A 50,078-nucleotide genomic window follows, 5' to 3' on the forward strand; every position below is an offset into this window, starting at 1 on the left:
GTTGAAATAGGGCTAATTGCAATGGCCCACAACCTTAAAAAGTATAGTTTGGCAATATAAAATCACTTTTGCTTTTTTATATTGAGCGTTTTGTAACAAAAATTAAACGTCAAAAAAAACAAACTGAAAAATAACCAAAAAGAAAATCGCCTAAAAATTACTTTTTAGACGACCTCTTTGTTTTAATAAGTAGCAACACAAACTTTTCCTTATTTTTTTGATTTCAGAATCAATAAGTTCAATATCTTATTCGTATATTCAATGCACAACCAAAAAAATGGATAACTATGAAAGTAAAGGCATATGCGGCTAATGAAGCCGGGGCAAAATTAGAGCAGTACGACTATGAACTTGGAGAAATTGGTAAGGAACAGGTAGACATAAAAGTGCATTACTGTGGTTTGTGCCATAGCGATTTGAGTATGATTAATAACGATTGGGGAATGTCTCAGTACCCTCTAGTTCCTGGCCACGAAATAGTAGGCGAGGTTCTAGATGTAGGAAGCGAAGTAAAAGGCCTTAAGAAGGGTGATAAAGTAGGTATGGGCTGGTTTAGTGCGTCTTGTATGCATTGTAATCAATGTATGGGCGGAAAGCAACATCTTTGTAGTGAAGCCGAAGGCACTATAGTAGGACGTCATGGCGGATTTGCAGACAAGGTTCGCGGACATTGGTCGTGGACAACGTTGCTACCCGAAGGAATTGATATGGCTAAAGCTGGACCATTATTTTGTGGAGGAATTACCGTATTTAGTCCAATAGTTATTTCAGGCGTTCAGCCAACAGATAAAGTTGGTATTATTGGTATTGGTGGACTTGGACATTTAGCTCTAAAGTTTTTAAGAGCTTGGGGCTGCGAAGTCACAGCATTTACATCTAGTAAAGATAAGACCCAAAAACTAAAGGAAATGGGTGCCCATAATGTTGTGGACTCTACCGATAAAGATGAATTAGATAAAATAACAGGAACTCTCGATTTTATTTTAAATACCACCAATGTGAAACTTAATTGGGATGCATTTCTTGCTACACTATCACCACAAGGAAAATTACATACAGTTGGAGCTGTTTTAGAACCCATGGAAATACCAGCGTTTAGTTTAATTTCAGGTGAAAAGTCAGTAGGCGGAAGTCCGTTGGGAAGTATTGCGTTAACTCGTAAAATGTTGGAGTTTTGTGTACGTCATGATATTTATCCAACGGTGGAAGAATTTAAGATGGAAGATGTAAACAAAGCTATTGAACATTTACACGATGGAAAAGCTAGATTTAGAGTTGTATTAAAAGCATAAATTATATAATAGGCTAAGCTAAAACGTAACCTTTTACAGATGGTTGCGTTTTTTTATGCGCAACAAAACCAATATTTTTGATCCTCTGAAAATAAGTAAATGCAATTTTCTAAAAACATAAAATATACTAGTATTCCTAACCGGATAGCAGTAAAACTTAATGCTAAAGGCGAACAATTTGTCTTAAAAGGCCACCCTTGGGTATTTTCAAATAGCATTACTAAGATTAATACCGATGCCAAAACTGGGGATTTAGCCATAATTTTCAGCAAGAATAAAAACCGAGTTATTGGTTTAGGGTTGTATGATGCAAATTCTCCTATACGAATTAAAATGTTGCATTCAGGAATTGAAAAAGTAGAAATCAATTCAGAATTCTTTCAAAATAACATAAAAGAAGCATTCAAAAAACGACAAACCTTATTAAAAACCAATACCAATAGTTACCGCCTTATATTTGGAGAGAACGATGGTTTTCCTGGATTAATTGCCGATGTATATGCTTCGGTTTTAGTGGTTAAAATTTATTCTGAAATATGGTTGCCTTATCTAGAACCTATTTTAGAAAGTTTGCAACATACCTCAAATGCTAAAACAGTAGTTATTAGATTAAGTAGAGGTTTGGAAAACTCTAAATCACATCAACTAAAAAATGGAGAAGTAGTTTATGGTACTTTAGAAAACGAAGTTGTAGCGTTTGTAGAACATGGTGTAAATTTTTCAGCCAATGTAATAAAAGGGCATAAAACGGGGTATTTTTTAGATCATCGCGCCAATAGAAAGCAGGTAGGCGAATGGAGTAAAGGAAAAACGGTATTGGATGTATTTTCTTATGCTGGTGGATTTTCAGTGCACGCTTTAGCCAATGGCGCTAAAGAAGTAACGAGTTTAGATATTAGTAAACAAGCTTTAGAAATAGCGGTGCAAAATGGGAGGTTAAATTCCTATTCAGGAACTCATAAAACTATTGCTGGTGATGCTTTTAAAGAATTAAAAAAACTAATTAATACTAAAGTAACTTTTGATGTAGTTGTTATAGATCCACCAAGTTTTGCAAAACAAGCCTCAGAAATTGAATTGGCTAAAAAGAAATATGCACAACTTGCTAAGTTAGGAGAACAACTTACCGCTAAAAACGGCTTGTTGGTACTAGCATCGTGCTCATCTAGAGTAGTTTCACAGACGTTTTTTGATATTAATAATGAAGTTTTATCGTCAAAAAATAGACCATACACCTTAAAACTAAAAACCCAACACGATGTAGATCATCCTATTGGGTTTCCAGAAGGGGCTTATTTAAAAAGTGGGTACTATCGTTTTTTAGATTAGTTGGGCTTAAATAAACACGCCTTGTTTGTCGGTTTTTACAGTAATTACTGAATCTTTATTTTTAATTTTAACGCGATACTCCTGTTTTAAAGCTTCTTTATTGCAATGGTATTTAACCACATACACATCTTCTACAATATTACAATCTGGATATTTGTCTACAATTGCTTTTATTACTGCTTTTGGTAACCTTATATTGTTATATTTTTCAAAAGTTTCAACAATTTTACCGTCTTTATTAAAAGAAGCAATTATTTTACCTTCTGGGATTTTAAAAGTTACGTTGTAGATGTCTTTTTTAGAATCATAAAGGTCTGATAATTCAGAAGGATTATATTCTAATAACGCTTCTTCTAGTTTTTTTACGTAATTACAAGAATTTTCAGAGTCTACTGTATTAAAGTAATCTGAATTTACTGAAATAACGGTTTCTGGTAGTTCTACTGTTTGCGAATACATAAATGTAAAACAGATAAAAGTACATAAGCTAAAGATTAATTTTTTCATGATGGATGTATTTACAGGTATTGTTTTTCAAAATTAACTATGCATGCATAATAAAAAAATGATAAAAGTCATGTTATCAGTTATTTAGCTTAATTTAATTAGTGTTGTTTTGTAACTTATTGATTATCAAATACTATGCATGCATAATATTTTACTATATTTGATAAAATATTTTTGATGGCTACAAAATTAACAGAGTTACTACAGATTAAGCATCCCATTATTCAAGCACCAATGTTTTTAGTATCAAATGTTGCTATGGTGCAAGAAGCTATGAAAGGAGGAATTGCAGGATGTATACCTGCATTAAATTATAGAACTTTAGATGAGTTAAGAGATGCTTTAAAACTATTAAAGCGTACTAAGGTTAATGGTGGGGCGTTTGGTTTTAATTTAATTGTAAATAAATCTAACGTTAAATATAAAGAACAATTAAAAGTTATTTGTGAAGAAGGTTGCGATTTTATAATTACATCTCTTGGAAGTCCCGAAGAAACTATAAACCAAGCGCACAGAGTGGGCATTAAGGTGTTTTGTGATGTTACCGATTTAAATTTTGCAAAAAAAGTAGAGGGCTTAGGTGCAGATGCAATTATTGCTGTAAATAACGAAGCTGGTGGCCACCGAGGAAATATTTCTCCTAAAGAGTTAATAGAAACAATAAGTAAAAATTGTGAAATTCCGGTTATTTCAGCAGGAGGGGTAGGGTGTAAGGCAGATATTGACAAAATGCTTGGTTACGGAGCAGCAGGTGTATCGGTTGGAAGTCCGTTTATAGCATCAGAAGAGGCTAATGTTACCAACGAATATAAGCAAGCGTGCGTAGATTATGGGGCTGAGGATATTGTAATAACCGAACGTATTTCGGGAACTCCCTGTACTGTAATAAACACGCCCTATGTTCAGAAAATAGGTACTAAATCTACTTGGATAGAAAACCTGCTCAATAAGAATAAAAAGCTTAAAAAGTGGGTGAAAATGATTCGTTTTTCTATTGGGATGAATACCACTAAAAATGCTGCCACCAAAGCAACTTACAAAACGGTATGGGTAGCAGGCCCAAGTATAGAACATACCAACGCCATTTTGCCTGTTAAAGAGATTATTAAAAAATTGGTAAACTAAAACAACCCAATAATTTCCCCATCTTCATTAATATCCATACCTTCTGAAGCAGGATGCGTTGGTAGCCCTGGCATACGCATGATATCTCCAGTAATAGGAATTAAAAATCCTGCGCCTGCGGCAATTTCTATTTCTCTTACGGTAATTATAAAATCTTTTGGGCGTCCCAAAAGTTTGGGGTTATCTGACAAGGATTTTTGTGTTTTTGCAATACATACAGGAAGGTGGTCTAAACCTAAATTCGTTATTTTTCTTAAATCTGCCTTGGCCTTAGAGTTATAGTCTACATGTTCGGCGCCGTAAATTTCGGTAGCAATAGTTGCTATTTTATCGGTTATGGAGGCTTCCCATTGGTATAGCGGTTTAAAGTTCGATGTATTATTTTCTACCATTTCAACTACTTGTTTTGCCAAATCTAAAGCACCTTCGCCACCTTTTCCCCAAACATCAGCTAAAGCAACTTTTATGCCTTTTGATGCTGCAAAATCCATAATTACTTTAATTTCTGCATCAGTATCTGTTGCAAACTTATTTATAGCAATTATAGGAGCAACATTAAATTTTTCAATATTTTCTAAGTGTTTTTCTAGATTAGGAATTCCTTTTTCTAGCGCATCTAAATTTGGTACTGTTAAAGCTTTTAAGTCTGCTCCTCCATGGTATTTTAATGCACGAATAGTTGTGGTTAAAACCACGGCTTTAGGTTTTAAACCAGCACTTTGGCATTTAATATCAAAGAATTTTTCGGCACCTAAATCAAAACCAAAACCAGCTTCTGTAACGGTATAGTTAGAGTGCGTCATTCCCATTAAAGTAGCTATAACGCTATTAGTGCCTTGGGCTATGTTAGCAAAAGGACCACCATGAATAATTGCAGGGTTACCTTCAATTGTCTGTACTAGGTTAGGTTTAATGGCATCTTTTAAAAGCACGGTCATTGCTCCTTCAGCTTTTAAATCTTTAGCGTATATTGGTTTTTTGTCGTAAGTATACCCAATAAAAATATTGCCTAAGCGCATTTTTAAATCTGTTAAGTTTTCTGCTAAACATAAAATTGCCATTATTTCAGAGGCAGCAGTAATATCAAAACCTGTTTCTCGTGGCACACCAGAAGTTGTACCACCCAAACCAACAATTATGCGCCTTAGCGCCCTATCGTTCATATCAACAACCCGTTTCCAACCTATTGTTCTGGGATCTATATGCAATGAGTTTGTTTTGCTTTGAATATTATTATCTATAACTGCAGCTAGTAAATTATGCGCTTTTTCAATTGCTGAAAAATCTCCTGTAAAGTGTAAATTAATATCCTCCATAGGCAATACTTGCGAATAACCACCACCAGTAGCGCCACCCTTTATACCAAAAATAGGACCTAAGGAAGGTTCTCTTAACACCACCGTTGTTTTTTTCTGTAAACGATTTAGCCCTTCAGATAAGCCTATGGACATTGTTGTTTTTCCTTCGCCAGCAGGAGTAGGCGATATGGCCGAAACCAGTATTAAATTACTGTTTTGTGCTTTAGTTTTATCTATAAGGTGTAAAGGTAGTTTAGCTTTGTAATTGCCATACATTTCTATATGGTTTTGTTGAATTCCAAATATTTCGGCAATCTGTGAAATATGTTTAAGGGTAACGTTTTTGGCAACTTCTAAATCAGTCATAAATAATTTAAAAAAAAGATATTATATCCTTTAAATGTATGAAATTAAAAGGAATTTGCAGCAAAAACAAGATGAATTAGAATAGAAAAAGTCAATATGCGTTTAAAGTGAAATTTGGTGTTTTAAAGAGAAATCAATCTACTTTAATCATTTTAAATTTCATATTGTTAGGCTGGACTTCATTAGGCATTAAAATGCAAGAATAGCCATTATTTGAGGTATCAGTAATTATTACCTTAAATACTTTTCCAACAGCATTATTGTATACAGGTTGAGATACTTTAGTACAGGTAAGTGTAAACTCACAATTAGATATCCAATTTACATCATTGTGTATTACCAATCCAGTGGCAGTATTGGTTTCTATTTGTATAGAGTCTGTTCTGTTTATCTGCCAATCGGCATAAGAAGGATTTTCATATTTAAATTTCCCTGTTTTAAAATCTAAACATGTTTTGTCTTGGCCGTAAGTACTTGATGCACATATACAAAACAATAATATAAACAGTTTTCTCATTTATTTTGTGGGTTGGTTGACTCCTTATAAAGATACTAATTTTTTCTTAAGTAAGAAAGATAACACCCTTTTAAGAGTACTTGAAACACAAAAAAACTTACAAACAACCGATTAAATGATGGGAAAATTAATATTTTGCAATATGGTAAGATAGTGCGCAAATACTATTAACGTTTAAAAACCTTTTAGTTTTATCTATTTTAGGCAAGTTTTGTAGTGTTATTGCTTATGTTAATTTTTATTACTTTTTTTTAATCTACATAAGATATAGTTAGAATTTAGTTGAGCTAAAGGTGTAACTATTAATGTATTAAAAAAAGTTATTAATTCTCTTTTTTAGAGAGCACATCTACATCTTCAAGTAGTAAATAAGTGGTTTACTTGCTAAACCGATGCAGTGTAAATACCATAGCTAGTAGCAATATAAATGCACCAACTTGATGTGCTACACCTAACCAAACGGGTACTTGTAATAAAATAGTAAATACTCCCAGTATAAACTGAATACATACCATAATTAAAAGCCAAGTTATACCATTAACTTGATATTTGGTAAGTATTAATTGCTTACTTTTTCTCCAAATAACAATAATAATAAATACAACTACGTATGCTAGAATTCTGTGTACAAACTGCACACCACTTTTGCCTTCTATAAAATTTTTATAAAGTGGATTTTGCTCTATATATACGGTTTCGTGCATAAACTTACCCTCGCTCATCATGGGCCAATGGTTGTGTATCCATCCTGCATCTAAACCTGCAACAAATGCACCATAAATTATTTGAATAATTAATATAACCAACCCAAAACGCACTAAGTTTCTAAAGTTCTTGTTAATGTCTTTTTTCTTAGGAAATATTAAATCTAGAGCTACCCAAAACGTATATGCAAATGTTAAAAATGCAGTAGTTAAGTGAGCTGCTAACCTGTAATGGCTTACATCTGGCCTGTCTACCAAACCGCTCTTTACCATATACCAGCCTAAAAAACCTTGAAAACTCCCCATTAATAAAAGGATAATAGACTTCTTTATTGTTGGTTTTGTAAGTTGTTTAGTAACTAAAAAATATATAAAAGGTATAATAAAAACAATGCCAATAAAGCGCCCCAATACACGGTGCAGCCATTCCCAAAAATAGATGTCCTTAAAGTCTTCTAAATCAAAATGGTTATTTAGTTTTTGATATTCAGGATATTGCTTGTACAAATCAAAAGCCTCCTGCCATTCAACTTCGTTCATGGGGGGAATAGTTCCAGAGATTAGTTTGTAGTTTGAAATTGATAAACCAGAATGGGTTAATCTAGTAATACCGCCAACTACTACCATTATAAAAATGAGTGCACAGCCTGTAAGTAACCAATAAATAACGCGTTTATTATCTTTTTTCATAGCTCAACTTTTTTTAAAACAAATAGTTTTTGTACTTTTTTTACAGACAATTTTTTTAAAGATTTACAACTTTTTATTATCCTATTTAGGAACTCGTTTTAGCACTAATTTACTGTTCATTAGTTGTTTTAAGCCCTAATTCTTTTCCTTTATTCAGCATTAATTTATAAGCAGCTTCATGTTCATTTGGTATATCGCCTTCTAAAATGGCTTCTTTAATAGCTTCTTTTATAACACCAATTTCGCGTGAGGGTTTTAAATTGAAAGTTTCCATTATTTCTTCTCCTGTTACTGGAGGCTGAAAATTCCGTACATGGTCGCGCTCTTCAACTTCAACAATTTTTTCACGAACTATTTTAAAATTATTGTGGTACTTGTTAAATTTTTTAGGGTTTTTTGTGGTGATATCTGCTTCACAAAGCGTCATTAAATCATCTACGTAATCACCGGCATCAAACACCAAACGTCTTACTGCGGAGTCTGTAACTAAATCTTGAGCCAACACAATAGGACGAGAGCTCATAAGTACCATTTTTTGTACAAACTTCATTTTATCATTTAATGGCATTTTTAAACGCTTAAACAAACGAAAAACCATTTTAGAACCCTCAAACTCATGTCCATGAAACGTCCAACCTACTTTTTTGCTAAATCGTTTGGTTGGTGCTTTTCCTATATCGTGTAATAATGCAGCCCAACGCAGCCATAAGTTATTGGTGTTTTTTGCAATATTATCTACTACTTCTAGTGTGTGATAAAAATTATCCTTGTGGCGCTGTCCTTCAATTTCATCTATACCTTTAAGCGCTGTAAGTTCTGGTAAAATATATTTTAAAATACCTGTTTTTTCCAGAAGTAAAAATCCGATAGATGGTGTTTCGCTTTCTAATATTTTATGCAACTCAACTACAATACGTTCATTGGTAATAATTTTAATGCGTTCTGCATTTCTTGTAATTGCTTTTAAGCTTTCTTTTTCAATTTTGAAATTTAATTGTGTTGCGAACCTAATGGCGCGCATCATGCGTAAGGGGTCGTCACTGTAAGTAATATCTGGGTTTAGAGGTGTGCGTATTATTTTATTTTCTAAATCCTGCATGCCGTTAAACGGATCTAGTAATTCACCAAAATTAGCTTCTGATAAACTTAGAGCAAGGGCGTTTATAGTAAAATCGCGTCTGTTTTGGTCGTCTGTTAAAGAGCCATCTTCAACAATTGGGTTTCTACTGTTTTTAGCATAAGATTCCTTTCTAGCCCCAACAAACTCCACTTCAATATCTTTATAGCGTAACATAGCTGTACCGTATGTTTTAAATACTTGTACCTTTGGTACCGTAGGTAAATTTTCTGCAACCTTTTTTGCTAGTGCTATACCGCTACCAATGGCTACAACGTCTATATCTTTGGCGTCACCTTTTTTTAATAAAAAATCGCGCACATAACCTCCAATAACATAACTATCTAGGTTAAGTTGCTTTGCAGATTTAGAGATGACTTTAAATATATTGTTTTGTAGTGCTTTTTTATAGTTCATGAACAAAATTCAAATTTCAAAATCCAATAATGAATTTTGATAAAAATTGAGCTATTTATTTTCGTAAAACCTTCACAATACTGCTGTTGCTTATTTGAATAATTGAAGCAGAGGTAGTGCAAATTTTTTCCTTTTGCAAATTTACGACATACGCTACATCTTTTAAAATAGCGGGCACTATTTCTTTAAAGGATTTTGGAATAGTTTCTCCATCTACATGAGCAATTGAAGTAGCAATAGCGCCATTAAACCGTCTTAAGAGTTGATAACAAAATTCATCATCTGGAATTCTTATCGCTATGGTGTTGTCTTTAGGAATTAAATTTGATGCTATATTTTGTGGTGCATCATAAATAATAGTTGTTGGCGTATCTGCAACCTCAATAATGCTTTGGGCTGCGTAAGGTATTTGTTTCACATATCGGTATAACATCCTATCGTCTGTAACAAAACATGTTATGTTGCGTTGGCTATTACTTTTTTTTAAAGTAAATAATTTTTCTACTGCTGCGTTATTGTTAGCATCGCAACCTACACTCCAGTAGCTGTCTGTTGGAAATAGAATTAGTTCACCGGCCTTTAAGGCTTCAACAGCATTTTTTGTTTCTAAGTGTATGTTAGGCATGTTTTAAAATCGTTTTATAAACTTTAACGGTTTCCTGGGCCATATTTGCTGTTGTAAATTGTTCTAAAAGTTTATTGTAACTTTTAGAGGCGAATTGGGCTTTAAGTTCTTTTGAGTCTAGAAGTTTTTTAATGTGGTTGCTTAAGGATTGGTCATCATGCATTGGTGCCAGTAGTCCGTTTTCCTCATGAGAAATAAGTTCTGGAATACCTCCAACATCTGTACTCACAATTGGTGTTTTATGATACATAGATTCGTATATAAATTGTGGTAAACCTTCACTTTGTGAGGTCATTAAAGCAATATCAAACTGTGGGATAAAATTAGAGGCTTTAGGTGTATAGCCCATAAAAACAATATGTTCTTTTAGGTCTAAATTTTTAACCTGCTCTAAAAGCACTTCGGTGCGTTCGCTAAAGGTGCCAATTTGAACGAAGAAAACATCAGTTCGTTTTTCAATATTTATAAGCCTATGGGCAACGTTTATTAAAGTTTCTAGGTGTTTTGCCCTTATGTGGTTTCCAATATGGCCAATAATAGCTTTGTTTTTTGCGATATTATACTTTTCTCTAATTAAAAAAGGAGTTTTGGTACTTTTCGTTTTAAGGTTGGTGCCATGGTATATTGTAAGGAGCTTAGTTTTGTCTGCTATGGCTTTTTCGGCAACTTTTTGTGTTTCTTTAGAAACGCACAGTATTTTTTTAATTTTTGAATAATTGTATTTGTAAAGCGTTTTTTTGCGCTCTTTTATTGGGAAAGAGGTTTTCTTACTGTACACAAAAGATGGTAAATTATATATTTTATCTGCAATAATAGTAAGCTGTAATGCGCTTGGGTCGTGTATATGAATTATATCTACCTTTTGTTTTCTACAAATTTCTCCTATTTTAAATACGTACCTTAAATCTATTTTTATAGCTAATGAAGCACTTACAAACGTAATGTTTGTTTCAGATAGTCTTTTTTCAAAAGGGGAGTTCTTAACACATAAAACTGTATTTTTTATGCCAGGGTTAGAAGTAGATAATTCAGAGCACAGATTTTCTATATGGTATTCGCCACCACCCCAATTAGTTACTCCCGATACGTGTAAAACATGCATTAAATACCAAATTTGTACGCATCCAAAAGTACATCTTGCATATTGATTACACAAATTAGAATACGCTCCATTTTGCTCAAATTAATTTGGATATATTTGCAACGCATATTTGGCAATATTTAAAGCGTATAAATGAAAACAACCTTAGTTGTACATCCTGATTATAGAGATTTGGGCCATAAAATAAAAGATGCCATATCTAATTTTAACAGCTACACCAAAGTACTTGGTGCTGCAGAACGGAATGTAATTAAGAATGTAACAATTAATGGTAAGGTTTACACGGTTAAGTCTTTTAAAATTCCCAATATTATTAACCAAATTGTTTACAGGTTTTTTAGAAAATCTAAAGCAGAACGCTCTTATATTTATGCTAACAAATTATTAGGTTTGGGCATAAAAACACCAATACCAATTGCATACCAAAAACAAACTACTCCCTTAGCCTTTAAAAGAAGTTTTTATATTAGCGAATTTGTAGATTGCGATTTAACCTATAGAGCGCTAACTACAGATTTTAACATAAAAGATCATGAAATTATATTAAGGGCTTTTACGAGGTTTACTTATACACTTCATGAAAAAGGCGTTCATTTTCTAGACCATTCGCCAGGTAATACGTTAATTTCTAGAACTAAGCACGGTTATGATTTTTATTTAGTGGATTTAAACCGAATGGAATTTAAGACTTTGGATTTCGAGACTAGAATAAAAAACTTTTCAAAGTTAACCATTCATAAACCTATGATAAAGGTAATGAGTAACGAATATGCAAAATGTACGGGAGAAGATGAAACCAAGATTTTTAATGCGATGTGGGAATACACTAGAGCATTTCAGGAAAACTATTACCGTAAAATTAGAATAAAGAAACGTATTTTCTTTTGGAAGAAGAAGTATAAGGATAGAGTTTCTAAATCGCCAATTTAATAAAGGAGGCATTATAAGCATGGGAGAACAATTATATTTTACATTAGTTCATAAGTGGAAGTATTTGATAGCAATTATGAAATCCAAACTTCATGATTCCCCTAATGCCGTAAAAAAAATAGTATATGTTGCCAGAGAAAAAGATAAAGATTGGATTTTTGGCACAAAAGTTAAACGATTATCTAAATTTTCATCGTTAAAAGCTTCAACTCACCATCATGATAAACTTTGCGATTTACCTGAAGCAGATGGCTATTTTTTTATTTATCAAAATTATTTTTGCAGATGTATACGTAGTACACCAAGTATATTGAAGAAGAAAAACATTGTAATGTTTACCCATCCTAATTGGACAAAAAAATACTCTAAAACACATGTAGTTTGGTGTTTAAATAAAGCCGATACCGTAATTTGTTTAAATTCAAATATTAAAGACTATTTAATTTCTAGTGGAGTAAGACCAGAATTATTGAAAGTTCTACATATTGGTACTTCTCCTTCTGCATTTTATCCACATAAAAGAGGTAAAGGAGATGTAGGCTTTTGTTCTAATTATGGAGATAGAAAAAATCCTGATTTAGTGCTAGATATTATTAAAAACTTACCTGATAGAAGGTTTCATATTATTGGAAGAAATTGGGAAGAGTATGATAGATATGATGAATTGAAACGTTTACCAAACCTTGTATATCATAACGATGTGCCTTATGAATCTTACCCAGATTTGTATAATAAGGTAGATGTATTTGTGTCTCCCTCTGTTTTAGAAGGAGGCCCTGTGCCTATTCTAGAAGCTATGATGTCTAACTGCGTTATTGTAGCTTCTAAAACAGGATTCGCACCAGATTTAATAGCAGAGGGCAAAAATGGTTATTTGTTTGACGTTGATGCAACCTATAAAGACGTTGTACCTCTCATTGAAAAAGCTTTTGAAATAAAGGGAGATGTAAGGCAATATGTAATGCCCTATACTTGGGAAAACTGTTCTAAAACTATCGACAATTATTTTTTAAGCTGATGCTGTAACTCCCACAATTTAGTATATTTTAGGAAGGTAATATTGGCAGTTTGTACGCAAATTACAAATCCGTTAATACCGTCTAAAAACCCTAATCTTAAAATGTAAGATTTAAAAAATGCCCAAGAAGGATTGAACACTATTTTAAAGAACGATGCTGTTTTTCCTTTGTCAAAGTAGGCTTGGGCTGCAATGGTTGAAAAATATTCGGTTTTGTTGTTAAATTCAGAATAGCTCTGGTAAGTCCAGTGTAGAATATCGCCCTTTAAATGTCCTATTTTAGCTTTTTTATTATGCGGCATAACATTGTCGTGTGGGTTTATGCCTGTCCATTTCGCCTTTCTTCGGTCAAACACCCTAAGTTTTTTGTTAGGGTACCAATCAGAATATTTTATCCATTGACCACAAAAGTTGTTAAACCTGTTACAAAAATAACCATCAAAAGTCCAATTATTTTTCAGATTCAAAATAGAATCCTGTAAGGTTTCAGAAAGTGCTTCATCACCATCTAAGGACACTACGTAATTATATGTTGCTTGTGTTAAAGCAAAGTTTTTTTGTTCTATATATCCCATGAACTTTTGCTCTATGAATTTTACATTATATAGGTTACAAATTGCCTTTGTGCTATCTGTTGAAAAAGAATCTACTACAACTATTTCGTCCACAACATTCACAAGAGATTTTAAACATTTTTCAATATTTCTTTCTTCGTTATAGGTAATAATAACTCCAGATAGTTTAATCATAAATACGCTAATATTTTTAGTAAAAATAGTTATTTTTGATGCAATGAGCGCAATTGAAGTTTCGGTAATTATAAGTACTTACAACAAACCAGCATACTTAGAAAAAGTGTTGTGGAGCTACCAATTTCAAACATTTAAAAATTTTGAAGTTGTTATTGCAGATGATGGCTCTACCGATGATACCAAAATGCTAATAAAAAAAATTGCAAAGAAAGTTAATTATTCAATACAACATGTGTGGCAACCCGATGATGGTTTTCAAAAGACTAAAATTTTAAACAAGGCTACGGTTGCAGCTAAGGCGAAATACCTAATTTATACCGATGGCGATTGTGTTGCCAGAAACGATTTTATTAGTACTCATATTGCCTTACGCCATAATGGTATTGCTTTATCTGGTGGTTATTTTAAACTTACTGAAAGTGTTTCGAGAAAAATTACTTTAGATGTTATTGCGTCGCAAGTCTGTTTTTCGGCCCATTGGTTGCTTCAAAATGGGCAGCCCAAAAGCTTTAAAATGAGTAAATTAAGTACTTCGAAAATAAAAACCACAATATTAAATGTAATTACACCAACCAAAGCTACATTTGATGGCATGAATGTTTCGGCTTGGAAACAAGATATTTTAGCTGTAAATGGTTTTGATGAGCGTATGGAATATGGAGGAGAGGATAGGGAACTTGGCGAGCGTTTAATGAATTACGGTATAAAATTTAAGCAAATACGCTACAGTGCTGTTTGTTTACATTTATATCATGAGCGACCTTACAAAAGAAAGGACATTTTAACTAATAACAAGATTATTAGGGTTGCAACTAAAAAACAAAGATCTGTTTATACTGCTTATGGTATTGTTAAGACTAATAACTAATATTTGTATAATATCTGTTAAATTATGTGTAGTTAGTTGTTATATTTAGCCTCTACTTTAATTGTTGTTGGTTAGGCTTTTTAAAAAACCTACTAATTTGCCTAAAAACAATTCTGGTTTAAATTCGGAATAATGACTTTTAAATTTGTTTTTAATTTGTGCTCCATTCTTATTCTCTAAAAGTTGTGGCTTATAATCCTTTAAATGCACTGAAATATTGTGTTTTTCATCTTCAAAAATATTCCAAGTATCTTTATCAATCCATGGTGAAAATATAGCAAATGTTGGTATATCAATAGCTTTAGCCATATTTATGGCGCCACCTTCGTTTCCTATTATGGCGCTACAGTGGTAGGTAATAGCAATAAAATCCCTTAAACTATTTCCAAAAACACCCAATTGAATATGTTGTTGTGTTTTAGGTTTACAAAGGCCGTAAATGGTTTTTGCGTCTTCCTCTTGTTTTGGTATGTAATTAAACAAAACATTACCATCAGTTACTTTTACAATAGTATCAATAACTATTGCCATATAAGAAAAAGGATATGTTTTATTAGCTCCACTGCCCAAAACACTTATCATAAATAGCGGTTTTGACAAATCGACTTTAAAGTTTGAAAGAAATTGTTTTGCAGCTGTAATTTCTTTTGAAGACAGATAAATTTTTGGTTTAACATTAGGAATGCGCTCACATATAGGTTCTAAGAGTTGTAACCTGTTTTCAATAGCTAATCCTTGATTGTTTTTAGAGATTTTGTGTCGCTTTATAGGATGTGTATAAAACTGCTGCGTGTACCATTTAAAGTAGCCAATCTTTATTTTTGCTTTTGAAAATAAGGTGATAAAATTACTAGACCACTTCCCGTAAACATCAACCACAACATCATACTTTTCCTTTCTTATTTTTTTTAAAAAGTTATAAAAAAGTAAGACGCTTTTATCAACTTCTGGAGTTAAGAGCATTATTTTGTCAATATCAGGATGACCTTCAACAACGGGTAACGTATGCGAATTAATTAAATAATGAAGTTCAGCATCAGGATGGTTTTTCCGAAGTACAGAAAACAAAATGCTAGATGTTAATACATCGCCTATCATTTTCTGTTGTATTACTAAAATCTTCATATGTTTAAATTACAAATAAAAAATTCCAAATTCCAATTTAAGTATTTTGGAATTTGGAATTTAGTTTTTTTTTAGATATCTTGTTTTACACCGCTACATCATGCTCTCTAAGCGCTTCGTTAAGCGACGTTTTTTTGTTAGTGCTTTCTTTACGTTTTCCTATAATTAAAGCACAAGGTACATTATAACTTCCTGAAGGGAATGTTTTGGCGTAACTACCAGGAATAACTACAGATCTAGCGGGTACAATGCCCTTATACTCTTTAGGCTCGTCTCCGGTAACATCAATAATTTTAGTGCTCATGGTTAGCACAACGCCAGCGCCTAAAACAGCTTCGGTTTCTACTTTTACACCTTCTACAACAATACAACGCGACCCTATAAAGGCGTTATCTTCTATAATAACAGGTGCAGCCTGCAATGGTTCTAATACACCACCAATACCAACACCACCAGATAAATGTACATTTTTACCAATTTGCGCACAACTACCAACGGTAGCCCAAGTATCAACCATGGTGCCTTCGTCTACATAAGCACCAATATTTACATAACTAGGCATTAAAATGGTACCAGATGAAATATAAGCACCATGTCTAGCTACAGCATTTGGTACTACACGAATACCTCTCTCTGCAAAGTTGCGTTTCAAAGGAATTTTATCATGATATTCAAAAATACCAGCTTCTAAAGTTTCCATTTTTTGAATAGGGAAGTACAATACAACAGCTTTCTTTACCCATTCGTTTACTTGCCACCCCTCGGTAATAGGCTCTGCAACACGTAATTCGCCTTTGTCTAAAAGGTCTACCACTTGTCTTATGGCATCAGTTGTTTTTGTTTCTTTTAAAAGCTCTCGGTTATCCCAAGCACTTTCTATAATTTGTTGTAATTCTGTCATTGGTATTAATATTTTGGGCAAATATACTATCTACAGCCTAAAATGGTAGTGTTTTTTATCTTTAATTATTTTGAAAAATAGTATTGAATTACTAAGGATTATTTAAGAATTAACAGCGTGATTTCCCTTTGAATAAATAATAAAATTAGATGAACTGCATTTTGTGTGTTTTTCGTCGTTAAAATTTAGCATTTCCACTATTCATCGGTGAAAACTTTCAGGTTTTCTAATAATCGAAAATTCAATGGTATACAACTAATTTATTGCGTTTTAGCTACAACATGGATATATATTTGGACTATTGAATTAAACGAAGTATCCCAAATCATGAAAACAAATTTTTACATCTTATTTATCTTATTACTTTCTTTCTCTGCAATAGGAGCTCAAAATGAAGTTAAGACTAATAACGTAGAAACTAACGTTACTGTTTTTGAAGCTAATGAAGCTACAGTAATTATAGACACTGTAAAAATTAAAGAAGCTATTGCAAAAAGTAGTAGCGATATTAGAATTTTCTTAAATAGAGAAAGAAAAGTAGATAACATCAAATTAGTATTTCCTAAAATTAATAAAAGAAAGTTATCTTAAAAGCACGATTACGTATTCAAATTTAATAATAAGGTTAAACACAAGAAAGACTGTCTAAAAAAGACAGTCTTTTTTAATTTAAAGAATTACTTTTGCGGAAAAGCAAAGCATGGGTAGGATTTTAGCAATAGATTATGGAAAAGTAAGAACCGGAATAGCTGTAACAGATGAGCTACAAATAATAGCTTCTGGGTTAACTACTGTTGCTACAAAAGAACTAGTCGCTTTTTTAAAAGATTATCTAGAAAAAGAAAAAGTAATGCTATTTTTAGTAGGAGAGCCAAAGCAAATGGATAATACGCCATCTGAGAGTGAAGCCTTAATTGCACCTTTTTTAAAACAACTTTCGGCAGTATTTCCTAATATTCCAATACAAAGGGTAGATGAGCGTTTTACATCAAAAATGGCTTTTCAAACCATGATTGATAGCGGGCTAAAGAAACAACAACGTAAAAACAAAGCTTTGGTAGATGAGATAAGCGCCACATTAATTCTTCAAAGTTATTTATATTCTAAATAGATTTTTTTCTCAAACTACTATTTTACCATAGAAGAGTCGTATTTTTGCAAAAATAATTTAATCCTAATCTATGATTTTACCAATTGTAGCCTATGGCGACCCTGTTCTAAAAAAGGAAGGAACGGAAATATCTAAAGACTACCCTAATTTAAACGAACTAATAGAAAACATGTTCGAAACCATGTATAATGCTATGGGAGTAGGTTTGGCTGCACCGCAAATAGGTCTGCCAATTCGCTTGTTCTTAGTAGATACGTCACCTTTTGCCGAAGACGAAGACCTAGCAGATGGAGAAGGGGACGCTTTAAAAGATTTTAAACGGGTATTTATAAATGCCACTATTTTAGAAGAAGAAGGCGATGAATGGGCATTTAACGAAGGCTGTTTAAGCATACCAGATGTTAGGGAAGATGTGTTTAGGCAACCAAAAATTACCATTGAATATTTTGATGAGAATTTTAAAAAACATACGGAGTCTTACAGTGGATTAATTGCGCGGGTAATTCAGCATGAATACGATCATATAGAAGGTGTTTTGTTTACTGATAAATTGTCGAGCTTTAAAAAACGATTGATAAAAGGAAAGCTTTTAAACATATCTAAAGGGAAGATTAATGTAGATTACAAAATGCGTTTTCCTAACCAAAAAAAGAAGCGATAATTTTTGCTATACATTTTAAAAATATGATATTTGCGCCTCTCTAAAAAAAATTATTTATGGGCTTAGAAAAAGTTTTAGCCATTTCTGGAAAACCAGGACTTTATAAATTAGTAACACAAACCCGTGGCGGTTTTGTAGCAGAATCTTTAATGGATGGTAAACGCTTATCTATTAGCTTACAAAATAATGTTAGCGTGTTAAGCGAAATAGCTATTTATACATTAACAGAAGAAGTGCCTTTATATAAGGTACTCGCAAAAATTAAAGAGAAAGAAAATAGCCAGCCCTCTAGTGTTGGCCCTAAAGATGGCAAAGACAAACTTGAGGAGTATTTCTTTGATGTTTTGCCAGATTATGATGAAGATAGGGTATATGCCAGCGATATAAAAAAGGTATTGCAATGGTATAATCTTCTGCAAAAACACGATATGCTAGATTTACTTGATGAGGAAGATAAAGCACCAGCAAGTGAAGAAGAAGAATAAAACAAAAACCTCCTAATTTGGAGGTTTTTTTTATTGGTTTGCTTAAGTGTTTATTTTCACAATATCACAAATAGAACAATTGGGAGTTTTGCTGCCCTAACCCCAATAACATTGAAACATATTTCAAGAAAGCTTATTAAACCATATAAAGTCTACTGTTATGTTTATTAACATAATTTTGTTGATTCGAGTAAATTTTACAATTAAAATGAGTAAAAATTAATATCGAGAACTTACATAGTAAAATTATTTTAATTCAAAATGTAAAACGGCTCAACGTTACATTGTGTTAATACAACTCTTTAATTTTACTAAGTTTGGTTTTCCAAAGCTTTAGTTCTTTTTTGTGTTTGTCTATATTGTCGTTAACCTCCTTAACTAAAGGATTATCATCATCAACGTTTGTAAAAAACTGTAAATTATTTTCTAATTGATTGATTTGACTCTTAACTTCATCAATTTTCTTTCTAATAAATGAGCGTTCGTTATCTAAACTACGGTTGTTGTCATCGTTACTGTTCAATGTTTCAAGTTTTGTTTCAAACTTTATCATTTCAGCTTCATTTTTATCAATTTTAAGTTTAGAAAATAAAGCATCTACAGTTTTATTAAATTTACCTTCAATAAAACGTTTGTCGTTAGGTACTCTTCCTAGGTTTTTCCAAGTGTTTACATGAGCTTTTATTTTTTCTAGATCTTTGTTCTTGTCATCAGAAAACTCTATGTTTTTTAGCGTATCTAAAAGCTCCTGCTTCTTTTTAAAAGCCTCAATAAACTCTTTATTGGCTTCGTTGCGTTTGGCATGTAATCTATCAAAATAAAAATTACAGGCCGTTTTAAATTGTTTCCAAATTTTATCGCTGTCTTTTCTTGGAACATGACCGATTTTTTTCCAATCACTTTGAATTTTTTTCATCAAAGGGGTAGTGGCATCAAAATCTTCACTGTCTTTATTGTCCTCCGCAATTTTTACAAGCTCTCTTTTTTTCTGAAGATTATCGTATTGTTCTTTTTTAAGTTCTTTATAGAATGCATTTTTCTTTCTGTTAAAGTTTCTAACAGCCTCCTTAAATTTAGCCCATGTCGCTTCGTTTACTTTAATAGGAACTTTACCTGCATTAAAAAAGTTTTCGCGTAAAGCTTCAATCTCTTTTATTTTTTTTTGCCACAAGCCATGAGAGTTTGTTTTTTCTGATGCTATGGCCTCAATAGTTGCAATTATTTCCTCTTTTTTCTCTAAGTTTTTCTCGTAAATTTTATCAATTTCCTTGAAGTAGAGTTGTTTTTTCTCGTTTATTGCTTTTGTTGCTGCTTTAAAGCGTTCCCAAATTGCTTCACGATGTTCTTTGTCTACCGGTCCTAGTTCTTCCTTCCACATTTTGTGCAACTCCTGTAACTCTCTAAATGCACGCATAGCATCGTCATCTTTTGCTAATTCTTCGGCACGCTCAATTATCATGAGCTTTTTTTCTAGATTGTGTTTAAAGTCTAGATCGCGCAAATCTCTATTTAAATGTAAAAAGTCGTAAAATATTTCTACATGATGATGATAACTGTTCCATGCATTATTGTACTTGTCTCTTGGAATGGGGCCAGTGTTTCTCCAGCGTTCCTGGAGTTCCTTAAAATGCTTGTAAGTAGTATTTATATTTTCTTCTACATTAATTAAGCCTTTTAGCTCCTCTATAATCTCTAGCTTTTTTTGAAGGTTAGATTTTAGGTTTTGCTCAATATTTTTGTAGTGTTCGTTTAGTTTGCTGCGGTATTCTTTGTAGGCCGTTTTAAATCTTTTTTGGACTGGGCTAGAATAATAGAAATCTATTTCATTACCGCCATCGTTAATAAAATCTGCTTTTTTTTCATCGACCAATGCGTGGAACTTTGAGTTAAACTCACTTTTTATAGCATCTACATGACTTCTAATGGCTTGTACTTTTTCACTTTTTAAAAGTTTTTCAAGCTCAATAGCAAGTGCCTCTAAAGACATTTTATCGTATTCCTTAAACGCTATGGTATGGCGTTCTTTATTGCCCTCGTCTTCGGCATCTTCTGCATTAGATTCTTCTATTTCGTTAATACCGTCGTCCTCTTGGGTTTCAGAAACTTTTTTTTCTGTTGTATCACGCTCTTCTTCTGGTGCATTATTATGAGTGCTATCGTCTTGTGGTACAGTATTTTCTATAGGCGTGTTCTTGGTTTCAGAAACTTCTATCTTTTCGTTTTTTCCATCTGCGTGTTGCAGGTTATCTGGCTCAGACATTTTAGTAAATGTTTAGGGTTCGTATTGTTTTTGTTTAAAGATACTAACAACTAAAGTATTTACAAAAAAGGAAAGGTATTTTAATGTTTAAATTGATTATTTTGAAAGATTCCATATGGCCCAAGCCTTTTCTGCTTGTAGCTTAAGCATATGTAGCCCATTAATTGTAGTTGCGCCTTTCTGCTTCCCTAAATTTAAAAATTTTGTTTCTTCAGGATTGTAAATTAAATCGAAAAGAATGTGTTTTTTGGTAATACCACCATATGGAATATTGGGGCATTCTTCAATATTTGGATAAGTGCCCAAAGGCGAACAGTTTACTATAATTTGGTATTTAGAAATAATGGTTTCGTTTAAATCCTTATAAGTATATTTAACTTTGTTAGAAGCAGTTCTGGACACGTAATGACAGGTAATGCCCTTTTCTTTTAACGTATACATAACAGCTTTACTAGCACCGCCTGTACCAAGAATTAATGCTTTTTTGTGATGTTTTTTTAAGAATGGTTTTAATGAATTTATAAAGCCATAACAATCGGTATTGTACCCTACAAGTTTACCTTTTTTTGTAACTTTAATGGTATTAACTGCTCCTATGGCTTTTGCCTTTTTGTTTATTTTATCTAAAAAGGGCATAACTTCTTCTTTATAAGGAATTGTAACGTTTAACCCTTTTAAACCATTAGTGTTTTTAACAATTTCTGGGAATAGGGAAATGTCTTCAATATCAAAATTTTCGTAGGTAATACCTGTTATATTTTCCTTTTCAAACTTATTTTTAAAATAATTTCTAGAGAATGAATAAGATATGTTTTTACCTAAAAGTCCTAATTTAAGCATGTCTTTTTTGTTTTTGACCATAAATTTCTAGTCCTATAACTATAGCTAGCCCTAAAATTATAAAGCCAATAGCATAGTAGGTTTCTGTTGATAATTCTGGGATATAACGTTTATAGTTTTCAATAATTTTTTCACCTCTAGAATCTAGCATAAACTCGCCATTATTCAAATGCTTGTAAATTGTTTTTTTCCAAGGCCATACTACACCTAACGATCCAATTATAAATCCTATTATAGAAGCGGTTGTAATGCTTTTATAGTGTTTTAATATATAGCTTAATACATGCGAAAATGTTACAAGTCCAGTAACTGAGCCTAACGTAAATACGGCTAAGACTTGCAGCATTCTTAAACGTGTTTCGTTGTAAATAAAATTAAAATTTCCGCTAAAAACATCAGATATTGTATCGTAAAGTGCATTTACGGAATCTACTAGTAATAGCACATAATTACCTAGTAGAATTAAAATAAATGATCCTGAAAAGCCAGGTAATGTCATTCCAGAAACGCTAATAATACCACAAAAAAATACAAATAATAAATTATCATTTTCTTTTGCTGGACTTAAAAAGCTAATGCCTAAACCAAGGCAAATACCTAGAATTAAAGATAAAATGGTGTTTCTATTCCAATCGTTGAAATCTTTGTTAATGTAGTAAATAGAGCCAATAATCATTCCAAAAAACACACTCCACACGTACAATTCATAGTGAAGAATAAGGTAGTCTAAAATTTTAGAAATGCTAAAATAACTAATTATCATTCCTGAGAACAAAAGTCCTAAAAACCTACCGTTTATGTAATTGTAAAAGCTTTTAAACCTCCCGTTTATAAGGAGTTTAAATGCTTTTCCGTTTACTTTTTTTAGGGAATAAATAAATTCCTCATAGAAGCCTGCCACAAAAGCTACTACACCACCAGAAACACCAGGCACTTTATTGGCGGCACCCATACCTAACCCTTTTAGTACTAAAAAAATTTTATCGCTAAAGCTTCTGGTACTTTCCATTATTGTTTTTTAGAGCCTAATCTTTCTAGAATAAAAATAGTTAAAAAACCTAAAACCATTAATAAAATAGCTGTTGTAAGTTGGCTGTCGCCATTAAAATAAAAAGGCGATACGCTTTTTTGTAAAAGTGGTGTTTCTATACCTTTAGAATTTTTATACCAAGATATAGTTTCTTTCCAAGGCCATACTTTATTTAAAGATCCAAAAATAAATCCTGTTAATAAAGCTAGTGTTATATTATGATAGTGCTTAAACAGCCATTTTAAAACATGGCTAAAGCTTAACAAACCAAATACAGCACCACAGGCGAATAACACTATTTTTTTTAGATCTATATCGTGAATAGCATCACTTAAGGTTTTATAAGCACCAAGAATTATTAATATAAAAGAACCAGAAATACCAGGAAGTATCATAGCGCAAATTGCTATGGCACCAGCAATAAATAAGAAATAAGGACTTTCGCTATTTTCCATTGATGGTAGCGTAGAAATATAATATGCAATTACAGTACCTGCTGCTAAGGCTATAATTGTGCTTAAACTCCATTTAGTAATTTGTTTGCCTACAAAATATATACTGGCAATGATTAGCCCAAAGAAAAAAGACCAAATAAGTACAGGGTGATACTCTAACAAGTATTTAGCTAATTTCATAAAAGACACAAAACTTATTACTATACCAGCTAATAGTGCAACAATAAAATTGCCATTTAAATCTTTCCAAAATTGTTTAACACCATTTTTAAATAACGTTTTAAAAAGAGATAAATTAATATTACTTATCGTAGAAATTAATTCTTCGTAAATACCAGAAATAAATGCTATGGTTCCTCCTGAAACGCCAGGAACAGCGTCTGCAGCCCCCATGGCTACACCTTTTAAGGAAATAATTAAATAATCGATTAATCGTCTTTGCATGCCGTGATTTTAGAAACATCAAAGGTAGATAATTTGAAGTAAATTAAGGCTTTGAATTTAACAGGCTTTTAACTTGTGAGTTTTTTAGCAATGCAGGGAATAGCTCATCTATAATAAAGCTAAATTCGTTATTGTTTTTTAAACCGTTCTTTAAATGAAATAAACCCTTTTCCTGTTCGTGTAAGGTAAAAAATAAACCTGCTAAGCGGTAATGTATTTCGGCATTTTCTGGGTGAAACTCAAGTGCTTCCTCAAAATTTATAATAGCGGCTTGTGGTTCTCCAAGTCTTAATAATAAATCGCCTCTTGTAATCCAAGTATCAATTTCAAAGTTACCAAGATCTAAGGTTTTTTTATAACCACGTTCTGCTTCTTCAAATAAATTGAGACGATGGTTTATTTGTGCATAAAGCTTCCAATAGATAACATTTTCAGAATCTATATTAATGGCTTTATTAATGTAGTAAAGGGCTTTTTGATAATTTTTGTTTTTCTTAAAAAATTTGGTAATAGCAATCCAGCCTTTGTCTAATAAGGGGTCTTCGTGAACGGTTTTGTAGTAATATTGAATTGCTAAATCCTTCTGTCCTAATTTTTCGTAGCAACTACCAATTCTTAAGAGCGCGAAAGAAGTGGGGTCGTCTAGTTTTAAAGTTATATTATAGCTTTCAATAGCTTCTATATAATTTCTTTGTTTTTCTAAAACTTTGCCACGCTCTAAATAGGCACCTACAAATGTATCGTCTGAAATTATTGCGAAATCAAATGCTGCTAATGCCTTTTTATGTTTTTTTAGTGTTAAATATTGCTTGCCTAATTGATGCCATGCTACTTCGCAGTATGGATTTTTATCTAAAAATATATTTAAATATTCTATGGCTTCATTATGTTGCTCTAGATAGTCAAAACAATAAATAATATTATATAGCGCAGAATAATCATCTATATCTGCCTCAAGGCATTTCATAAAAAAAGTTTTAGCTTCTTCAAAAGCATCTAAAAACAAATATTCCATCCCAATTAGCGAATAGATGTCTACTGTATCATCGGTTAAATCGAGTGCATGTTTAAGAACTTCAATTGCTTTTTTGTGGTTATCTTGTTTAGATAAAATATTGGCTTTTTGTATAAAAATTTCTTCGTTGTGGGGCTCTAATTGGTAAAGTTCATTTAATAACTTATCGGCCTCTTTTAGGTTGTTTTCAAAAACAAAAACTTCAACTTTAAAAAGTCTTAGATTAATAGATGTAGGGTGTTGTGCTAATCCTAGTTTTATTGCTTTTTTTGCTAAAGCTATTTTTCCTTGGTTTAGATAGTGATGAATGATGTTTTCAAACTCTTCAGAATCAAAAAACAAAACATGGTTTGTTTTTAACATCGATTCAAACTTAGTAAGAGGTAAATTGTTGTTGTCGCTTTGACTAAACTCCATAAACACGTTTGTGTGTACTGTTCAACTGAGATAAAAATAATGTTCTAATGTAGGTTTTCTGTGAGTTTACAATAAATGTTTTTAACAAAGTAATGAACAGGTTAGTATAATTTGTATGATAATTTTGTGTTGTAATCTAAAAATCAATGGCTTAGTGTTGTTGTTTAGCAAGAATATCATCTAATATATTGCTAATAATAGTACAACCTTTAATAATTTCTTCTTCTGAAATCGTTAAGGGAGGAGTAATTCTAACTGCTTTTGGTTCAAACAATAACCAGAAAAGTATTAATCCTTGGTTTTGGCTTTCTAACACCAGTTCGTTAGCTATTTCTGCAGAAGGTAGCATTAAAGCCAACATTAATCCTTTGCCTCTAATGTCTTGAATAAGTTGATGTTTTAAAAGTTTTCTAAATAATTTTTCTTTCTCTAATGTTTTAGGAATTAGGTTGCTTTCGGTAATTTCTTGTAATGTTGCTAATGCCGAAGCTGCTATAAGTGGATGTCCGCCAAAGGTGGTTATATGTCCTAGTTTTGGGTTATCTTGCAATAAATCCATTAATTCACCAGAAGCTGTAAAGGCACCAATTGGTAGTCCGCCACCTAAACCTTTACCAGTTACTAAAATATCGGGGATACAATTGTAATGTTCAAACCCAAAAAGTTTTCCTGTTCTGCCAACACCAGGTTGTATTTCGTCTAAGATTAAAAGTGTTCCGGTTTCGTTACATTTTAGTCTTACTTTTTGTAAATAATTGTTTGATGGTACAATAAAACCAGCGCCACCTTGAATGGTTTCTAGAATTACACAAGCTGTTTTATTGGTAATATAATTTAAATCTGGTTCGTTATTAAATTCTATGAACTTAATATCTGGCAGTAAAGGCCTAAAAGCTTGTTTGCGTTCTTCGTATCCCATTACGCTCATAGCTCCCATAGTGTTTCCGTGGTATGCTTTATTAGCCGCTATTATTTCGCTACGGCCAGTGGCGCGTTTGGCTAGTTTTAAAGCGCCTTCAATAGCTTCGGTGCCAGAATTTGTGAGATATGTTTTTTCTAAAGGATAAGGTAAGTGTTTTGCTAAAAGTTTTGTGAGCTCTACTGCTGGTTTTTGCACATATTCTCCATATACCATCACGTGCAAATATTTATTTAATTGTGTTTGAATGGCAGCTTTTAATTTAGGGTGATTATGTCCTAACGGACAAGCAGATACTCCTGCCACAAAATCTAGGTAGGCTTTTTTGTTTGTATCGTAAATGTAACTACCATCAGCATGGGAAATTTCCATGGCTAATGGGTGGGGTGTGGTTTGCGCTTGATATTTTAAGAATTCTTGTTTCACTCTTGCTAACTTCTTTTTTTACCTATATTTGGTGTTGGTAATTTAGCTTTAGGCTTGTTCTTGTGTTGTTTACTATTAGATGTTTTGTTTTGATCTTTTAAATGTTCTTCATCAAAAAAATCTTCCTCAGGGATATAATCATCCAGCCCCTTAATAACAGGCAATTCTAGCGGCGGGTCGTCTTTAAATAAATCTTCAACACTATTTGGGCGTTCGTCTTCGCGCCAATCAAAACCTTTAAGAATGCGTTCGTTTTTAGGGAATTTAGATTCAGGATAAATGTTCCCGTCAATTTGGTTTATTTTCCTAACTTCTTCAATAGCGTTATCTTGAATAAGTATATTTATTAAGCCAGACTTCGACTTGTCTATGCCTACAAGTTCATTATTTTCATTTCTAAAGTAGTAAATAGATTGCGCGTTTTTAATGATATCAACATGATATAATTCATTTTTGTCATTAAACAAACCAACAAGTTTTTTTCCATTGATTTGGTTAAAGCCATCTCCTAATGTGTCCTTGCTTATCAAAAACGCATGATTAAACACTATGAGGGAATCCATCTTATCTTTTACTGTGTCTGATTGTAAATGAATAGTGTCTCCAGTCATTTGGTTGCCTAAATTCCATAAAATAGGTTTTCTAGCCGTAGAGAAAGCTGCACTGGAACCGGGAGTATTTATGTTTATAAGCTGCGTTAAGCCGCTTTCGTGGTTTACATGAATGGAATCTGCTTTTCCGCTCATATCTGATTTGTAAAGCTTTACATTTCTAAAAATTCGAGTAATTCGCTTTTCAGGTTTTCCGGTAACCATGAGAGTGTCTCCGTGAATGTAGATAGAGTCTTTTTCCTGAACTGTTATAGCATAGGCCCGTTTAGTTATAAATATGGAGTCTTTTGCTTTAAAAACTTCGGCATAGTGCCCTTTTACAACGCTATTGTTTAGCGTGTCTGTAATCTTTATATTGTTTGTTGCAGAGGAAAAATTTTTATTTTGGTCAAAATATAAACTGTCACCAACTATTTCTTTGCCATCATAATCAATCTTGGCATTTTTCATGGCATAACCAGTTTTTGCTTCGGTATCGTAAAATCCTTTTTCACAATAGGTTACACTTTCTTCGGTAGTAATGGTTGATGGGCCAAATAAAAAGGCGTGTTTTGGTTCATCGTAAAAGTCGAAGTAATTTGATTCTATTTTGGCTTCAGGGTTTGTAAGTACAACATCTTCAACAAAACGGTATTTTTTTTCCTGCATGTAATATCGCCCAATTTTGCTTGTTATTGTGCCAGAGGTATCTATTGCTACGGTACCATAGCTTCTGTAAAAGGCTTGTTGTTTTTCCCTGTCAAAGTATAAAGTGTCTGTTGTTATTTTTGAATCTGGATTTGTAAGTTCTACATTGCCACTTGCGAATGCAAGTTGATTTGTGCCATTGTACTCTACATATTTAGAAGTCATATTTATGGTGTCGCCTTGTATCATTTTTACATTGCCATAAGCCTCTATAAAATTGTCTTTGCCATAATAATAAGCTTTGTCGCACCACATATCTGTTCCAGCATGAAAAATATGAACTTGCTCAGAGTCGTCACGAGTTAAAATTTTCGCACCAGGATAATCTTCTTCATTAAAAGTTAAAAATCCAGAATACTTAATTTCAATACTTTGTTGTGCGTAAAGGGATGCCGATGTAAAAAAGGCAAGAAAGAACAATGAATGTAAAGAAATGTATGTTTTCAAATTAAAAAAGTTTGTGGCAAAAATAACGATTAAAATAATGTTTAAGTATGAAGCAACAAAAAACGCTCCAAATAAATATATTTGAAGCGTTTTTTAGATTTAACTAATTTATTAAGAATTAAACCTTAGCAGATTTAACTGTTTTAATAATTCTTCCAGCTACTTTGTAAGGATCTGCATTAGAAGCAGGTCTTCTGTCTTCTAACCAACCTTTCCAGCCTTTTTCTACTGTAATGATAGGGATTCTGATAGATGCACCTCTGTCTGACACTCCATAAGAGAAGTCTGATACGTGAGCGGTTTCGTGTAATCCAGTTAAGCGCTCATCATTAAATTCTCCATAAACTTCAATATGTTCATCGGTAACAGGTCTAAAAGCTTCACATATTTTCTCATAAACCTCTTTAGATCCACAAGTTCTTAAAGTAGAGTTAGAGAAGTTGGCGTGCATACCAGATCCGTTCCAGTCTCCTTTTACAGGTTTAGGGTGGTATTCAATATAATATCCGTATTTTTCAGTAAGTCTATCTAATAAGTAACGTGCAATCCAAATTTCATCACCAGCTTTCTTTGCACCTTTTGCAAATAATTGAAACTCCCATTGTCCTGGTGCTACTTCTTGGTTAATACCTTCAAAATTTAATCCAGCTTCAATACATAGGTCTGCATGTTCTTCAACTAGATCTCTACCCCATGTGTAACGGCCGCCTACAGAACAGTAATATTTACCTTGAGGTCCAGGAAATCCTCCACGAGGGAATCCTAAAGGTAAGTCTGTTTTGGTGTCCATTAGGAAATACTCCTGCTCAAAACCAAACCAGAAATCATCATTGTCATCATCAATTTTAGCTCTTGCATTTGTTGGATGCGGAGTTCCATCTGCACTTAAAACTTCAGACATTACTAAATATCCATTCTTTCTTGTAGGATCAGGATAAATAGCAACTGGTTTTAATAAACAATCTGAAGCACCTCCAGATGCTTGTTCAGTTGAACTTCCGTCAAAGGACCAAATAGAACAGTCTTCTAATTTACCGCTAAAGTCTTCTTCGATCTTAGTTTTACTTCTCATGTTTTGAGTTGGTTCGTGTCCATCAAGCCAAATATACTCAAGTTTAGATTTTGCCATAATTAATGATTTATTGATGTATTATTTTTATTAATTTGAACAAATATAAATTTTTATTGAGTTACTTTGAATTATTAGGGGGGCTTTTCGTAAAAGGCAATGTTATTTTTGTTTATACCCCATTTTTTTAAGGTTTATTTTAAAAAAAGTATAGTTTTTTATATAAATATTGAAATATTGATAATGGATAAAAAAGCAGTTGTAGATCATTACTTGTTTATTCATATAGTGTATTTTTGTATTTTGATGTTTAACGAACTAAACAAGCTAAAACAATGGCAATTTTAAGGTTTCATGCGCTTAAAGAATCTATAACCTACAAACCTAATACGTTTATTGAAAAAGGTAAGCGATCGGAATTATTTGGCACAAATGTTTTTAATGAGAACACTATGCGCCAATACTTAACTAAAGATGCTTTTAAGGGCGTAAAGAGTGCTATTGAAGAAGGGAAAAAAATTAACAGAAATGTTGCAGACCAAGTGGCATCTTCAATGAAGGACTGGGCATTATCTAAAGGCGTAACGCACTACACGCACTGGTTTCAGCCATTAACTGGAACCACGGCTGAAAAACACGATGCTTTTTTTGAAACGCTAGAAGACGGTGGTGCCATAGAGAAGTTTGGAGGCAGTCAATTAGTACAACAAGAGCCAGATGCATCTAGTTTTCCTAGTGGCGGCATTCGCAATACGTTCGAGGCTAGAGGTTACACCGCATGGGATCCTTCGTCACCAGCCTTTATTTACGAAACTACTCTTTGTATACCAACAATTTTTGTGGCCTACACAGGTGAAGCTTTAGATTATAAAACCCCTTTGTTAAGAGCGCTAAATACCATAGATGTTGCTGCTACAGATGTGTGTAAATATTTTGATAAAAATGTAAAGAAAGTAACGTCCTTTATGGGATGGGAGCAGGAGTATTTTTTGGTGGACAAAAATTTAGTAGCGTGTAGACCAGATATTACGTTAACAGGAAGAACCTTGTTGGGCCATTCTTCGGCAAAAGGTCAGCAGTTAGACGATCATTATTTTGGATCTATACCCAACAGAGCATTAAATTTTATGCGCGATTTAGAAAACCAATGTATGCTTTTGGGTATTCCTGCTAAGACACGGCATAACGAAGTTGCACCAAATCAGTTTGAAATTGCACCAATTCACGAAGAAGCTAATTTGGCTGTAGACCATAACTCGTTACTTATGGATGTTATGGGGCGTGTGGCATCGCGCCATAACTTTAAAGTGTTGCTTCACGAAAAGCCCTTTGCCAATATTAATGGTTCTGGTAAGCACAATAATTGGTCTTTGTCGACCGATACGGGGATTAACCTCCTAAAACCAGGGAAAACCCCTATGAGCAACCTTCAGTTCTTAACCTTTTTTGTAAATACAATAAAGGCGGTTTACGAAAACGAGGAGCTGCTAAGAGCCTCTATAGCTTCGGCTAGTAACGATCACAGATTAGGCTCTACCGAGGCGCCTCCTGCAATAATTTCTGTGTTTATTGGCGCGCAACTCACTAAGGTTTTAGAAGAGCTAGAAGGAGTTACTAAAGGTAAATTATCGCCTGAAGAAAAAACCGATTTAAAATTAAACGTAGTGGGTAAAATTCCAGATGTGCTTCTAGATAATACCGATAGAAACAGAACTTCTCCCTTTGCTTTTACGGGTAATAAATTTGAGTTTCGTGCGGTTGGATCTTTAGAGAATTGCGGTAACCCTATGACGGTTTTAAATACTATTGTGGCTAAACAACTAAAAGAGTTTAAAAAGGAGGTAGATGTACTTGTAGATGACAAAAACTTTAAAAAAGACGAGGCTATTTTTAATGTATTAAGAGAATATATTAAAGCGTCAAAAGATATTCTATTTGAAGGTAATGGATATAGCGAAGCATGGGAGAAAGAAGCAAAAAAGCGAGGGTTAAGTAATAATAAAAATACTCCAGAAGCCTTAAAGGTAAAAGTGCATAAAAGCACCATTAATCTGTTTGAAGAAATGGGGGTTATGAGCAAAATAGAAGCCGAGGCGCGTTATGAAGTTGAAATAGAATCTTACATAAAACATATACAAATAGAAAGCAGGGTGCTTGGTGATATAGCAAGAAATAATATCGTGCCAACAGCAGTAAAGTATCAAAATATATTAATAGACAATGTAAAAGGCTTAAAAGATATTTTTGATAAGGAGTATACAAATTTAGCTAAAGAGCAACTTAATTTAATAAAAGCTATTTCTCAGCATATTGATGGTATTAACAGCAATGTTACCAAAATGATTGAAGAGCGCAAAAAAGCAAATTTGTTAACCGATGTTACAAAAAAAGCTGAGGCGTATTGCCAAAACGTAAAGCCTTTTTTAGAGGACATACGTTATCATTGCGATAAGCTAGAGCTTTTGGTAGATGATGAGCTATGGCCATTAACAAAGTATAGAGAGCTTTTATTTATTAGATAGTTTTTTTAAAGCGCAACAGATTACGCCATTGTAGGTCATTTAAACAGCGTTGTGTTCGCTTAACTAAAAAAAATGCTATTACAATTATAACCTTAGGTATGCTCGTTTTTGGTGTCTAACAAATTCAAATGAATAGACTTAGAAAAATAATTGTTCATTTTCAATTCAGTTAAAAAAACCGTTAATAAAACCCTTTTCATAATTGTATTAAAGCTTATAAATCTTTAAAATATTCCTTTTCTTTGCAAAACAATACACTATTATGAGTCAAGAAGTTTCAAAAAGATATGCGCAACGTGGTGTTTCGGCATCAAAAGAAGATGTTCATAATGCAATTAAAAATATTGATAAAGGATTGTTTCCAAAGGCGTTCTGCAAAATAGTCCCAGATTATTTAACCAACAACGAGGATTTCTGTTTGATTATGCATGCCGATGGTGCTGGCACAAAATCATCTTTAGCTTATATGTATTGGAAAGAAACTGGTGATGTTTCTGTCTGGAAGGGTATTGCACAAGATGCGCTTATTATGAATATTGACGATTTATTGTGTGTAGGTGCTACAGATAATATTATGTTGTCCTCCACTATTGGAAGAAACAAAAACCTAATTCCGGGCGAGGTTATTTCAGCAATCATAAACGGAACAGAGGAACTTATTGAAGATTTAAAATCATTCGGTGTTACCATTCACTCTACAGGAGGCGAAACTGCCGATGTTGGCGATTTAGTGCGCACTATTATTGTAGATTCTACTGTTACCGCTAGAATGAAACGTGAAGATGTTATAGATAATGCTAATATTAAAGCAGGCGATGTTATTGTTGGCCTAGAGTCTTTTGGTCAGGCAACTTACGAAACCCAATATAATGGCGGTATGGGTAGTAATGGCTTAACTTCAGCAAGGCACGATGTGTTTCATAAATATTTAGCTGAAAAATATCCAGAAAGTTTTGATGCCGCAGTTCCAGAAGATTTAGTGTATTCTGGTAGTGTAAAATTAACTGATGCTGTAGAAAATGCACCAATAGACGCTGGTAAATTAGTGCTGTCTCCAACACGAACCTATGCGCCAATTATCAAAGCTATTTTATCAAAATACAAAAGTGATGTGATACATGGTATGGTGCATTGCTCTGGAGGTGCGCAAACTAAAATACTTCATTTTATAGATAATTTGCATATAGTAAAAGATAATATGTTTGCTGTTCCGCCTTTGTTTAAGTTGATTCAGGAACAATCTAAAACAGACTGGAAAGAAATGTATCAAGTCTTTAATTGCGGTCATAGAATGGAGCTTTATGTGTCTCCTGAAATTGCAGAAGATATTATTGAAATTTCTAAATCTTTTAATGTAGACGCAAAAATAATTGGTAGAGTAGAGGCATCATTAAAAAAACAGCTTACAATAAAAAGTGAGTTTGGTGAGTTTAGGTATTAAATTTCTTTTTTACAAAAAAACTGGAATAGTTTTTGTGAAGTAGAAATGTTTTAAAAACAACCATTCTTAACTAATAAAAATGAGCATTCACAAAAGTTCGTTATTACAAAAGGTCATAGATTTTTTATTATTGAAAAACTTAGAAAGCAAAATACCAGATAGAATAAAAAATTTTTTGCTAGCAATTGTCTTCTTGTTGTTTTGTGCCGCTGCTTTTGCACAACCAGACTCTTTATACCTTAAAGAAAAAAAAGTGTACGATGGTCCGCAGTGGAAACTAAAACAAAAAGCTAGCGTAGATTTAAGTCAGGTAAGTTTTACCAACTGGAACGCGGGTGGTACAAATTCTATTTCAGCATTATTAGGATACCAATATACGGCTAATTATAAAGACAAGTTTTTCTTTTGGAATAATGGACTACGAATAGGTTATGGTGTAAATAAACAACAAGATAGGGAACTTAGAAAAACCGATGATATTTTCGAAATAACATCTAACCTTGGCTACCAACCAGCTAATGATTCAAAATGGTTCTATTCTGCACGATTAAACTTTAAAACTCAAATTACCAATGGGTATAAATACCCTAATACCGATAACCCAATTTCTACACTTATGGCACCAGGATATTTGTTCTTTGGTGGAGGAATGGAGTATGGAAAAAACATAGATGAATTATCGTTTTATGCTTCCCCATTAACACTAAAAGCCACATTTGTGCTAGATCAAGATTTAGCAAATGCCGGATCGTTTGGGGTAGACCCAGCTATTTTTGATGAAGACGGAAATTTAGTGCGGGAGGGAAGCAACATTAGAAGGGAAGTAGGGATTTTAATAACAAATAGTTATGCTATGGAACTTGCCAAAAATATTAAAGCCACTAATTTATTGAGTGTTTATACAGATTACATTAATAATTTTGGTAATGTAGATGTAGATTGGAGAGTGAATTTTGATTTTAAAGTGAATAGTTTTGTACGCGCAACTTTAGAGTCTCATTTACGGTATGATGATGATGTAAAAACGCTAGAACCTAGTGATGTGGAAGGCGAGTTTGATGAGGCTGGTGCTAAGATACAATGGAAACAATTTTTGGGTATTGGTTTTGCTGTAGATTTTTAAAAAAAATCAAACACTAAAATAAAAAATTTGTTAACTTTTTTATGTTGATAAATTTTTAAAACACTGAAAATCATATAATTAATATGTTTTAGGTGTAAACTTTATGATTTTTATCATGTTCGGAATGAAATAATTTTCGTTGTTTTATAGTTTCTTAATTAATCCATCAACTTAATAAAACTTCGAAACTACAATGAACGTAAAAACATCTTCTAAACAAAAATCTTACACTCAAGAAGAAGCCTTTGAAGCCTCATTAAAATACTTCAAAAACGACGACCTAGCAGCACGCGTATGGATCAATAAATATGCGTTAAAAGATTCAGCAGGAAACCTATTCGAATTATCACCTGAAGATATGCATCGCCGTATCGCTAAGGAAATTGCCCGAATTGAAAAAAAATACAAAAACCCGTTGAGCGAAATAGAGGTTTTTGATTTGATTAAGGACTTTAAATACATTGTGCCCCAAGGAAGCCCAATGGCAGGTATTGGTAACCCTTATCAAATAGCTTCATTATCAAACTGTTTTGTAATTGGTAATGATGGTGCTTCCGACTCTTATGGCGGAATTATGAAAATAGACCAAGAGCAAGTACAGCTTATGAAGCGACGTGGCGGTGTTGGTCACGATTTGTCGCACATTCGCCCTAAAGGTTCTATGGTTAAGAATTCAGCGTTAACTTCTACAGGAATTGTGCCTTTTATGGAACGATATTCTAATTCAACTAGAGAGGTTGCACAAGATGGAAGACGAGGTGCTTTAATGCTATCAATTTCTATAAACCACCCTGATGCCGAAGATTTTATTGATGCAAAGTTAGAAGCAGGAAAAGTTACTGGTGCTAATGTATCGGTTAGAATTGATGATAATTTTATGAAAGCCGTAAAGGCCAACTCAGAATACGTTCAAAAATACCCTGTATTTAGTGAGGCCCCTAAATTTACACAAACCATACAAGCAAACGGGTTATGGAAAAAAATTGTGCATAATGCATGGAAATCTGCCGAACCTGGTATTTTATTTTGGGACACCATTGCAAACGAATCTGTGCCAGATTGTTATGCAGATTTAGGCTATAAAACTGTGTCTACAAACCCATGTGGTGAAATACCTTTATGCCCTTACGATTCATGTAGGCTATTGGCTATAAATTTATTTTCTTATGTTGAAGCGCCATTTACAAAGAAAGCAAAATTTAATTTCGATTTATTCAAGAAGCACGTTGCCTATGCACAACGTATTATGGATGATATTATCGATTTAGAATTAGAAAAAATTGATGTAATTCTCCAAAAAATAGATGAAGATCCAGAGCAAGATGAAGTTAAAAGAGTAGAACGTAACCTGTGGTTAAATATTAGAAAAAAAGCACACGAAGGCCGAAGAACAGGTATTGGTATAACCGCTGAAGGCGATATGCTTGCTGCCCTCGGCTTAAAATACGGTAGTGAAGAAGGTAATGCGTTTTCGGTAGAGTTACACAAAACTATTGCTATTGAAGCATATAGGGGATCGGTGAATTTAGCAAAAGAGCGAGGTGCTTTTTCAATTTTTGATTCTGATAGGGAAAAAGACAACCCGTTTATTTTAAGACTTAAAGAAGCCGATAGTCAGCTGTACTACGAGATGTTGGAATATGGCAGAAGAAATATAGCATTGTTAACTATTGCGCCAACAGGTACAACGAGTTTAATGACGCAGACCACATCTGGTATAGAGCCTGTATTTTTACCAGTTTACAAAAGAAGACGAAAAGTAAACCCGAATGATAAAGATGTGCGTGTAGATTTTGTAGATGAGGTTGGGGACTCTTGGGAGGAGTACGTAGTATTTCACCATAAGTTTAAGCAATGGATGGAAGTAAATGGTATAGACAGTGCCAAAAACTTTTCTCAAGAAGAAATAGACGATTTAATTAAGCAATCACCTTACTACGGCGCTACATCAAACGACGTAGATTGGTTGAGTAAAGTAAGCATGCAAGGTGCTATACAAAAATGGGTAGACCATTCTATTAGTGTTACCATTAACTTACCAAATGATGTTAGCGAAGAGTTAGTGGGTGATTTATATGTAAAAGCTTGGGAAGTAGGATGTAAAGGCGTAACAGTATATCGTGATGGATCGCGTTCTGGTGTATTAATTTCAAACGAGGAAAAGAAGGAAGATGGCGCCGATAATCAGCTTACAAATTTTCCTAATAAGCGTCCGCAAACTTTAGAGGCTGATGTTGTTCGTTTTCAAAACAATAAAGAAAAATGGATTGCATTTATTGGACTTGTAGACGATAAGCCTTACGAGATTTTTACTGGTTTAGCCGATGATGAAGACGGTATTTTATTGCCTCGTTGGGTAAATCGTGGACTTATTATAAAAAACAGAAACGAAGACGGATCGTCGCGTTACGATTTTCAATACAAGAATACAAGAGGCTATAAAACCACAATTGAAGGCTTATCTCATAAATTCAATCCAGAATTTTGGAATTATGCAAAACTAATTTCAAGTACCTTAAGACACGGGATGCCTATTGATAAAATTGTAGATTTAATTAATAGTTTGCAGTTAGATAGTGCTTCGATAAATTCATGGAAAAATGGTGTTGGTAGAGCGTTAAAGCGTTTTATTGAAGACGGCACAAAAGTAAAGGGACAAACCTGTACGAATTGCGAATCTGAAAATTTAATCTATCAAGAAGGCTGTTTAACCTGTAAGGATTGTGGTTCTTCAAAGTGTGGTTAATTTATAGAATAGAGTAGTATTAGACCTGTCAGGTTTTGAAAACCCGACAGGTCTTTTTTTATAAAAACCTATAAGTTCCCAATATTCAAATACTTGTAATCTTCGAGTTCAATTAGGTTTTTATTTTTTAGTGCACCCGTTTTTCAAAAGGTAGATATTATCAGAAACATCAACAATATGGCGATACATATGGTTGGTAATAATTATAATTTTTCGTTGTTTTTCCTTAAAATACAACGCAACGTTATCTATCTCTAGAATCATACAAATTCTTTAAGAATTAAAATAAATGGTAAGCTAAGGATAATATCTATCAAATAGAATAAAGCAAATAATTTAAGTGTTGAAATACCTAGGTTTTTATAGAATACTAGTTTGCGTTTTGCTTGGATTTCAGTAATAAAATACCACAAGAATACCACTAGGAAAACTTTAACAAGAAATAGTGGTACTACATCTAACCCCAAAAGCAAGAGAAAAAAATTAATAGCATAAGACCATGTAAAGAAAGGCCTGTAAAACAGAAAGATTGATGAAAGCTGCTGCATAGTAAATGTAGTAACGCAGAAACTTTTAGATTATTTTTATTTTGAAACATATCAAGAGGCTTCAAACGCTTAAAATTCATAAATTATCGTATTTTTGGTGTCCAATTTAGAATGGGGCGCTTCAATGCTTAACATTGAAGTTTCGTTTAAAATTATTATTTCCGAGAACCTGCCTTTTGGCAAACAGGAACGGAAATACAAATACTAAATTTCATTTTAGTTAATAAGTTTAAATGAAATAATAGAACTTTATTTTTTTTGACTAAACGTCAAAAAGGTTCGTTTAAAGAAATTTTTATTAAAAGCAGATGTTAGATAAATTACAAATAGTAAAGCAGCGTTTTGATGAGGTGAGTGATTTAATTATTCAACCAGATATTATTTCAGACCAAAAACGCTATGTGGAGCTAACCCGAGAATATAAAGATTTACGTATTTTAATGGATAAGCGCAATGCTTACATTGAATTAACAAATAACCTAAAAGAAGCAGAAGAGGTTATTGCAGATGGTAGCGACCCAGAAATGGTAGAAATGGCCAAAACGCAATATGATGAAGCTAAGGAAGGCATTCCAAAACTTGAAGAAGAAATAAAGGTATTATTAATACCAAAAGATCCAGAAGATGCCAAAAACGCAGTAGTAGAGTTACGTGCAGGAACAGGAGGGGACGAGGCTAGTATTTTTGCAGGCGATTTATTTAGAATGTATACCAAATACTGCGAAAGTAAAGGTTGGAGTGTAAGTACTGTAGATTTTAGTGAAGGTACCAATGGTGGGTTTAAGGAAATTCAATTTGAAGTAACTGGTGATGATGTTTACGGTACACTAAAGTTTGAAGCTGGTGTGCACCGGGTACAACGTGTGCCACAAACCGAAACACAAGGGCGTGTGCATACAAGTGCTGCAACCGTAATGGTGTTTCCTGAAGCTGAAGAATTTGATGTAGAAATAGATCCTAAAGACGTAAGGATAGATTATTTCTGTTCTTCGGGTCCTGGTGGGCAATCGGTTAACACAACATATTCCGCGGTGCGTTTAACACATGAGCCAACTGGTTTGGTAGCGCAATGTCAAGATCAAAAATCGCAACATAAAAACAAGGAAAAAGCATTTAAGGTATTGCGTTCCCGTTTATACGATTTAGAATTGGCGAAGAAACAAGAAGAAGATGCTGCAAAACGTGGTAGTATGGTATCATCAGGAGATAGAAGTGCTAAAATTAGAACATATAACTACCCACAGGGGCGTGTAACCGACCACAGAATTGGGTTAACGCTTTACGATTTGCAGAATATTGTAAATGGTGATATTCAAAAGATAATAGATGAATTACAACTAGCTGAAAATACAGAGAAATTAAAGGCTAGTGATGATGTAATTTAATCTTATTCTTTCCCTTAAGGAAAGACACTCTTAATTAATAAAATTAGTTTTAATCAGTGAGTGCTCTTATAGTTTCGAAATTTATTAGAGTAATCACATAATAGTTTCCTCTTTTGGAGGATTAATGAGGAATGACTACAGAAAAACTCATTTCAGAAATAAAAAAAAAGCAATCCTTTTTATGTATTGGATTAGATGTAGATTTAACAAAAATTCCGCAACATCTTTTAAATAACGAAGACCCTATTTTTGCCTTCAATAAAGCTATTATAGATGCAACCCACCATTTATGTGTAGCCTACAAACCCAATACAGCATTTTATGAAGCTTATGGTTTAAAAGGATGGAAATCTTTAGAAAAAACCATTACCTATTTAAACGAAAAGTATCCTGAAATATTTACTATTGCCGATGCAAAACGTGGTGATATTGGTAATACCAGTAGCATGTATGCTAAAGCATTTTTTGAGGATTTAGCGTTCGATTCTGTTACCGTTGCCCCGTATATGGGAAAAGATTCGGTGGAACCTTTTTTAGCTTTTAAAAATAAGCACACCATTCTTTTGGCTTTAACTTCTAACCAAGGTGCGTTTGATTTTCAAACAAAAACTATAGATGGTAAGGAAGTGTATAAACAGGTTTTAGACACTTCAAAAACATGGAAAAATGCTGAAAATTTAATGTATGTTGTAGGTGCTACCAAAGCAGAGTATTTAGGAGAGATTCGCAATATAATTCCAGATAGTTTTTTATTAGTTCCTGGTGTGGGTGCCCAAGGCGGAAACCTTCAAGAGGTTTGCAAATATGGAATGAACGCTTCGGTTGGACTCTTAATTAATTCTTCTAGAGGAATTATATACGCGTCTAAAAATGAAGATTTTGCTGAGGCATCAGCACAAAAAGCAGCTTTACTTCAAAAGGATATGGCGATTGAGTTAAATAATTACTTCAAAAATTAAATTATAAAAAAAGGGACTCTATTATTTATAAAGTCCCTTTTCTAATTTTTAAGCTCTTGTTAAAACGGCCATATAATTGGCACGAGTAATAACGAAACTATAAAGAATACTAGCAACAATGGTGCGCCAACTTTAAGGTAATCCATAAACTTATACCCACCAGCAGACATAACCATGGCGTTTGTTGTTGTGCCAACCGGTGTTAAAAACGCTGTAGAGGCACTAATGGCTACTACTATCATAAATGGTTCAGGCGAAACACCTAAAGAACTAGCCGCCAATATAGCTATAGGTGCCATAAGTACAGCAGTGGCTGAGTTATTAATTACTTGACTAAATGTAGTTGTTAGTAAAAAAATACCGCCTAATAACATTACAGGAGAAATAGAGCCCAAATACGTTACCAAACCGTTAGCAACCATTTGCGCAGTTCCTGTTTTTTGCAGCGCAATACCCATAGGTATCATAGCGGCAATCATTACAACACTGGTCCAACTTATACCTTTGTAGGCTTTAGACATTGGTACACATCCTGTAAGTAATACAATACCAGCACAGATTAAAGCTGCCATAGAGCCTGGAACTACTTTAAATACAAGTAGTCCAATCATTAATATTAAGGCACCTAATGCAATGTATGATTTAGAGTTTAGGTTGTCTACGTTTTTGGCCATACCTTCAGGACTACCACAAATTACTAGATTTTCATGTTGCTCCTTTAAACTCTCGATGTTTTCCCAAGAACCACGCAATAAAAAAGCATCTCCAACCTTTACAGTTATTTCTTTATCGGTTAGTGGTTTGTTGTTTCTAGAGGCAGCCAATAATTGAATACCAAAGCGTTTAAAATAATCGCCTAATTTATATTTTCTACCAACCAAAATAGAGTTAGGGTTTACAATTACTTCGGTCATACCAACCTCTTGGTTTATAAGGTTGTTTTTTAGTTCATCTGTTACGGGCTCTAAAGGTAGAAGGCCTAATCTAAATTTAATCATTAATTTGTTAATGTCTTCAGTACTGCCTTTTACCGTAATAATATCATGATATCTTAAAAAGGTTTTGTTGTCTGGAAACTCCACAAATTGAGAAATACCTTTTAATGGGCTAGGGTGTCTTCTTTTCAATCTTAAAATAGAAATGTTATAATTTTTTTCAAAGTCCCATATGCCTATTTTAGTGTCTATTAAAGGGGAAACAGAGCGTATGCGAAGTCTATAATAATCTCCATCAATTCTATAAGCTTCTATCCATTTATGAAATGTGGTTTCTATATCAATAGGTTTATTGCTGGTTTTATTTTTAGGTAACAATTTGTAACCAACATATCTAAAGTATACCAGGGCAATAATTAATAATGGTAAGCCAATTAATCCAAATTCAAAAAACGAGAAACCTTCGTGTCCACTTTGCACAAGGGCATTACTTGCAATAATGTTGGGAGGTGTTCCAGTTAATGTAAGAAGTCCACCTGTGTTAGACCCAAAAGCAACAGGCATTAGCATTTTAGACGGTAATGTACCAATACTCCAAGCAGAAGATATTGTTAAGGGCATTAATGTGGCTACAGTCCCTGTGTTACTTACAAATCCTGATAGTATACCAGAGCCTAAAGATACAATAACCAATAGCTTAGGAATACTTTTTCCAGCCCATTCCACAAATTTTCTACCAGCAAGAGCAGTCCATCCTGTTTGCGACAAGCCTTCGCCAATTATAAAAAGTGCTGCAATCATTATAACTGTAGGGTTACTAAACCCACTAAGTGTTTCTTTAGCATCTAAAATTCCAGTTAAGAACAAACTAATCATAGAGAGTAGCGCAACAATATCTGGGGTAAATTTTCCCCAAACGAATAATGCTATAGTTATTACTAATATGGTAAGCATTAAATAGATCATAATGTTTAATTATTAAAGAAGTTGTTATTTTTTTCCTTTCAATTATCGTGTAAAATTACCTTGCTATATCAGTAATAATTATGACTATTGTCATGCTTTATAATATATTGATATTTTTACGGGATTAGTGTTTTTTAGCCTGTAAACTGCAAATTATAAACACGAAAACGCTTTCGTTATGCAACTTTGATAAATTAAGTTGTAATTTTATTCGAAAATTGATGTGTTGTATTTAGTTGAATACATAAAAAACAGGATTTTCTTAAAAAACTGTTGCATATTTATGCAAATTACAATGTAAAGTTTTATAAATGATATTAAAATTAAATTCATGAAGTTAGATATACTTGCCATAGGTGCGCACCCGGATGATGTAGAATTAGGCTGCGGCGCTACCATTGCAAAAGAAGTGGCAAACGGTAAAAAAGTAGGCATTATAGACTTAACAAAGGGCGAATTAGGAACCAGAGGTACCGCCGAAACTAGAAAAATTGAAGCTGCCAATGCCGCTAAAATTCTAGGGGTAGATACCAGAATTAATATGGGGTTTGCCGACGGTTTTTTTGTAAACGATAAAGAACACCAATTAGCATTAATTAAAAAAATTAGAACATATAAACCTGAGATTGTTTTATGTAATGCTATAGAAGATAGGCATATAGATCACGGTAAAGGAAGCAAGTTAGTAAGTGATGCTTGTTTTTTAAGCGGTTTATTAAAAATACAAACTCTAGATGAAGATGGGGGCCAGCAGACACCTTGGCGCCCCAAATTTGTGTATCATTACATGCAATGGAAAAATTTAGAGCCAGATATTGTTGTGGATGTTTCAGGTTTTGTAGCTATTAAAATGAAGGCTGTTTTAGCTTACGAAACACAGTTCTACAGTGAAAACAGCAAAGAGCCAGTAACACCTATTTCTAGCAAAAATTTTACTGATAGTGTAAAATACCGTGCAAGGGATTTAGGCAGGTTAATAAGTACAGAAGCAGGAGAGGGCTTTAATGTAGAGCGGCATCCAGCAGTTAATAGTTTGTTTGATTTGAAGTAGTTAGGTTTTTTATATTAAAATATTAAAAAAAGTCTTTGTAGATAACATTGAAAACATTTACATTTGCACTCGCATTGCAAAATGTATATTACATGGTGGTTGTAGCTCAGTTGGTTAGAGCATTGGTTTGTGGTACCAAGGGTCGTGGGTTCGAATCCCATCATCCACCCAAAAAAAGCCTTTCACCCAAAGTTTTGGGATTGAAAGGCTATTTTGTGTTTTATAGTGTTATCTTTTATTTTTCGCGTTTTAAGCGTATTGCATTTAACTCTGTAAACGCTGTTGGCCTCGTATTGTTAAAGCCCATAGCAAACCGCATATTATTGGCATCTGTAAATTTAGCAATACACAACATTCGTTTTTGTTCTCCTGTTTCTAGTTGAGTTACTATAAAATCTACTTCAATAGGTTTTGTTGTATTATTAATTTCATACATCATACTTCCTTTTTTTCCTTGCAGTGTAAACTCTTTGCCGCCAAAAACCTGACCCTTTATTTCAAAAGACGCATACCCTTCGGCGTCAAAAACCATGTAGCCTATATCGCCGTTGTCTTCACCTGTCCATCTGCCCACAAACTGATTGGTTTCGGTTTTAGGAATAAACGATAAAAAGGATAATGCTAGGAATAATATGTAAAGTTTTCTCATAAATGCGTAGTTTTTTTGTTTGTGGTATATATGTAAGCCAATTTAATGAAAAAACTTGTATAAGTTGCTTATAGTAGGTTTATGATACGTTTTATTATCTAGTTAAAGGATAAAACCCCTTCAATTTCATTACACTTAATTTAATATACACAAATATTTTAGCAAATAGTAATACAAGGTTTAAACGGCTTGTATATAAAAGTGCCTCACTTAGTGTATAAGGTATTGGTTTGTTGAAAATATTACTCTCTAATACTCCATATTTCATGAATGGGATCTCCTTTACTGGATAACCCAGAGTGGTGCCATTTACCATCAATCAGTTCGTAGTTAAATTTTAAGCTGAGTCCTACTTTAGCATCGTCTCTTGAAAAGAACTCTATATTCTCAGTATAATTACCATTTTTGGTAGTGTAAGTGCCGCCACCGGTTCCCATAAACTGTTTGGTTTCTGTATTGTATGCTATCCACTGAAATCGTGTACCAGATAAAATCTTCATAGTTTTTCTAGGTCTATTTGTATCACGCGATTGTGTTACGCCATCTCTAATTCTACCAGACATTAACCAAGCTCCTTGTAATTTTCCAGGTGTGCCATCATCAATTCTTTTAAATTTTAGTCCACGCTCAATAATTTCAAGTTCATCAGTAGTAATACGTACCTTATAGCTTATTTTAGTGCCTACGAGTTCAGCATTTTCTGTATGAAACTCAATAAGTTTAATCATTGTGTCACCTTCCAGCTCCCATTTACCACCATTAGTTTGAATGAACTTGCCAGTTAAAGCGTTATACGTAGATAGCACTTGATAATCCTTTGCAAAAATGAGCACACTTTTTATTTGATCTCCATCTTTGGAAATAGATGTAGTTTCCCATGCACCAATAATATTTTGGGCTTGAGGTATAAATGAAAAAGACAGAAAAGCGAGAAGTATAATTAGTTTTTTCATGATGTTAAATTTTTAAAGTATTGTTTTAAAAGTATTATTCTTGGTGAAATTAAAAATACGTTTTATTCAGTATTATTGTGATTAGTTTTTGGAATAAATATAATAATGAGTTATGATGACGGTCTTGGGTGTGAAAAGTATGTGTTTGTGTGCAAGGATTTTCCGATGGAAAAATTAGAAGCTAGTAAACAAGTGACTTACATTATTTAAGCACAAAATAGCAATTTTTACATAACAATATTTATACAATATTTTTCTTTTATTTAAAGCTCAAGCATTTTCAAATTGTAGGACAAAACCAATCATTCTTATTCACAGTTCTTATTGTAAAAATCGACCACTTGAAATACATACTTAAAATCCTTTTTGGTTATTCTCTGCTGTATCTCTGGACAGTCAGAAAGGTAGTCACTAACCACTTTTTTTAATACTTGGCTTCGTGCATTCTCTGCGGGAATGAAGAAATTATCTTCAGCTTTTTTAATTAAGCCAATTGATTCTAAGTCGTTGTTGTCATAGTCTATCCACTCCAATTCATAATGCGATAAATTACCTTTCGAAATTACTTTTAAAAAATGTTGAACTCCATCTTGGTCGATATAGTATTTAGAGTCAAAAAAACGACCATTTTTAAACAGTTTAGTTTCTTGGTCTAACATATAGCTTTCATAATCATATCCATTTACTCTATAAGAAACTACCTTTTTTCGCTTTAACCTTTTTTTTCTACCATTTATATCTGTCAATCTTAATTTTCTGTAGAATTCACTCCAGGCAAATCCTTTATTGACGTAATGAACCTTTCCGTACAATGTGTCACTTGTAATTAGTACAACATTATCTAAAGGTTCGTTTTTTGCAATGGCTATTGTTCTACAAGACGAGACATATAGAATAATAACAAGACAAAATAGATACCTTTTAATGTTCATATAATAGAAATATTTATTGTTCAGGCTGAAGTTTCTAGGATATTGTGTGTAACGGCTCGACTATAAGTATAAGTAGTTGCGTGGTTTAAGCATTAAATATAGCAAATAAATCATAGATAGAAAGTTTGCTAACACCTTCAGAAGTAGGCGAGAACCTCTCTGCCGACAGGCAGGCAAGTAATTACTTATGGCTATTGTGTAGCACGTTGTTTTTGGTCTTTATAAAGTTCTATTGCTTTTAATAATTTCTTACCTCCAGATTCAGTTTGTATGTTAATGAAACGATCTAGATTTAGTTCAGGATGATTTTCTTTAGTCCAATTTAAAAGTTCACTTCTGTTCTTTCCCCAAGTGGACTCATCAAAATTCAAATACTCCTCTTCTATAGATGCTATTTTGTCATTTTGAAATCTGATAATGTAATTTGTCAAAAACGGTTTATGCATAAAGAAAAGAATCCTCTTGTCAGTTTTTGAAACCTTTGCTTTTAAGGTTTCATTCTCTAAATTCATTTCAAGTACTTTATAAGTTGGCTCAAACACCGAATCCCATTTTAACCAATTCCCAACGTAATCATTTTTAGAATACCTCACTTCATATTCATATTTCGGTATCGTGGTTATCAGACTGTCGCTTAATAAATCTTTCATTTTAGAACTATTAGATGCGTCAAGTGCCACGAAATAATTTTTAGCAATTTCCAGTTTGTCAAATTCCTTTTCAGAAGTTTTACAGGATATAATTCCGATTGTCAATAGTAATAATACTGTAGTTTTATTCATTCGTTTTTGGTTTGGTCTAATTTGCTACAATGGTGAGTGTATAATTTAGTGAGTAGCGGAGTTAAATCCTATCAAATTACAACCCAAATTTAATACGTGAGACCATGCTCGAAAACCACTAATACCCTTTTGAATTTTACACATTGTTAACAAATGTTATTGTTCACAACCTCCAATACCACTAATTTGTATTTGTTCATAAGACGGGTTGTAAGCATTAGAATAAACAGTATACTGATTTTTTGGGATCAATCCATTTGTAATAATTGATTGAATTCCGCAAAAGCTTGATAAATCATAACAGTTTACAATCCTTACAAAACCAACAGTTCCAACAGAAGAAACTTCACTTAGTCCATCTAAATTGGTTATAGCATGATTATCATAGAAACGTATACCACCCCCAATACTATTAAGTTTACTAAAACCATCTATGTGGATTAATGCATCGTTAAATTCAAAATTAAGGTCACCTCCAACGGTAGTAAGGTTTATAAATCCATCTATTTGGGTTAAAGCTTCATTGCCTAAGAACCAGATGTTATTTTCTACAACCTTAATATTACTTAGTCCATCTACGTTTCTTAAAGTCTTATTATCGATAAAACTAAGATAACCGTGAATGGAATCAAGTCCACTTAAACCATCTATATTAGTTAATAATGGATTACCTGAAATACTAAGGTGGCCACCTAAAGACTTAAGACTCCTAAAACCATCGAGATTAGTTATTGAAGTTAAACTAATTTCAAGTCTACCTCCAATTGTAGTGATATTTCTCAAACCGTCCAAATTGTCTACAGCAAAGCTTCTATCAATTAAAAGATCACCAACTACTATTGTAATGTTACTTAAGGCGTCAAAATTGGATAAGGCAGCATTATCACTAATAAATAGATCACCGCCAATTGAATGAAGTCCACTAAGACCATCTAAAGAAGTTAAAACCTTATTAACAGCCACACCTACGTTTCCGTTTATATTATCTAAGCTACTCAAGGCATTTATATCTAATAATAAGTCGTTCTCATAAATCCAGAGATAACCTTCAATTTTATTAAGTTTGCTTAAGCCTTCTAAACTGGTTAACGCATCGTTTTCAGAAATAACTAAATAACCACCAATTGACTTAAGATTATCTAATCCTTTAAGATTGGTAATTTGGTTTTCGACTATATGAAGATTACCTCCAATTTCAGTGATACTATTTAGTGCATTTAAATTTGATATGTTGCTTTGTACCGTAGTTCTATTAATCGTTAAATTTCCTGAGATTTTTATGTAGTTATTTTTCCCAAATTTATCTACGTCATATTGCGATTCTAATAAAACATCTCCTTCAAAAACATTATTAATGCCATTCCCTAGAATTTTAATAATATTTTTTCCTGAAATAGTATTACTATTTAGTATTATTTCTCCTGTATTTTCATTAACCTCTTTTGGACTATAGGTAATTTCAATTATTAACGTTTCATTTGGAACAACAATAGAAGAGTATGAGCTTATGGTTATGTAATTTGGTTTTGTGATATTTGAAATTATTAAATCTATATTTCCAGAGTTTTTAATTTCCAAAAATGCAGTTTTTGCATTTCCAATAATAACGTCATCAAAATCAATACTATTTCCAGAAAGTATTTCAATATTAGCAACCCTCTCGATTTCAATTTCTCCAGAATCATTATCACATCCATAAATAGGGAATAGTAATAATATTACATAAATTTTAAATATTCTTTTAAAATTCATCCCTATAAGCAAATTGTTCATTTTATTTGAATATTTATTAACGGTCTCTTATAACCGTAAGTAGCGGGTTAAATAGTTGTTGTTTTCTTTTGTTCACTAGCGTTAGCAATTCTGAGTGGATTCGAACGTAGTCGAATTCGCCGTAATTGCGGCTATACATTGTTGGCTACAGTTTTTTAAATTACATTATAATTTTTCATTCAAATCTTGTCTTCCAACTATTGTCACTATTTCAACAATATTTTCATTGACTTTATAGAAAATACTATCAACTCCACACACGCAACGTCTGTATCCTTTTTTTATATAGTCAACAGATTCAAAGGAAAAAGGACGTTCAGCGATACTATCAAAATATTCAAAAAAAGACTCAAAATATTTGTCCGCTTGGGTCATTCCGAATTTTTTAACTCCGTAATGGTGAATCCGAATCAAGTCATTTTTCGCTTCATTTGTCAGTTTGTATTTAGCCATTTAGCAAAGACTTTGATTGAGCTAAAATACTTTCTTTACTGTCATTCGTAAATCCACTATTTTCAGCTTTTTCAATTTTAGCTCGAATCCAGTCAATTTGAACTTGCTGTTTTCTTGCTTGTCTAATCAAATCGTTAACTAATTCACTTTTGCTAGAATACTCTTTATTGTCCACTTGGGCTTTTAACCATTCATCGTTTGGTTTTGTAAATGATATACTTTGTCTCGACATAATTCAATTATTTGATGTAAATATACACCAAATACGAATCGTTTCCAAATTGTAGCCAACGGTTTTGTATATGGCTCGTAGGGTGCAAATTAGCGATTACTTTTCGGTTAACCACTAGCCAAATTTTTTAATTTTCTTATTACCTTTTCTTTTCAATAAGCCAAATTAAAAAATTTGGCGAACTAGCAAATATATCTTAACTTTGATTAAGCAACTAACTAGATATGAGCTATATACGTTGTTGCTAGACGTTTTTTCTCTTTTCTATTCTTCCTGTTCGAGTTTTCTGTAAGTTGCAGTAGTATTTATTCTTCGGTCTTCATCATCCACATAACAACGAAATGTTTGTTTGCTAATTAGTTGAATTATATTAGGTTCGATAAAGGTCATCTCGTGAAGTTCAGAAGGATAAGATATTTCACTCGGAATTAATTTAAAATCGGATACTGTCACTAAATCTTCATTCAGATTTAATTGATATACAGGAAAAGAGTTTCCATAAGTATTTCTGTTTGGAATATCGTCTAAAGATAATAGTCCTGGAAGTCTCAAATGCATTCTGATATTATAATAATCCGATATACTCAAATCATATGGGATAATATCGTTATGGTCTTCAAAATAAAGTTCTGCGAGTTCATCAAGAATATCATCACTTTTAATTCCGTCCGCATTTAAATCTAATTCGGTTTCCGATTTATATTCTATCAATTCGTATTCTCCTACCAATGGTGATGTTAAGTTATTTTCTTCATTCGAACACGATAAAAGAGTTGAAATGATAATTAATACAGCGAGTAATTGGTTGAATTTTAAATCTTTCAATGTTTCTATTTTATTTTTGTTGTTTTTTTAAATGTTGCCTAACGTGCTTGTGTATGATTTGTGCGATTGAGAATCCGCAGGATTTTCAGTCGTTGGAAATCATATTGTTAAATATATAAATTTTTAATTGAAGTAGGAGGTAAGCATGAATTATACACGTCTTAACTTAGCATTTCACTAAATTAGATAAATTAATCATAAAGAACCAAAGAGAGGAATAAGGTTAATATACACGTAGAGACC

44 protein-coding genes and 1 tRNA gene are annotated in these 50,078 nt (G+C 33.0%); 18 read left to right on the forward strand and 27 right to left on the reverse strand.

Annotated elements, in window-relative coordinates; translation table 11 throughout:
* The first annotated feature begins 287 nt into the window (after positions 1 to 287).
* Together ahr and CLV33_RS16620 are read left to right on the forward strand one after the other, a co-directional pair.
* Positions 288 to 1,292: an NADPH-dependent aldehyde reductase Ahr gene (gene ahr / locus CLV33_RS16615; protein WP_042249067.1), complete on the forward strand. Its 1,005-nt coding sequence runs from the start codon at positions 288 to 290 to the stop codon at positions 1,290 to 1,292.
* A 99-nt stretch (positions 1,293 to 1,391) separates the two neighbouring features.
* Positions 1,392 to 2,621: a class I SAM-dependent rRNA methyltransferase gene (locus tag CLV33_RS16620; protein WP_105474823.1), complete on the forward strand. Its 1,230-nt coding sequence runs from the start codon at positions 1,392 to 1,394 to the stop codon at positions 2,619 to 2,621.
* A gap of 6 nt (positions 2,622 to 2,627) precedes the next feature.
* On the opposite strand, the gene CLV33_RS16625 is transcribed toward CLV33_RS16620, so the two are convergent.
* Complete coding sequence (locus CLV33_RS16625; RefSeq protein ID WP_045371731.1) at positions 2,628 to 3,128, reverse strand: hypothetical protein; 501 nt, start codon at positions 3,126 to 3,128, stop codon at positions 2,628 to 2,630.
* A gap of 177 nt (positions 3,129 to 3,305) precedes the next feature.
* Here CLV33_RS16625 and CLV33_RS16630 point away from each other — a divergent pair, with 177 nt between their 5' ends.
* The gene (locus CLV33_RS16630) at positions 3,306 to 4,253 is read left to right on the forward strand and encodes an NAD(P)H-dependent flavin oxidoreductase (RefSeq protein ID WP_105474824.1); all 948 of its coding nucleotides are present in this window, start codon (positions 3,306 to 3,308) and stop codon (positions 4,251 to 4,253) included.
* On the opposite strand, the gene CLV33_RS16635 is transcribed toward CLV33_RS16630, so the two are convergent.
* From CLV33_RS16635 to CLV33_RS16660, 6 genes are all read right to left on the reverse strand, one after another.
* Positions 4,250 to 5,917, reverse strand: a complete 1,668-nt coding sequence (locus tag CLV33_RS16635) for a formate--tetrahydrofolate ligase (RefSeq protein ID WP_105474825.1) — start codon at positions 5,915 to 5,917, stop codon at positions 4,250 to 4,252. The genes CLV33_RS16630 and CLV33_RS16635 overlap by 4 nt on opposite strands.
* Positions 5,918 to 6,050: 133 nt before the next feature.
* Entirely contained in the window at positions 6,051 to 6,434 is a 384-nt protein-coding gene (locus CLV33_RS16640; protein ID WP_052415069.1) for a hypothetical protein, read from the reverse strand.
* Positions 6,435 to 6,811: 377 nt separating this feature from the next.
* Positions 6,812 to 7,828, reverse strand: coding sequence for a COX15/CtaA family protein (locus CLV33_RS16645; RefSeq protein WP_105474826.1), 1,017 nt, complete (start codon positions 7,826 to 7,828; stop codon positions 6,812 to 6,814).
* A gap of 109 nt (positions 7,829 to 7,937) precedes the next feature.
* Positions 7,938 to 9,362, reverse strand: a complete 1,425-nt coding sequence (locus CLV33_RS16650; RefSeq protein ID WP_105474827.1) for a CCA tRNA nucleotidyltransferase — start codon at positions 9,360 to 9,362, stop codon at positions 7,938 to 7,940.
* Between the two features lie 55 nt (positions 9,363 to 9,417).
* On the reverse strand, positions 9,418 to 9,987 hold the full coding sequence (locus tag CLV33_RS16655) for an L-threonylcarbamoyladenylate synthase (RefSeq protein ID WP_244906453.1): 570 nt from the start codon (positions 9,985 to 9,987) through the stop codon (positions 9,418 to 9,420).
* On the reverse strand, positions 9,980 to 11,089 hold the full coding sequence (locus CLV33_RS16660) for a glycosyltransferase family 4 protein (RefSeq protein WP_105474828.1): 1,110 nt from the start codon (positions 11,087 to 11,089) through the stop codon (positions 9,980 to 9,982). The genes CLV33_RS16655 and CLV33_RS16660 overlap by 8 nt, the downstream gene beginning before the upstream one ends.
* 132 nt (positions 11,090 to 11,221) lie before the next feature.
* On the opposite strand from CLV33_RS16660, the gene CLV33_RS16665 reads away from it, so the two are divergent.
* Both CLV33_RS16665 and CLV33_RS16670 read left to right on the forward strand, forming a co-directional pair.
* Complete coding sequence (locus tag CLV33_RS16665) at positions 11,222 to 12,019, forward strand: lipopolysaccharide kinase InaA family protein (RefSeq protein WP_105474829.1); 798 nt, start codon at positions 11,222 to 11,224, stop codon at positions 12,017 to 12,019.
* 76 nt (positions 12,020 to 12,095) lie between these two features.
* A complete protein-coding gene (locus CLV33_RS16670) occupies positions 12,096 to 13,037 on the forward strand; it encodes a glycosyltransferase family 4 protein (protein ID WP_170064035.1) in 942 nt (313 codons plus the stop codon).
* Here CLV33_RS16670 and CLV33_RS16675 read toward each other — a convergent pair.
* Entirely contained in the window at positions 13,022 to 13,786 is a 765-nt protein-coding gene (locus tag CLV33_RS16675; protein WP_105474831.1) for a glycosyltransferase family 2 protein, read from the reverse strand. The genes CLV33_RS16670 and CLV33_RS16675 overlap by 16 nt on opposite strands.
* A gap of 43 nt (positions 13,787 to 13,829) precedes the next feature.
* Between CLV33_RS16675 and CLV33_RS16680 the strand changes: the two genes are divergently transcribed.
* The gene (locus CLV33_RS16680; RefSeq protein WP_105474832.1) at positions 13,830 to 14,657 is read left to right on the forward strand and encodes a glycosyltransferase family 2 protein; all 828 of its coding nucleotides are present in this window, start codon (positions 13,830 to 13,832) and stop codon (positions 14,655 to 14,657) included.
* A 57-nt stretch (positions 14,658 to 14,714) separates the two neighbouring features.
* Here CLV33_RS16680 and CLV33_RS16685 read toward each other — a convergent pair whose 3' ends face one another.
* Both CLV33_RS16685 and CLV33_RS16690 read right to left on the reverse strand, forming a co-directional pair.
* Complete coding sequence (locus tag CLV33_RS16685; RefSeq protein WP_105474833.1) at positions 14,715 to 15,782, reverse strand: glycosyltransferase family 9 protein; 1,068 nt, start codon at positions 15,780 to 15,782, stop codon at positions 14,715 to 14,717.
* Positions 15,783 to 15,867: 85 nt separating this feature from the next.
* Positions 15,868 to 16,683 (reverse strand): 2,3,4,5-tetrahydropyridine-2,6-dicarboxylate N-succinyltransferase, encoded by an 816-nt coding sequence (locus tag CLV33_RS16690; RefSeq protein ID WP_045371725.1) that lies wholly within the window; start codon positions 16,681 to 16,683, stop codon positions 15,868 to 15,870.
* Between the two features lie 207 nt (positions 16,684 to 16,890).
* On the opposite strand from CLV33_RS16690, the gene CLV33_RS16695 reads away from it, so the two are divergent.
* The 4 genes from CLV33_RS16695 (at position 16,891) to CLV33_RS16710 (ending at position 18,940) form a co-directional block, all read left to right on the forward strand.
* Positions 16,891 to 17,274, forward strand: a complete 384-nt coding sequence (locus CLV33_RS16695) for a hypothetical protein (protein ID WP_170064036.1) — start codon at positions 16,891 to 16,893, stop codon at positions 17,272 to 17,274.
* A 109-nt stretch (positions 17,275 to 17,383) separates the two neighbouring features.
* Positions 17,384 to 17,794 (forward strand): Holliday junction resolvase RuvX, encoded by a 411-nt coding sequence (gene ruvX / locus CLV33_RS16700; protein WP_042249064.1) that lies wholly within the window; start codon positions 17,384 to 17,386, stop codon positions 17,792 to 17,794.
* 70 nt (positions 17,795 to 17,864) lie between these two features.
* On the forward strand, positions 17,865 to 18,455 hold the full coding sequence (def, locus tag CLV33_RS16705; protein WP_042244663.1) for a peptide deformylase: 591 nt from the start codon (positions 17,865 to 17,867) through the stop codon (positions 18,453 to 18,455).
* A 56-nt stretch (positions 18,456 to 18,511) separates the two neighbouring features.
* Positions 18,512 to 18,940, forward strand: coding sequence for a DUF5606 family protein (locus CLV33_RS16710; RefSeq protein ID WP_105474835.1), 429 nt, complete (start codon positions 18,512 to 18,514; stop codon positions 18,938 to 18,940).
* A gap of 289 nt (positions 18,941 to 19,229) precedes the next feature.
* On the opposite strand, the gene CLV33_RS16715 is transcribed toward CLV33_RS16710, so the two are convergent.
* From CLV33_RS16715 to CLV33_RS16750, 8 genes are all read right to left on the reverse strand, one after another.
* The gene (locus CLV33_RS16715; protein WP_105474836.1) at positions 19,230 to 21,200 is read right to left on the reverse strand and encodes a DUF349 domain-containing protein; all 1,971 of its coding nucleotides are present in this window, start codon (positions 21,198 to 21,200) and stop codon (positions 19,230 to 19,232) included.
* A 96-nt stretch (positions 21,201 to 21,296) separates the two neighbouring features.
* Entirely contained in the window at positions 21,297 to 22,040 is a 744-nt protein-coding gene (locus CLV33_RS16720; RefSeq protein ID WP_105474857.1) for a shikimate dehydrogenase family protein, read from the reverse strand.
* Positions 22,033 to 23,049, reverse strand: coding sequence for a DUF368 domain-containing protein (locus CLV33_RS16725; protein WP_105474837.1), 1,017 nt, complete (start codon positions 23,047 to 23,049; stop codon positions 22,033 to 22,035). Before CLV33_RS16725 ends, CLV33_RS16720 begins: the two co-directional genes overlap by 8 nt.
* On the reverse strand, positions 23,049 to 23,969 hold the full coding sequence (locus CLV33_RS16730) for a DUF368 domain-containing protein (RefSeq protein WP_105474838.1): 921 nt from the start codon (positions 23,967 to 23,969) through the stop codon (positions 23,049 to 23,051). Before CLV33_RS16730 ends, CLV33_RS16725 begins: the two co-directional genes overlap by 1 nt.
* Before the next feature lie 43 nt (positions 23,970 to 24,012).
* Entirely contained in the window at positions 24,013 to 25,401 is a 1,389-nt protein-coding gene (locus tag CLV33_RS16735) for a tetratricopeptide repeat protein (RefSeq protein ID WP_105474839.1), read from the reverse strand.
* Between the two features lie 151 nt (positions 25,402 to 25,552).
* Positions 25,553 to 26,746 (reverse strand): aspartate aminotransferase family protein, encoded by a 1,194-nt coding sequence (locus tag CLV33_RS16740; protein WP_105474840.1) that lies wholly within the window; start codon positions 26,744 to 26,746, stop codon positions 25,553 to 25,555.
* Between the two features lie 5 nt (positions 26,747 to 26,751).
* On the reverse strand, positions 26,752 to 28,491 hold the full coding sequence (locus CLV33_RS16745; RefSeq protein WP_244906454.1) for an OstA-like protein: 1,740 nt from the start codon (positions 28,489 to 28,491) through the stop codon (positions 26,752 to 26,754).
* A gap of 118 nt (positions 28,492 to 28,609) precedes the next feature.
* Positions 28,610 to 29,620, reverse strand: coding sequence for a glutamine synthetase beta-grasp domain-containing protein (locus CLV33_RS16750; RefSeq protein WP_105474841.1), 1,011 nt, complete (start codon positions 29,618 to 29,620; stop codon positions 28,610 to 28,612).
* Between the two features lie 275 nt (positions 29,621 to 29,895).
* Here CLV33_RS16750 and CLV33_RS16760 point away from each other — a divergent pair, with 275 nt between their 5' ends.
* From CLV33_RS16760 to pyrF, 6 genes are all read left to right on the forward strand, one after another.
* Positions 29,896 to 32,082: a glutamine synthetase III family protein gene (locus CLV33_RS16760; RefSeq protein WP_105474843.1), complete on the forward strand. Its 2,187-nt coding sequence runs from the start codon at positions 29,896 to 29,898 to the stop codon at positions 32,080 to 32,082.
* 262 nt (positions 32,083 to 32,344) lie between these two features.
* Positions 32,345 to 33,523, forward strand: a complete 1,179-nt coding sequence (locus tag CLV33_RS16765) for an AIR synthase related protein (RefSeq protein ID WP_105474844.1) — start codon at positions 32,345 to 32,347, stop codon at positions 33,521 to 33,523.
* A gap of 79 nt (positions 33,524 to 33,602) precedes the next feature.
* Complete coding sequence (locus tag CLV33_RS16770; protein WP_170064037.1) at positions 33,603 to 34,646, forward strand: DUF3078 domain-containing protein; 1,044 nt, start codon at positions 33,603 to 33,605, stop codon at positions 34,644 to 34,646.
* Between the two features lie 193 nt (positions 34,647 to 34,839).
* A complete protein-coding gene (locus CLV33_RS16775) occupies positions 34,840 to 37,392 on the forward strand; it encodes an adenosylcobalamin-dependent ribonucleoside-diphosphate reductase (protein WP_105474845.1) in 2,553 nt (850 codons plus the stop codon).
* Positions 37,393 to 38,248: 856 nt separating this feature from the next.
* On the forward strand, positions 38,249 to 39,325 hold the full coding sequence (gene prfA, locus CLV33_RS16785) for a peptide chain release factor 1 (protein WP_105474847.1): 1,077 nt from the start codon (positions 38,249 to 38,251) through the stop codon (positions 39,323 to 39,325).
* A 131-nt stretch (positions 39,326 to 39,456) separates the two neighbouring features.
* Entirely contained in the window at positions 39,457 to 40,284 is an 828-nt protein-coding gene (pyrF, locus tag CLV33_RS16790) for an orotidine-5'-phosphate decarboxylase (protein ID WP_105474848.1), read from the forward strand.
* Positions 40,285 to 40,343: 59 nt separating this feature from the next.
* Here the strand turns inward: pyrF and CLV33_RS16795 are convergent, their stop codons facing one another.
* Positions 40,344 to 42,173 carry an SLC13 family permease gene (locus tag CLV33_RS16795; protein ID WP_042244689.1) on the reverse strand — a complete coding sequence of 610 codons (1,830 nt, stop codon included), beginning with the start codon at positions 42,171 to 42,173 and terminating at the stop codon, positions 40,344 to 40,346.
* Positions 42,174 to 42,516: 343 nt separating this feature from the next.
* On the opposite strand from CLV33_RS16795, the gene bshB1 reads away from it, so the two are divergent.
* Positions 42,517 to 43,236, forward strand: a complete 720-nt coding sequence (bshB1, locus tag CLV33_RS16800) for a bacillithiol biosynthesis deacetylase BshB1 (RefSeq protein ID WP_105474849.1) — start codon at positions 42,517 to 42,519, stop codon at positions 43,234 to 43,236.
* 95 nt (positions 43,237 to 43,331) lie between these two features.
* Positions 43,332 to 43,405: transfer RNA gene (locus CLV33_RS16805), tRNA-His, on the forward strand.
* Positions 43,406 to 43,471: 66 nt separating this feature from the next.
* Here CLV33_RS16805 and CLV33_RS16810 read toward each other — a convergent pair.
* From CLV33_RS16810 to CLV33_RS16845, 8 genes are all read right to left on the reverse strand, one after another.
* Positions 43,472 to 43,885, reverse strand: coding sequence for a hypothetical protein (locus CLV33_RS16810; RefSeq protein WP_105474850.1), 414 nt, complete (start codon positions 43,883 to 43,885; stop codon positions 43,472 to 43,474).
* A 242-nt stretch (positions 43,886 to 44,127) separates the two neighbouring features.
* Positions 44,128 to 44,838 carry a membrane or secreted protein gene (locus tag CLV33_RS16815; RefSeq protein WP_105474851.1) on the reverse strand — a complete coding sequence of 237 codons (711 nt, stop codon included), beginning with the start codon at positions 44,836 to 44,838 and terminating at the stop codon, positions 44,128 to 44,130.
* A 308-nt stretch (positions 44,839 to 45,146) separates the two neighbouring features.
* A complete protein-coding gene (locus CLV33_RS16820) occupies positions 45,147 to 45,584 on the reverse strand; it encodes a hypothetical protein (protein WP_146109764.1) in 438 nt (145 codons plus the stop codon).
* Between the two features lie 377 nt (positions 45,585 to 45,961).
* Complete coding sequence (locus CLV33_RS16825; protein ID WP_146109765.1) at positions 45,962 to 46,450, reverse strand: hypothetical protein; 489 nt, start codon at positions 46,448 to 46,450, stop codon at positions 45,962 to 45,964.
* Positions 46,451 to 46,708: 258 nt separating this feature from the next.
* Complete coding sequence (locus CLV33_RS16830; RefSeq protein ID WP_105474853.1) at positions 46,709 to 48,325, reverse strand: Ig-like domain-containing protein; 1,617 nt, start codon at positions 48,323 to 48,325, stop codon at positions 46,709 to 46,711.
* Between the two features lie 165 nt (positions 48,326 to 48,490).
* The gene (locus tag CLV33_RS16835) at positions 48,491 to 48,778 is read right to left on the reverse strand and encodes a type II toxin-antitoxin system RelE/ParE family toxin (protein ID WP_105474854.1); all 288 of its coding nucleotides are present in this window, start codon (positions 48,776 to 48,778) and stop codon (positions 48,491 to 48,493) included.
* On the reverse strand, positions 48,771 to 49,010 hold the full coding sequence (locus CLV33_RS16840) for a ribbon-helix-helix domain-containing protein (RefSeq protein WP_036118677.1): 240 nt from the start codon (positions 49,008 to 49,010) through the stop codon (positions 48,771 to 48,773). The genes CLV33_RS16835 and CLV33_RS16840 overlap by 8 nt, the downstream gene beginning before the upstream one ends.
* Before the next feature lie 264 nt (positions 49,011 to 49,274).
* Positions 49,275 to 49,835: a hypothetical protein gene (locus CLV33_RS16845; protein ID WP_105474855.1), complete on the reverse strand. Its 561-nt coding sequence runs from the start codon at positions 49,833 to 49,835 to the stop codon at positions 49,275 to 49,277.
* Positions 49,836 to 50,078: the final 243 nt, after the last annotated feature.

This window comes from Jejuia pallidilutea, from assembly GCF_002973595.1.
Classification (GTDB): domain Bacteria; phylum Bacteroidota; class Bacteroidia; order Flavobacteriales; family Flavobacteriaceae; genus Jejuia; species Jejuia pallidilutea.

What these genes read in the sequence shown, in the direction of transcription:
- ruvX (WP_042249064.1), top strand. Translation starts at nt 17,384, where the DNA reads ATGGGTAGGATTTTAGCAATAGATTATGGAAAAGTAAGAACCGGAATA.
- CLV33_RS16835 (WP_105474854.1), bottom strand. Translation starts at nt 48,778, where the DNA reads ATGGCTAAATACAAACTGACAAATGAAGCGAAAAATGACTTGATTCGG.
- CLV33_RS16775 (WP_105474845.1), top strand. Translation starts at nt 34,840, where the DNA reads ATGAACGTAAAAACATCTTCTAAACAAAAATCTTACACTCAAGAAGAA.
- CLV33_RS16660 (WP_105474828.1), bottom strand. Translation starts at nt 11,089, where the DNA reads ATGCATGTTTTACACGTATCGGGAGTAACTAATTGGGGTGGTGGCGAA.
- def (WP_042244663.1), top strand. Translation starts at nt 17,865, where the DNA reads ATGATTTTACCAATTGTAGCCTATGGCGACCCTGTTCTAAAAAAGGAA.
- CLV33_RS16810 (WP_105474850.1), bottom strand. Translation starts at nt 43,885, where the DNA reads ATGAGAAAACTTTACATATTATTCCTAGCATTATCCTTTTTATCGTTT.
- bshB1 (WP_105474849.1), top strand. Translation starts at nt 42,517, where the DNA reads ATGAAGTTAGATATACTTGCCATAGGTGCGCACCCGGATGATGTAGAA.
- CLV33_RS16670 (WP_170064035.1), top strand. Translation starts at nt 12,096, where the DNA reads ATGAAATCCAAACTTCATGATTCCCCTAATGCCGTAAAAAAAATAGTA.
- CLV33_RS16680 (WP_105474832.1), top strand. Translation starts at nt 13,830, where the DNA reads ATGAGCGCAATTGAAGTTTCGGTAATTATAAGTACTTACAACAAACCA.
- CLV33_RS16620 (WP_105474823.1), top strand. Translation starts at nt 1,392, where the DNA reads ATGCAATTTTCTAAAAACATAAAATATACTAGTATTCCTAACCGGATA.
- pyrF (WP_105474848.1), top strand. Translation starts at nt 39,457, where the DNA reads ATGACTACAGAAAAACTCATTTCAGAAATAAAAAAAAAGCAATCCTTT.
- CLV33_RS16630 (WP_105474824.1), top strand. Translation starts at nt 3,306, where the DNA reads ATGGCTACAAAATTAACAGAGTTACTACAGATTAAGCATCCCATTATT.
- CLV33_RS16840 (WP_036118677.1), bottom strand. Translation starts at nt 49,010, where the DNA reads ATGTCGAGACAAAGTATATCATTTACAAAACCAAACGATGAATGGTTA.
- CLV33_RS16720 (WP_105474857.1), bottom strand. Translation starts at nt 22,040, where the DNA reads ATGCTTAAATTAGGACTTTTAGGTAAAAACATATCTTATTCATTCTCT.
- CLV33_RS16770 (WP_170064037.1), top strand. Translation starts at nt 33,603, where the DNA reads ATGAGCATTCACAAAAGTTCGTTATTACAAAAGGTCATAGATTTTTTA.
- CLV33_RS16625 (WP_045371731.1), bottom strand. Translation starts at nt 3,128, where the DNA reads ATGAAAAAATTAATCTTTAGCTTATGTACTTTTATCTGTTTTACATTT.
- CLV33_RS16795 (WP_042244689.1), bottom strand. Translation starts at nt 42,173, where the DNA reads ATGCTTACCATATTAGTAATAACTATAGCATTATTCGTTTGGGGAAAA.
- CLV33_RS16640 (WP_052415069.1), bottom strand. Translation starts at nt 6,434, where the DNA reads ATGAGAAAACTGTTTATATTATTGTTTTGTATATGTGCATCAAGTACT.
- CLV33_RS16665 (WP_105474829.1), top strand. Translation starts at nt 11,222, where the DNA reads ATGAAAACAACCTTAGTTGTACATCCTGATTATAGAGATTTGGGCCAT.
- CLV33_RS16765 (WP_105474844.1), top strand. Translation starts at nt 32,345, where the DNA reads ATGAGTCAAGAAGTTTCAAAAAGATATGCGCAACGTGGTGTTTCGGCA.
- prfA (WP_105474847.1), top strand. Translation starts at nt 38,249, where the DNA reads ATGTTAGATAAATTACAAATAGTAAAGCAGCGTTTTGATGAGGTGAGT.
- CLV33_RS16690 (WP_045371725.1), bottom strand. Translation starts at nt 16,683, where the DNA reads ATGACAGAATTACAACAAATTATAGAAAGTGCTTGGGATAACCGAGAG.
- CLV33_RS16830 (WP_105474853.1), bottom strand. Translation starts at nt 48,325, where the DNA reads ATGAACAATTTGCTTATAGGGATGAATTTTAAAAGAATATTTAAAATT.
- CLV33_RS16715 (WP_105474836.1), bottom strand. Translation starts at nt 21,200, where the DNA reads ATGTCTGAGCCAGATAACCTGCAACACGCAGATGGAAAAAACGAAAAG.
- CLV33_RS16675 (WP_105474831.1), bottom strand. Translation starts at nt 13,786, where the DNA reads ATGATTAAACTATCTGGAGTTATTATTACCTATAACGAAGAAAGAAAT.
- CLV33_RS16750 (WP_105474841.1), bottom strand. Translation starts at nt 29,620, where the DNA reads ATGGCAAAATCTAAACTTGAGTATATTTGGCTTGATGGACACGAACCA.
- CLV33_RS16735 (WP_105474839.1), bottom strand. Translation starts at nt 25,401, where the DNA reads ATGGAGTTTAGTCAAAGCGACAACAACAATTTACCTCTTACTAAGTTT.
- CLV33_RS16725 (WP_105474837.1), bottom strand. Translation starts at nt 23,049, where the DNA reads ATGGAAAGTACCAGAAGCTTTAGCGATAAAATTTTTTTAGTACTAAAA.
- CLV33_RS16760 (WP_105474843.1), top strand. Translation starts at nt 29,896, where the DNA reads ATGGCAATTTTAAGGTTTCATGCGCTTAAAGAATCTATAACCTACAAA.
- CLV33_RS16815 (WP_105474851.1), bottom strand. Translation starts at nt 44,838, where the DNA reads ATGAAAAAACTAATTATACTTCTCGCTTTTCTGTCTTTTTCATTTATA.
- ahr (WP_042249067.1), top strand. Translation starts at nt 288, where the DNA reads ATGAAAGTAAAGGCATATGCGGCTAATGAAGCCGGGGCAAAATTAGAG.
- CLV33_RS16710 (WP_105474835.1), top strand. Translation starts at nt 18,512, where the DNA reads ATGGGCTTAGAAAAAGTTTTAGCCATTTCTGGAAAACCAGGACTTTAT.
- CLV33_RS16730 (WP_105474838.1), bottom strand. Translation starts at nt 23,969, where the DNA reads ATGCAAAGACGATTAATCGATTATTTAATTATTTCCTTAAAAGGTGTA.
- CLV33_RS16635 (WP_105474825.1), bottom strand. Translation starts at nt 5,917, where the DNA reads ATGACTGATTTAGAAGTTGCCAAAAACGTTACCCTTAAACATATTTCA.
- CLV33_RS16655 (WP_244906453.1), bottom strand. Translation starts at nt 9,987, where the DNA reads ATGCCTAACATACACTTAGAAACAAAAAATGCTGTTGAAGCCTTAAAG.
- CLV33_RS16645 (WP_105474826.1), bottom strand. Translation starts at nt 7,828, where the DNA reads ATGAAAAAAGATAATAAACGCGTTATTTATTGGTTACTTACAGGCTGT.
- CLV33_RS16650 (WP_105474827.1), bottom strand. Translation starts at nt 9,362, where the DNA reads ATGAACTATAAAAAAGCACTACAAAACAATATATTTAAAGTCATCTCT.
- CLV33_RS16685 (WP_105474833.1), bottom strand. Translation starts at nt 15,782, where the DNA reads ATGAAGATTTTAGTAATACAACAGAAAATGATAGGCGATGTATTAACA.